We start from the raw sequence: 55,086 nt of genomic DNA, 5'->3' as shown, positions 1-55,086 counted from the left end.
GGCCGGGCTCGTTCCGGCGACCGCGCTGATGTTCGACGTGTTCATGCCGGGGGCGGGGATTCGGTTCCTCGCCATCGCCCGCACCTTCGCCCGCTATGGCGAGCGTGTGGTCACGCACGACGCCACCTTGGGCCTGCTCGCCGCCTTGCGCGCGCGCCTCTTTCGCGGCTTTGCCCGCCCCGACCTTGCGCGGGCCCTCGCCTCGCGCCCTGCCCGCCTGCTGTTCCGGCTCACCGCCGATGTCGATGCGCTGGACACGGTCTATCTCCGTCTCCTGGTGCCGGCGGGGGCGGCTGTGGCGACCGCGCTCGGCCTCGGGGTCGGCCTCGCCTTCCTCTCGCCCGCCCTCGGCTTGGCCGCCGCGGGCTTGCTGCTCGTCTCGGGCCTTGGCCTGCCGCTGTGGCTGGCGCGCGCGGCCGAACGCGAGGCCCGCCGCCGCGCTGCCGCGCTCGAGGCCTTGCGCGTGCGCGTCGCCGAACTCACGGCAGGTCAGGTCGCCTTCGCCATGGCGGGGCGGCTGGCGGCGCAGGTGGACGCCGCGCATGCGGCGGAGGCTCGGCTCACCGCCTCCGACATCGCGCTGAACCGGCTGGAGACGCTCGCCGCGGCGGGGTTCGGCGCGGCAGCCGCGGTGCTGCTCGCCGCAGCCGCCTGGGCTGCCGCCCAGCTCGCCGCAGCGGGAGACATCTCCGCCCCGCAGGCTGCGTTGATCCTGCTGCTCGCTCTCGCCGCGCTCGAGCCCTTCGCCGCGCTCCGACGCGGCGCGGTGGAGTTCGGTCGCAGCGCGCGCGCTGCCGCCCGGCTTTCACCTGCCCTTGACCCGCCACCGCTGCCCGCGCGCCCGGCCCCGCCGCCCGGCCTAGCGCTGCGCATTGCGGGCCTCCGCTACACCCCGCCCGGCGCCGATGCCCCCCTGTTCGACGAGCTCGATCTCGCGATCGCCGACGGCGAGCACGTCGCGCTGATCGGCCCGTCGGGGGCGGGCAAATCCACACTCTTCGCGCTCATCCTCGGGGAGCGCGTTCCCGATGCGGGCACGATCGCCGCGCTGCCGACGGCCGTGCTCGGCCAGCGCGTTGAACTCTTTCGCGACACCATCCGCGGCAACCTCACGCTCGGGCGGGCGGACGTCGACGACGCGGCGCTGTGGCAGGCGCTGGCCGCAGCCGGGCTCGAGGACGTCGTGCGCGCCCTGCCCGGCGGCCTCGATGCCTCGCTCGGCGAAGGCGGCGAGGGCCTGTCCGAGGGCCAGAAGCGCCGCCTCGCCCTCGCTCGGCTGCTCGTGCGCGCGAGCCCGCTCTGGCTGCTCGATGAACCGACGGAAGCCTTGGATGCAGAGACTGCAACCCTCGTCCTGCGGCAGATCAAAACACTCGGGCAAGACCGCACTATCTTCGCAAATGCGCATCTAAGGCGGGAGGCGGAGCTGGCCGATCGGCTGATCCGCCTCGAGGCCGGGCGGATCGTCGCCGATGTGCGGCGAGGCCAACGGGGCTTCGCCGAAATGCTGGCGACGCTGCGCCCTGGCTGAGCCGGATCGCGCCGCACGCCGCTATCCCGCGACGCGCGAACTTCGCTTCGGGGGAGCCGGTTTCGCCGGTTGCTGGCATGGAGCTCGACGTCGTTTCGCTGTCGCGCCTGCAGTTCGCGCTGACCGCGATGTATCACTTCCTCTTTGTCCCGCTCACCCTGGGCCTCTCCATCATCCTCGCGATCATGGAGACGGTCTACGTGATGACGGACCGCCCCATCTGGAAGGAGATGACGAAGTTCTGGGGCACGCTGTTCGGCATCAACTTCGTGCTCGGCGTGGCGACGGGCATCACGATGGAGTTCCAGTTCGGCATGAACTGGAGCTACTACAGCCATTACGTGGGCGATATCTTCGGCGCCCCGCTTGCCATCGAAGGGCTGATGGCCTTCTTCCTCGAGGCCACCTTCGTCGGCCTGTTCTTCTTCGGCTGGGACCGCATGTCGAAGGTCGGCCACCTGATGACGACCTACGCGGTGGCACTCGGCTCCAATCTCTCCGCACTGTGGATCCTGATCGCCAACGGTTGGATGAACAACCCGGTGGGCGCGGTCTTCAACCCGGTGACGATGCGGATGGAGATCGAGTCCTTCTTCGAGGTGCTGTTCAACCCGGTGGCGCAAGCGAAATTCGTGCACACCGCCTCGGCCGGGTACGTGACGGCGGCGGTGTTCGTGCTTGGTGTCTCCGCCTGGTATCTGCTGCAGGGCCGGCACATCGCGCTCGCCAAGCGTTCGATGGCGGTGGCCGCCTCGTTCGGGCTCCTCTCCTCGCTCTCCGTCGTCGTGCTGGGCGACGAGAGCGGCTACCTCGCCAACGAGAACCAGAAGATGAAGCTCGCCGCGATCGAGGGCATGTGGGAGACCGAGCCGGCGCCGGCGGCGTTCACGGTGGTCGGCATCCCGGATACGGAGGCGCGCGAGACGCACTACGCGATCAAGATCCCCGCCGTGCTCGGGCTGATCGCGACCCGCTCGCTGAACACCGAGATCCCAGGGATCGTCGACCTCGTGCAGTCGGGTGAGCAGCACATCCGGCAAGGCATCGTCGCCTACGACGCGCTGCAGCAGATCCGCGCCGCGCGGGGCCTGGAAAACGTTCCGCAAGCGGTGCGCGACGCGTTCGAGGAGAACGGGCGCTGGCTCGGCTATGCCTTCCTGCTCAAGCGCTACGTCGACGACCCGCGCCAGGCGACGGCCGAGCACATCCAGCGCGCGGCCTGGGATCTCGTGCCACCCGTGGGCTGGCTGTTCTGGATGTTTCGCGTGATGGTGGGGTTGGGCTTCTACTTCATCCTGCTGTTCGCCGTCTTCTTCTGGCTCTCCACGCGGCATCGGCTCGACCGCCATCGCTGGCTGCTCTGGGCCGCGGTATGGTCGATCCCGCTGCCCTGGATCGCCGCCGAGGCCGGTTGGTTCGTCGCCGAGGTCGGTCGCCAGCCCTGGATCATCGAGGGCGTGCTGCCGACGGCGGTCGCCGTCTCCACCCTCGGCATCTGGGAGGTGGCGCTCACCCTCGCCGGCTTCGTCCTCTTCTACACCGTGCTGGCGGTGATCGAGGTCAGGCTGATGGTGCGCGCCATTCGCAAGGGTCCGCCCGCCTCGGCCGACGTGGTCGGCCCCGCCCCCATCCCATCCGCCGCGCCCGCGGGCCTGCGCGGCGCGGTCGCAGCGGAGTGACGTGCCATGACGCTCTACACGCTGATCGACTACGAGACCCTGCGCCTCATCTGGTGGGTGCTGCTCGGCGTGCTGCTGATCGGTTTCGCCGCGACGGACGGGTTCGACATGGGGGTGGGCATGCTGCTGCCCTTCGTCGGCCGGACGGACGTCGAGCGACGGGTCGCGATCAACACTGTGGGCCCGGTGTGGGAAGGCAACCAGGTGTGGTTCATCCTCGGCGGGGGCGCGATCTTCGCCGCGTGGCCGCCGCTCTACGCCGTGTCCTTCTCGGGCTTCTACCTCGCGATGTTCGTCGTGCTGGCAGCACTCATCCTGCGCCCGGTCGCGTTCAAGTACCGCAGCAAGCGTGACGAGCCGGCCTGGCGCGAGCGGTGGGACTGGGCGCTCTTCATCGGCGGCTTCGTCCCGGCGCTGATCTTCGGGGTCGCCGTCGGCAACGTGCTGCAGGGCGTGCCGTTCCGGCTCGATGAGGATCTGCGCTCGTTCTACGAGGGGTCGTTCTTCGGCCTGCTCAACCCGTTCGCGCTGATGTGCGGGCTCCTCTCCGTCGCCATGCTCGCCATGCACGGCGGTGCTTGGCTCGCTCTGAAGGCGGACGGCGTGGTGGCGGAGCGCGGGCGTCGCATTGGCGGCCAGGCCGCCCTCGTCACCTTCGTGCTCTACGCCCTGGGCGGTGTGCTGCTGTGGGCCTTCGTCGAGGGCTACCGCATCGTCTCAGAGGTGGTGACGGACGGCCCCTCCAATCCGCTGCTGAAGGAGGTCGAGGTCGTCGCGGGGGCTTGGTTCGACAACTACGCCGCCCGGCCCTGGCTCCTGGTGGCGCCCGCCACTGGGCTGATCGGCGCCCTGCTCGCCTGGGCCACGCTGCGGCTCCGGCTCGAGGGCCTGCCGATCATCGTCTCGGGGCTCTCCATCTTCGGCGTCATCTCGAGCGTGGGCATCGCGATGTTCCCCTTCATCCTGCCCTCCTCGATCGACCCGCGCTCGAGCCTCACGGTGTGGGACAGCTCGTCCTCGCACCAGACGCTGTTCATCATGCTGGTGGTGACGGTGATCTTCCTCCCCATTGTGCTCGCCTACACCGCCTGGGTGTACCGCGTGCTGTGGGGCAAGGTGACGGAAGCCGAGGTTCGCCGCGAGGCGGGCCACTACTACTGAGCGGAGGGGGAGAACGACCGATGTGGTACTTCGCCTGGATCCTCGGCATGCCGCTGGCGGCGGCCTTCGCCGTGCTGAACGCGATGTGGTTCGAGATGATGGAGGATGATCGCGCGCGGGAGGCGGCCACACGGCGCTGACCGCGCGGGGAGGTGCGCCTGCCCCGACGCCTGCGTGATCGCGAGGCCGCCGATTCCCTCAGGTCGGCGGCCTTTCGCTGTCGCCGCTGCGCAGGGCGCCCCGACGCTTGCTCACACGATCACGCTTGGGGAGGCCGGGGTGGTGGAGCCAAGGGGAGTCGAACCCCTGACCTCGTGAATGCCATTCACGCGCTCTCCCAACTGAGCTATGGCCCCAGCCGGCAGGACGGGCTTCTTACCCATGGCAGCCGCCGCTCGCAAGGCCCGGCTTGCGGGGCCTGCCGCGCGCCACGATCATCCCGCCCGCATCAGGGAGGGACGTGCTTCGATGAGCGAGATCCTCTGGCGGCCGAGCCCCGAACGGGTCGCTGCGGCCAATCTCACCGCCTTTCGCGCCTGGCTGCGCACCGTGCGCGGCCTCGATGTGCCGGACACCCCCTCGCTGTGGCGCTGGTCGATCGACGACATGGCAGGGTTCTGGACCGCGCTGTGGGACTTCGCCGGGCTGATCGGCGACAAGGGCGAGCGCGCGCTCGAAAACCCGACCGCAATGCCGGGGGCGCGCTTCTTCCCCGACTCGCGCCTCTGCTACGCCGAGACCATCCTGCGACATGCCGGCGCCCGCGAGGCGATCGTCTTCACCGGCGAGGACGGTCGGCGCATCGCCTGGTCGCGCGACGATCTGCGGGTCGAGACGGCGGGCTTCGCCGCCGGGCTGCGCGGCTTGGGCCTCGCCGTCGGCGATCGCGTGGCGGGGATCCTGCCCAACATCCCGCACGGGGTCGCCGCCTTCCTCGGCACCAACGCCGCCGGCGGCACCTGGTCCTCCTGCAGCCCGGATTTCGGCCCGGCCGGCGTGCTCGACCGTTTCGGCCAGATCGAGCCCGTGGTGCTCGTCGCCGCCGACGGCTACCATTACGGCGGCAAGACGTTTCGGCTGGCCGCCAAGCTGCGCGAGATCCTCGTTTCCCTTCCCACCGTCCGCCGCGTCGTCATCGTTCCCTTCATCGGCGATGAAGAGGCGCTCGCGCTGCCGAACGCCGTGGCGTGGGACGACTTCGTCGACCGCGCCGCGCCCTTGGCGTTCACCCGCCTGCCGGGGAGCCATCCGCTCTACATCCTCTACTCCTCGGGCACGACCGGAAAGCCGAAGTGCATCGTGCACGGCGCGGTGGGTGTGCTGCTCAAGCACGCCTGCGAGCACCTGCTGCACGGCGACCTCAAGCCGGACGATCGCCTGTTCTACTTCACCACGCTCGGGTGGATGATGTGGAACTGGCAGGTCTCGGGGCTGATGGCGGGCGCGACCTTGCTCCAGTTCGACGGCAATCCGTTCCACCCTTCGCCAGCCGCGCTGTTCGACCTCGCGGAAGCCGAGCGGATGACGATGTTCGGCACCTCGGCGAAATACATCGACTCGCTGGCCAAGGCGGGGCTGGAGCCGCGGGCGACGCACGACCTCTCGGCGCTGCACACCATGTTCTCCACGGGAAGCCCGCTCGCCCCCGAATCGTTCGACTACGTCTATCGCGCGATCAAGTCCGACCTCGCGCTGTTCTCCATCTCGGGGGGGACGGACATCGTGGGGTGCTTCGCGCTGGGTGATCCGACGGGCCCGGTGCGGCGGGGCGAGCTTTCCACGCGCGCGCTTGGTTGCGCGGTCGAGGTGTTCGACGAAGCCGGGAAGCCGGTGCGCGGGCGGAAGGGAGAGCTCGTGTGTACCAAGCCCTTCCCCTCGATGCCGGTGATGTTCTGGAACGACCCCGACGGTGCCCGCTACCGTGCGGCGTATTTCGAGCGTTTCCCGGGCGTGTGGCACCACGGGGATTGGTGCGAGCTCGTCGAGCACGAGGATGGCACGGTGGGCCTGATCATCACCGGCCGATCGGACGCCGTGCTCAACCCCGGGGGCGTGCGCATCGGCACGGCGGAGATCTATCGCCAGGTCGAGCGTCTGCCGGAGATCCTGGAGGCCTTGGTGATCGGCCAGGACTGGGACAACGACGTCCGCGTGGTGCTGTTCGTGCGCCTGAAGGAAGGCCTCACGCTCGACGAGGCGTTGCGCGAGCGCATCCGTCGCGTCATCCGCGAGAATGCCTCGCCGCGGCACGTGCCGGCGAAGATCGTTCAGGTGGCGGACATTCCGCGCACGCGGTCGGGCAAGATCACCGAGCTTGCGGTGCGCGACGTGGTGCATGGGCGCCCGGTGAAGAACGTTGAGGCCTTGGCGAATCCGGAGGCGTTGGAGCTGTTCCGGAACATTCCGGATCTCGCCACGTAACGCCGCGACCATCGGGAGCGGCGTGCTCCGCAGGGGGGGAGCGGGGGGACCCGCGGGTCCCCCCGTGGGAGTTTTACGCTCTTCTCCGGGGGGACACGCGTGTCCCCCCGGACCCCCCTGCCTAGCTCGATTCCCGCTCGTAACGGGCGCGCGTTGCCGCGTCCGGCGGGTAAAGCCCCGGCAAGGCCTCGCCGCGCTCCACCTCGCGCATGATCCAGGCCTCGAGCCTCTCCTGCGCCTCGGCCTCGCGCGCGACCTCCGCCACCAGCGCGCTGGGGATCACTACCGCGCCGTCGTCGTCCGCCACCACCACGTCGCCCGGGAACACCGCCACCCCGCCGCAGCCGATGGGCTCCTCCCAGCCGACGAAGGTGAGGGCGGCGACGGAGGGCGGGGCGGCCTCGGCTGCACACCACACCGGCAACCCCGTCGCCCGCACGCCGGCCGCGTCGCGCACGGCCCCTTCGGTGACCAGAGCCGCCACACCGCGTTTGGCCATGCGCGCACAGAGGATGTCGCCGAAAATGCCGGCCTCCCTGATTCCTTCCGTACCCGCAACGGCGATCACGCCCTCCGGCATCGCCTCGATCGCCGCCCGCGTCGACCGCGGCGACGACCAGGATTCCGGCGTGGCCAGGTCCTCGCGCGCAGGGATGAAGCGCAGTGTGAAGGCGGGACCGACCACGCGCCCCTGCCGCGGCCCAAGCGGCCGGGGGCCGCGCATCCAGGTTTTCCGCAAGCCCTTCTTCAGAAGCACCGTGGTCAGCGTCGCCGTGGTGACGGCGGCGAGCGTGGCGCGAAGTTCGGCGGTCAACGTCATTCGTTCGCACTCACTTGAACAGCACGCGCGGCAGCCAGGTGGCGAGGCTCGGGAATTCCCACAGCAGCACCAGCGCCAGGATCTGCAGCCCGACGAAGGGGAGCGCGCCGCGATAGATCGCCCCCGTCGTCACCTCCCGCGGCGCCACCCCGCGCAAATAGAACAGCGCGAAGCCGAAGGGCGGTGTGAGGAAGGATGTCTGCAGGTTCACCCCGATCATCACCCCGAGCCAGAGCGGGTCGACGTCCAGCATGAGCAGGGCGGGCGCGGTGAGCGGGACGACGATGAAGATGATCTCGAAGGTGTCGAGGAAGAAGCCCAAGACGAACATCGTCGACATCGCGGCGAGGATGGCGGCGAAACGCCCGCCGGGCAGGGCGTGCAGCGTCTCCTCGATCAGGAGTTCCCCACCCAGCGTGCGGAAGACGAGCGAGAACAGCGAGGCGCCGAACAGGATGACGAAGACCATGCTCGTGGTCTTCAGCGTGCTCTCCGCCGCCTCCATCAGCCGCCCGAAAGTGAGTTCGCCGCGGGCGGCGGCGAGCAGCACCGCCCCCATCGCACCCACGGAGGCGCTCTCCGTCGGGGTCGCGATGCCGCCGAGGATGGAGCCGAGCACGGCGAGGATGAGGACGAGCGGGGGGATGAGGGAGGAGAGGATGCGCCCCCACAGCCCCGCGCGCTCGGCCTCGGTCATCCGCAGCGCGGGCGCGGCGGTCGGCCGCACATTCGCCACCGCCACGATCCAGAGGATGTAGAGGCCGACGAGCATGAGCCCGGGGATCAGCGCGCCCGCGAACAGGTCGGAGACCGAAACGGGATCGGGCGCGAAATTGCCCTTGCGCATCTGCGCCTCCGCGTTCGCCCCCTGCAGGAAGTCGGCGACGAAGATGAGGATGGTCGAAGGCGGAATGATCTGGCCGAGCGTGCCGGCGGCACAGATGGTGCCCGAGGCGAGGCGCGGGTCATAGCCGGCCCGCAGCATCGCGGGCAGGCTGATCAGCCCCATCGTCACCACCGTCGCCCCCACCACCCCGGTCGAGGCGGCGAGCAGCCCGCCGACGACGACCACCGCGACCGCGAGCCCCCCGCGCAACGGCCCGAAGCACTGGCCCATGGTGGTGAGGAGCGCGACGGCGATGTTGGTGCGCTCCAGGATCGTTCCCATCAGGATGAAGAGCGGCACCGCCACCAGCACCTCGGACTGCATGATGCCGAAGTAGCGGGGTGCGAGGGTGGCGAAGAAACTCGGGTTGAAGGCGCCAACCAGCCAACCGACCCCGGCGAAGATGACGGAGGTGCCGCCCAGCGTGAAGGCGACCGGATAGCCCGCCATCAGCGTGCCGATGGAGACGACGAACAACAGGACGGCGAGGATCTCGCCGAGAACGACCGGATCCATCGCTCAGGCGTGCCCCGCGCCCTTGAGGTGGGGCGCGAACTCGGGCCGCCCGGCGAGCAGCAGCGCCGCCTTCGCCGCCTGGGCGAGGCCCTGCAGGGCAAGCCCCAGGCAGAAGCCGAGCACGCAGCTCTTCAGCAGGTAAAGCGCAGGCAACCCGCCCACGTTCTGACTCCCCTCGCCGAACAGCCAGGAGAGGCGCACCGCCGGCCAAGCCCAGTCCGCGATCACCGCCAGCATCGGCAGCAGGAAGACGAACGTCCCGATGATCTCCACCCACGCCTTGCGCCGCGCCGAGGCCGGCCGGTAGACCACGTCGACCCGCACATGCGCGTCGGCCTTCAGTGCGAAGGCCGCGCCCAGCGTGAAGCCGGCGGCGTTCAGCCAGACGTAGAGGTCCTGCATCCACACGTAGGCGACGCCGAAGCCGTAGCGCAGCACGACGTTGGCGAAGCAGACCGCGGCCGCGACCAGGAGCGCGACGGCGAGCAGACGCCCGACGAGCGAACTCAACCCGTCGATCGCCCGGATGAAGAGGATCAAGAGCGGCATCGGTGTCGCGGACGTGTTCTCCCCCGTCGCGACCTCGCACGGGCCCTGACGGTGGCGCGGACCCTAGGGGCGGGGGCTCGCGATGGCAACCTCGGGCGGTTGCGGCGCGCCGGCGGCCGTGGCAGGCGGAGGATGCGATGCGACGCCGCGCCCTTCTCGCCGCCGCGCTCTTCCTTGCGCTCGTTCCCGACCGGGGGCGGGCGGCGCCCTTCCTCGGCGACCTGCGCGCCGGCCGGGCGGCGCTTCTGATGCGCCACGCGCTCGCTCCTGGTACCGGCGATCCGCCCGGCTTCCGGCTCGATGACTGCGCCACCCAGCGCAACCTGTCGGAGCGCGGCCGGGCGCAGGCACGCGCCTGGGGCGAAGCGCTGCGGACCATGGGGCTCGAGCGCGCCACCGTGCTCTCCTCCGCCTGGTGCCGCTGCCGCGAGACGGCCGAACTGCTCGGCCTCGGCCCGGTCGCGCACCACCCCGCCCTCGACAGTTTCTTCGCCGACCGCGCGCGCGAGGCCGAGCGCACCGCGGCGCTGCGGTCCTTGCTGCGCGACTGGCGCGGGGGCGCGCTCGTCCTCGTCACCCACCAGGTCAACATCACCGCCCTCACCCGCCTCGTTCCGGCGCAAGGGGGGGCGGTCGTCGTCCGCACCGGAGAGCGTGCGGGCGAAGTCGTCGCTACCATCGACCCTCCCCCCGTCTGAACCGGAGACCCGATGGACCTCACGCGCGCGCTCCAGGCGCTCTTGCTTGGCGTGGTCGAGGGGGCGACGGAGTTCATTCCCGTCTCCTCGACGGGGCACCTGATCCTGCTCGTCGATCTGCTCGGCTTCGCGGGCCCGCCGGGGCGGAGCTTCGAGATCGTGATCCAGATGGGGGCGATCCTCGCCGTGATCGCGATCTACCTGCGCAAGCTCCTGGGGCTCGCGGTCGGGCTGTTCACCGATCGGGCGGCGCAGGCCTATGTGCGCAACCTCATCCTAGCCTTCTTGCCCGCCATGGTGCTGGGGGCGACGCTTTACGGGCCGATCACGCGCCTGCTGTTCGACCCCTGGGTCGTTTCGGTGGCGCTGATCCTGGGCGGGGTCGCGATCATCCTGATCGAGCGCTACCGGGGGGAGGCATCCGTGCTGCGGGTGGAGGCGATCCCCCCCCGCACGGCCTTCGCCATCGGCCTCTTCCAGGCGCTGGCCATGATCCCGGGCACCTCGCGGTCGGGGGCGACCATCATCGGCGCCCTCCTGCTCGGCGTGGCGCGGCCGGCGGCGGCGGAATTCTCCTTCGTGCTCGCCATCCCGACCATGACGGCGGCGACGGTGTTCGCCCTGTACAAGGAATGGTCGGCGCTGGATTGGCAGGGCGGGGGGCTGATCGCGATCGGCTTCGTCTCCGCCTTCGTCGTCGCGCTCGGGGTGGTGAAGGCCGTGCTGGCGGTGATCGGGCGGATCGGCTTCGCGCCCTTCGGCTGGTATCGGATCGCGGTGGGGGCGGTGATGCTGGCGGTGCTGGCATCGCGCTGAGGGGGCCTCAGGCGGCGGAGAGGGCGCGGCGGGCGGCGGCGAGGTCGGGCCAGCCCGGGTCCGTCCCGTCCAGGCCGAAGGCGGCGAGCAGGGCGGCGAGCCGCGCGGGCGGGGCGGCGGCGTCGACGAGCGCGCGCAGGGCCCACAGCCCCGCCCCGCGGGCTGCCGCCCGCTCCGCGATCGCCTCCAGGGGTTCCTCGGCCGGCAGGCCGGCGGCACGGCGGGCGAGGCAGGCGAGGCGGGCGATCTCTTCCGAGTAGAGCGCAACGCCGGTGGCGGCGGAAAGCCGCGCGGCCTCGGCGAGCAGGGCCAGCGCCGCATGGGGGCGGCCCTCGGCGAGGCGGGCCTCGGCGGCCAAGGCGAGGCCGTAGGGCACGAGCTGCTGCGCGCCCGTGGCCCGGTAGGCGCCGATCGCCTCCTCGATGGCGTGGGCTCGTTCGGCCGGCGAGGCGGGCCGGGCGGCGGCGGCAATCACCCCGCACCAGGCCGTCCAGTACGGGAAGCCGTGCCGGGCGGCGAGGCGCAGAACCTCCTCCGCCCGCGCCGCCGCACCGGCCGCGTCGCGCGCGATCAGCCGGCGCAGCGAGTCGACCGCCAGCACATGGGCGAGCGTGTGGGGGTGGGCGAGCCGCCGCGCCTGCGCCTCCGCCTCGATCGCACTCTCCTCCGCGGCGGCGAAGCGGCCGGCGATCATCCTCCCCCAGCCGAGATGGGCACGCACCACGGCAGCCGGGTCGGAGCCGTAGACGAAGCGATGGCGCTCGTGGCGGGCCGCGTCGTAGCGGGCGAGCACAGCCCCGTACTCGGCTTCGGCCTGGGCATGGTTGCCGCGGAGCAGGTTGGCGAGGCCGAGCAGGCGATGCACCTGCAGGAGCCGATCCTCGTCGCGCGCGATCGCCCGCATCCGCTCGCCGAGCGCGAGCGCACGGGGGATGTCGCCCTTCACCATGGCATAGGTGTCGAGGCCCCACAGCGCGGAGAACATCGCCTCGCTCTCGTGCTCGCCGAGCGCCTCCAGGATCGACACCGCTTCCGCGTAGGCGGCCTCGAGGTCGTCCGCCGCGTTGCCCTTCACCGCCAGCACCTGGGCGCCGATGCGGATCAGGAGGTCGGCGCGGCGGCGGAAGCGTTCCCCGCCGGGAAGGCGGCGGAGCAGCGTTTCGGCGTGGCGAAACAGGCGGAGCGCGTCGGCATGCGCCGAGGCCTGGGCGGCGCGCTCGCCGGCCTTCGTCCACCAGGCGATCGCCTCGTCGGTCTCGCCCGCCGCCTCCAGGTGCTGGGCGGGCAGTTCCGGCCGCTCAGCGACGAGGGGGCCGAACTCGGCGAGCAGGATGCCGGCGATGCGCGCATGCACGGTGCGCCGCCGTGCGCGCAGCATGGAGGCGTAAGCGGCATCCCGCACCAGGGCGTGGCGGAAGGCGAAGCCCTCGCCTCCTGCCTCGTGCACCAGCCCCGCCGCCATGAGTTGCCCCACCGCGGCCGCCACCGCGCCCGGCTCCACCTCCAGCACGCGGGCGAGGAGGGGGAGGTCGAATTCGCGCCCGATCACCGCCGCCACTTGCGCCACCGGGCGCGCCTCGCCGAGCGCGTCGAGACGGGCGAGCAGGGAGTCGTTCAGCGACGAGGCGCGCGAGAGGATCTCTGCCGCACGCCCTCCGGCCTGCGCCTCGCGCGCGAGCTGCACCAGCTCTTCGGCGAACAGCGGGTTGCCCTCGGCCCGTTCCGCGATGAGCGCGCGCGCCGCAGGGTCGAGGACCCCCTCCGGATCGAGGGCGGCGATCAGCCCCGCCATCGCCGGCCCGGAGAGGGGGGCGAGCCGGATCGCGCCGTCGGTCCCGATCGCCGGCGGCGGTGCGAACCCCTCCTCCCGCGCGGAGAGGGCGAGCAGCACGGGAAGCCCGCGCAACCCCTCGGCGAAAGTCGAGAGCACGGCGCGGGAAGCATCGTCGGCCCAGTGCGCGTCCTCGACGACGAGGGCGACGGGGCGGCCCTGCGCGGCGGCGCGAACCAGGGCGCGCAGCGCGCCGGCGAGGCGACGCAACCGTTCGGCGGCGCCGATCGGCTCGGCGTCCGCTCCCGTTCGCCCCGCAGTGAGGAGATGCCCCAGGAGCCGAAGCCCCTCGCCCTCCTCCCGCCCGCCGGCGGCCATCGCTTCGAGGTGCGATGCGTCGTGCGGGCCGATGAGCGAGCGGGCGAGATCGCGCACCGGCAACAACGGGCTTGCCGCGCTCTCCGGCTGGCAGAAGGCGACGTTCCACAGCCCCCCCATCGCCACCACCGTGCGCCTCAAATGGCCGAGCAGGGCGGACTTGCCGATGCCCGCCTCGCCGATCAGCGCGATCGCCCCTCCGCGCCCCGCGCAGGCCTCGCGCCAGGCGCGATCGAGGCGGGCCTGCTCCTCTTCCCGCCCGTACAGGCGATCGGTGCGCAGGGGCCGCGTCCGCCCCACCCCGGCGACGGGTCCGAGCACGCGGAAGAGGGGAATCCGGCGGCCGAGGGCCGGGTTTTCCGTCTCGCCTGCCGGTTCGAAGGCGAAGCGCGCGCCGGCGAGCGCGCGCACCGCCTCGGTGGTGACGATGCTGTCCGGTTCGGCCGCCTTCTGCAGGTGAGCGGCGAGATTGGGCGCATCGCCGACGATGTCCGCCTCGCCGCGCGGGTCGGCCACGCCGAGCCGACCGACGACGACGATGCCGGTGTCGAGCCCGATGCGCACCGAAACCCGGTGCCCGCCCGCGAGCCCGGCGGCGTTGACCGCCTCCATCGCCTCGAGCACCGCGAGGCAGCCCGAGAGCGCCCGCGCCGCGTCGTCCTCGCGGGCGCGCGGAAAGCCCCAGTAGGCGAGGATGCCGTCGCCCAGCATGCGCGCGATGTAGCCGCCATGCGCCTCGATCGCCGCCCCGGCCGCGCGGCGGTAGGCGACGATGAGCTCGCTCATCTCCTCCGCGCCCAGAAGCGCGGTCAGCCGCGAGGAGCCGACCATGTCGATGAAGGCGACCGTGACTTGGCGCCGCTCGGCCTCGTCCTGCGGCAACCACGCGGTGCCGGCGGTCAGAGCGGACGGGGGGCCGGGCGCGGTCATGGCGCCGGTGTGATCCGCGTCACGCGACGGTCGACCTCCCCCTCTGCATGATGATGGATCGACGCGGCCATGCTGCCCGAGGCGGTTTGGTCGGACCAGAGGGAAGAGGGTGGAGAGCAAGCAGGACGTGCTTCGCCTGGCGGCGCGTGCGGGGCGCGACGGCGCACGGCTCGACCCGCACGTGGTGCACGCAGCACTTCGCCGTCGCGGGCGGGGCCGTTTGCGCTGGGTCGCCGAGGTCGCCGACCCCACCCTGTCCGGCAAGCGCATCCCGGCCCTCGGCGCGCGGCCGCGCGGCGCGCGCCTCTCGGCCGAACTCGACCTCGAGGCGGGCGAGGCGGCGCAAGACCTGACGCGCCTTCTTGCGGAGGCGGGTGCCGAGCTGCGCGCGCTGCGCGCCCCCCGGCCGGTGGCGCCGCCGCGCGAAACCACCATCCTGCCGCCGCCCGTCCTGCCGCCCGACGCCTGGTTTCCGGAGACCGTGCCCGGGCTCGATGGGCGGGGCATCGCGCTCGGGGTGGTCGATTTCGGCTTCCGGTTCGACCATGTCGCGTTGCGGCGGGAGGATGGGGGGTCGCGGATCGCGGCGCTGTGGGACCAGAACGCCCGTGGTGTCGGCCCCGAGCCTTATGACTGCGTCGCCGGGCGCCCGTTCAACGCCGATTACGGCGCCGTCTACGACCGAGCCGCGATCGAGACGTGGCTCGCCGGCGCCGTCTCGCCCTACGACCCGCAAGCCGGCTATCACGACCCGAGCGTGCTGCGCGCAGGGCTGCACGGCACGCACGTCGCCGCGCTCGCCGCCGGCTCGCCCTTTCCGGTGGTCGATGCGCTCGGCACACGCCGCCTGTTGTCCGGCGTGGCGCCGGCGGCGGATCTGCACCTCGTCCAGTTGGGTGTGGCTCCGCATGACTGGCTCGAGTCCTCACCGGCCTCGCCGGGTGCGGCCGCCCCGCCGCCGCCGCGCGCGCTCTCCGACAACGAGCGGCTGCGCGACGCCCTCGCTTGGCTCGTCTGCCGTGCGGTGGCGGAGCGGCGGCCGGGGCTGGTGATCAACCTTTCGCTCGCTACCCATGCCGGGGCGCATGACGGCCGCTCCATGGTCGAGGCCGAGATCGACTCGCTGATCGAGACGCTGGACGCGCAGGGCCCAGGCATGCCGATGATTGCGGTCGTGGTCTGCGCCGGCAATGCGGGGGCGACCGACGCCCATGCCGCGATCCCCCTCGCCCCGGGCGGGGAGGACGGGTTCGGCTGGATCATCGCGCGCGACGACGAGACCCTCTCCGAACTCGAACTCTGGCACGACCCGGCGGCGGCGATCGCGCTCACCCTCCACCCGCCGCCGCATCTGGCGGAGGCCGGGTTCGGGCCCTGGGAGGTGGGGCCCGGCGAAGGTGCCGATTGGCTGCGCGCGCCGGACGGTTCCGCCTTCGGCTGGTGGTCGCACACCCGCCACCCCGCGGGCCGTCGCCCGGCCTGCCTCGGCCTCCGCCTCGACCCCGCCCTCGACGACGCCTGGGACGCCGCGCTCCGGCTCGCCGGCACGTGGCGGATCGTGCTCAGCCACCAGGGCGGGCCGCCCGCCACTGTGCACGCCTGGGTCGAGCGCGAGCAGGCGGGCCAGGCGCGGCTCGCCGCGCCACCCGCCGCCCGGCGCGCCGCCTGGGCGCGTTCCACCCTCGGCTCGCTCTGCTGCGGCCGGCACACGATCGTCGTGGGGGCGGCGCGCCGGGCCTCCCTCGGCGGCGGCGGTTTCGCGCCCTGGCCGCACTCCGGCGCCGGGCCGAGGCCATGGGGGAGCGATCCCATCGACTGGGCGGCGTGGCAGGACGCCGACCGGCCCCATCTCTGCGCGGTCGGCGTCCGGGCCGCCGCGGCGGGCGGCCTTGCTCCGAACGACGCGGTGGTGATGGACGGCACGAGCCAGGCCGCGCCGCAGGTGGCGGGGGCGGCGGCACTGATCATGCAGGACGCCGCCGCGCGCGGGCGGCGACTGAGTGCGGCCGAGATCCGCGCCGCGCTGATCGAGGGCGCGCGCGGACGCCCCGTGCGCGACCCCTTCGGCCTCGACCCGGTCCTCGCCGAGCGCGCGGGGGCAGGCGTGCTCGACCCCCTCGCGGCGGTGGCCGCGGCGCGGCGGCTGTGAGCGGCGAGCCACCGCAGCGGGATCCGTCCGCGGGCGGGCGGCCCTGGCTCGCCCGGCCGCTGAAGTTCACCCTCTGCCTCACTGCGCGATGCCCGCTCGACTGCCGCCCCTGCTACGCCGACTGCGCGGAACGGCAGGGCCGCGGCGAGCTCGATGCCGCGACCTGGCTCCGGCTTCTGGACGAGCTCGCGGAGGCGGGCGTGATCAACGTGTTCGTCGAAGGCGGCGAGCCGCTGGCGAGGCCGGATGCCGAGCTGATCCTGGCGCATGCCGCGCGGCGGATGTTCACCGCCTTGCGCACCCATGCCGTGAGCATCGATCGCGCCGCGGCGCGGCGGCTCGCGCGGCTCGGGCTCGGGAGGGCCTATGTCGACCTGTTCGGCCCCGATGCCGCGACCCACGACGCGCTGGCGGGCGTGCCCGGCGCCTTCGACCGCGCGCTTGCCGGCATCGCCGCCCTGCGCGCGGCCCACATCCCGGTCTCCATCCTCACCATCCTCTGCGCGCCGAACGCGCCCGCCCTCGCGCGCATGGGCGACCTCGCGCTGGCCCTGGGCGCTGACGAGCTCGGCGTGCTGCGTCTTTATCCGCTCGGGCGGGCGAAGCGGGAGTGGGCCTCGCTCGCGCTGTCGCTCACCGATCAGCGCGCCGCGCTCGACTCGCTGATCGCCGCCATGCCCGCGGGGCTTCGCCTGATGCACTCCTGGCATCCGAACGACGCCAATTGCTGCTGGCAGAACGCGGCGATCGACCCTGGGGGCCACGCCATCGGCTGCCCCTACCTGCGCGAGTTCGTCGACTACGGCGATCTCGCGCGGGTGACGTGGGAGGAGAGCTGGGCCCATCCCCTGTACGTGCGGTTGCGCGAGGGGAACGTTCCGGTGCACTGTGCGGACTGTGCAGCAAGGGAGCTCACCGCCGGCGGGTGTCGGGCGACGGCGTTCGCGTTCCATCGCCGCTGGGACGCGCCCGACCCGTACTGCGAAGTGATGAACCAGGGGGTGGATCTCCGTGTCCTGCCCGGTTGACCTCGCGCCCGGGGATCGCCTCGCCCTCGCGCCGGGCGTGGTGCTGCGGGCGGTGCCGGAGTGGGGCGTGGCCTACGCCTACACCCCCGCCCGCCCCGCCTTCCTCGAACTGAACGCCACGTCCTGGGCCATCCTCGCGCTCTGCGACGGCGCGCCGCTCGCCGCGATCGAGGAGGGGTTCGCCGAGCTCGTGCGCGGGCTCGCCGGGGCGAACCGGGCGCGCGACGTGCTCGCCCGCGGGCTCGCCGATCTCCTCGCGCACGGCATCGTGCACCGCATCGACGACGACGGAGGACCCACACCGTGACCGATCTCTCCCGCCAGCGCCTCTACCTCAGGGCCTGGCTGGCTGCCGAAGGCCGGCTTCCTGATCCCTCCGTCGCGCCCGTCCGCCTTTCGGTGCGCACGGCGGGCTCGATCCCGCCGAAGGCCGACATGGCGCGGGCGGGCTACCTCGTCGTCGTTTGGACCTGGCGCGCGCGGGGGGAGGTGACGAGGGCCGACATCGAGGCCTGGGAGGAGGCGCACATCGCGGCGATCCGCGACGATGGAGCGAACCCCGAGGTGCCGATGACGGACGAGGCGGGCAACCCGATCGCCTCCGCCGAAGGCGGCGCGGTGCCGGCGCGGCGCAAGGTGAACTACCACGGCACGGTGCTCGCCCGCACTTCCGTCTTCGCTCCACCCGGCCGCACGCTGCAGTCGCTCTGGGGGGCCTGGGGCGAGGGGCGCCGTCGGCTCGAGCGCATCCTCACCGTCAAGCCCGAGTTCCTCACGGACGACTGGGAACGGGCGGTCGCCGCCACCATCCACGCCATGCGGCTGATGATGGAGGGCGAGCCGCAGGTGACCATCATCGACCCGTCCCTGCCGCTGTGAGGCGAGGGCGTTCAACTGCAGCGGCAGAATGATACGAAAAAAGAACGAAACGTCATCAAAAAGGTGTTGACTCTCTCCCTGCGCCCTCAGCGCGATCGCATGCGCTGCCGGGTTCCCGGGGGGGAGGAGGAGGCCGGCAGACCGAAGGGAAGGGGAGACCCATGCGACGATCATTGCGCTCGGCCGCGCTGGTCGCGGCCATGCTTCTCGCCGGCGGGACGGCGACGGCGAGCCCCATCCTAGGCTACCGGGCGGTGCCGGTGGAGACGCTGCCCGCGACCGCACCCGGGGTCGATCCGCCGTTTCTCATCCTCTCCGCCGCCTTCAACAGCCGCGGCGATATCCTGCTCAACCGCTACATCCCGGCGACCGACGACCAGCGCTTCGACCTCTACCGCCTCGATCGGGCAACCCGCACGACGAGCTTCGTCGGCAGCCTCACGGCGACGAACCTGCCGGCGGGGCGTGAGATCTACGTCGAGCGGGCGGTGATCAACAATCAGGGCGTGGTCGCCGGCGTCGACCAGATCGGCGGCCAAGCGGTGTTCTTCACCCCCTCGGCACCGGACTCGACCACCGGCACCGTCGAGTTCCGCAACCTGCCCACGCGAACGGCGGCGCGGTTCGACGAGGCGGTGGCCAACCTGACCATGGCGGGGCTCGACGATCAAGGCAGGGCGGTGCTGACGGTGACCGGCGCGTCCGGCCGCACCGAGGTGCTGAGCCCGATCTGGGAGGGTGCGGAGTTCCTCGGCGGATGGTTCGTCGCCGATGCGGCAGGGAGTTTCGAGGCCGGCGGGATCAGGGAGAGCACGCTCGCCCCTCGGCGCTTCGACCTCCTGGTCAACCGGAGCGACGGCGACCCCGTCGTCAGCCGCGGCGATCTGACCGAGGAGGCGCTGCCCGGGCTCGGCGGCCGCGCCGTCGGGTTCAACGACCAGGGCCTCGTCGTCTACGAGGGAATGGGCGGGGGCGCCTTGTTCGACCCGGCGGGGGTGAACACCTTCGCCGACCTCCGCCCGCTGCTCATAGGCCCCCCTGTTGCCGGCATCTCGCCGCTCGGCATCAACAACGAGGCCGAGATCCTCGCCGCGATCACCTATCTCGACCGCACGGAGCTCGGCGTGCTGATGCCCATCTTCGCTGGCGGGGGTGGCGGTGGCCCTCCCGGTGGCGGTGGTGGCAGCCCTCCCGGTGGCGGTGGCATGCCGCCGATCGGCGGTGTCGGCGGCGGAATCGGCACCATCGACGAGCCCCTCCTGCCCGTGGTTCCGCAGCCCGAACCGGGCTTGCCGATCGGGTGGGTGTGGGACCTCGAGCCCGACATCTGGCTCATTCCGGCGCCCGTCACAGTCCCCGGCGATCGCCCGCCCGGCTGGGCCTTCGACCCCGAGGTCGCCATCGCCTACGACTACGCGATCGACGGCGAGGCCGCCTTCGGCTGGGTGATGGTGCCCGGAAGCCTCGCCGACCTCGCGCTCGCGGATGGAAAGTTCACGCTCGCCTTCAGCTTCGACGGGCGGGAGTTCCTGGAAGAGCTGGTCGCGGGCATGCCGTACGACTTCCCCTTCGATGCCGAGCGGAACCTCTGGGTGCGTTCGTTCCGCATCGGGGGCATCGATCCCGAGGCGGGTGTGGATCCGCGTGATCCTCTGGCCTTCGTCACCGTGGTCTCGTTCCTCGACACCACGGGCGAGCAGGCGGGCTTCCGCTTCGTCATGGAGCCCGTGGTGGCGCACCTCCCCGCGCCTGGTGCCGAGCCGGTGCCGGAGCCCGGCACCCTGGCCCTCATCGCCGTCGGCCTTCTCGCCCTCGTCGCGGCACGGGGAAGGCCTGCGACAACAGCATAGCTACCCAAACCCTAGCGCAAGGCTTCGGCCGGGAGGAACCACCTCCCGGCCGATGTCGTTTCTGCGGTTTGCCTTGGCCTCGGGATACGATTTCAATCGAGATAAGTCTATCTAAAGTCCTTCTGCATGGTCTGGAAAGTCTCTACAAGTCCGCCACAATCCTGCCACATCCGACAACCATGACGCGAAACTCGAAATCCGGCCGACTTGAGGTCTCGTTTCGAGCTTTTCAGGCCTCGGTCGAGCGGCTACGGCAGGGCCATGAGCAGGGTCCTGCGCAGTGCCGCTGTGGCCGTCATGTTCGTCTCGGTCGGATTTGCCGCGGCGGCGAACACGATCGGCGAACGCAACGAACGCAGCGCGCGCGGCGAACTCGCCGCCCGCTGTCTCGACGCGGCGCGCATGGCGGAGGCGGTCTACGGCCTGCCCGAGGGGCTCCTGGTGGCCGTCGCCATCGTCGAGAGCGCGCTTCACCCTTATGCGCTGGGCACGGAGCGCGCGTCGCGGTTTCCGGGCGATGCGGGCGAAGCACAGCGTGAGGCGGAGACGCTGGCGCGGGGTGCGCGCAGCCTCTCGGCCGGGTGCTTCCAGGTGAACCTGAAGGCGCACGGGCGCGAGGCGCGGGCGTGGGTGTTCGACGCCCATGCCTCCGCCCTGTTCGCCGCCGCCCTGCTCGCCGATGCCCGTCGCCGCGCCGGCTCCTTCGCCGCCGCCCTCGCCCTCTACAACGGTGCCGCACCCGGCTCGGCCACCGGCCTCGCCTATGCCTGCCGGGTGCGCGCCGCGTTGGCCGAAGTGGCGCCCGCGTCCCTCTCCGCCCTGCCGCTTCGCTGCGCCCCGGGCCCGATGCGCGTGGTGACGGCGAAGGCCCGCACGCTGCTCGAGATCGCCGGCTGGAGCCGGACCGACCTGGCCGAGGCCCCAGCGCGCTGAGCGGAGGGGCTATTCGGCCGCCTGCGGCACGGCGGGCTCCGCCGTGGTGTCGGCCTTTCGGGCCGCCTCGGCGGCGCGGATCGCCGCCGCTCGCGCCTCCACGAGCTCGACGATGTGGTCGATCATCCGCTCGGTGTCGACCGTGTGGTCGGTCTTGCCGGCGAGATAAATCATGTGCCGGCCGGCCCCGCCCCCCGTCAGGCCGATGTCGGTGAGCAAAGCCTCGCCCGGCCCGTTCACCACGCAGCCGATGATGGAGAGGGTGATCGGCACCTCGATGTGCTCGAGCCGCTTCTCCAGCGCCTCCACGGTGCGGATGACATCGAAGCCCTGACGGGCGCAGGAGGGGCAGGAGACGATCTTCACTCCGCGATGGCGCAAATGGAGCGCCTTCAGGATCTCCCAGCCGACGCGCACCTCCTCCTCCGGCTCGTCGGACAGCGAGACCCGGATCGTGTCGCCGATGCCGGCCCAGAGCAGCGAGCCCAAGCCGATCGCGCTCTTCACCGTGCCGGTGCGCCGCCCGCCGGCTTCGGTGATGCCGATGTGCAGGGGGTGGTCGCAGGCCTCGGCGAGCTGCTGATAGGCGGCCACCGCGAGGAAGACGTCGGAGGCTTTCACCGAGATCTTGAACTCGTGGAAGTCGAGCTCCTGCAGATGGGCAGCGTGCCAGAGCGCGCTCTCCACCATCGCCTCCGGGCAGGGCTCGCCGTACTTCTCGAGCAGGTGCTTCTCGAGCGAGCCGGCGTTGACGCCGATGCGGATCGAACAGCCGTGGTCGCGCGCCGCCTGCACAACCTCGCGGATGCGCTCCTTGGAGCCGATGTTGCCCGGGTTGATGCGCAGGCAGGCCGCCCCGGCCTCGGCGGCCTCGATGGCGCGGCGGTAGTGGAAGTGGATGTCGGCGACGATCGGCACCCCGACCTCGGGCACGATCTTCGCCAGTGCGGCCGCGCTCTCCTCGTCGGGGACGGAAACGCGGACGATGTCGGCGCCGGCGATCTCGCAGCGTCGGATCTGCGCGATGGTCGCCGCCACATCCGTGGTCGGCGTGTTGGTCATGGTCTGCACGCTGATCGGCGCATCACCGCCCACGGCGACCTTGCCGACCCTGATCTGACGGCTCTTGCGGCGGTGGATCTGTTGGTAGGGGCGGTAGGCCATGGCGTGCTCCTCGGCGCGCCCTCCACTATGGCGACGCGCCCGCCCCTCCGCCAGTCGTGCGAGCGCCCTTCCCGCCGGCTGGGTTCAGCGCGGCAGCGCGGCCACCGCCTGGCGCAAGGCCTCGGGCTCGAGCGGTAGATCCCGCCGCACCACGCCGTTGCCGCCCAGGGCGGGGAGGGGGTCGCCGCCGACCAGGATCTCGAGCCCGCCGGCGTTGCCGGTGGTCAGCAGGAGACCCGGGCGGTCGGGGGCACGGTAGGTCTCGCCGGGACGAAGCACGCGGTTGAACAGCACGGTGCCGGAGCCGCGCTCGCGCACCTGCACCCAGGTGTCGGCGCGGGCGCGCAATAGCACCTTGCCGGCCTCCACGCCATTCGCGCCGTAGGTGGCGGGCGGGTCGGCGGCCGGCGGATCGGCCGGTGGGACGGCGACCGGGGCGGCGTTGGCGGCGGAAGGATCCGGCCGGCGCGCCGGCAGCGCGGTCACCGCCGGTCCCGTCGGCCAAGGGCCTTCCGCCGGCAGCAGCACGGGGGGCGGGGTGAGAGAAGGGGTCTGCGCAGCGACCGTCGCGGGGGCGGCGGGCGCCGGTGCGGCGGGGGGTGGCGCTGGTGGCAGGGGCGGCGGAGCGCTCTCCACCCGCACGCTGCGTTCGGGTGCGGGAGGGATGACCCCTGCCAGTTTCTGACCGGGCTCCGCGAGCCAGTACCAACCGGCATAGAGCCCCGCGGCGAGAACAAGACCGACGAGAACGAGCGCCCCGGCGGGCACGCCGCGCTCCGGCACCGGCGCGGGGAAGGTGAGATCGGGCTTGCGCGCCTGGCCCATGCCGGTCTCGGAGCGGAAGCGGCGCGCGATCTCGTCCTGATCCAGGCCCAGCGCGGCGGCGTAGGAGCGGACGTAGCCCAACGTATACGCCGGCGCTGGCAGGCGTTCGGTGTGCCCGGACTCGATCGCCTCGAGATACTCCTTGCGGATGCGCAACGCCGCCGCCACGTCGGCGATGGAAAGACCGTGGCGCAGCCGCGTGGCACGTAGGAGCCCGCCGGAGGAGCTCGCCATGCCCGGCGTGCGCGCCGCGTCCTCGGCCGCGAGTATCGTCTGCCCGCTCTGATGCACCCGCTCGACCCTCGGTGCGTTCCGTCGGTAGTGGCGGCAGCACCCGCCACGCGCGGCTTCTAGCGCGCCTTCCTTGCCCGGTGCCAGAGGCAAGAGCGAGGAATGCTGCCCTGCATGCAAATGGGGAGCGGGCTCAGTCGATGACGATGCCACGATCGCGCGCATAGGCCGCGATGTCGGCGCGCAGGCTCGCCCCGCCGCGGGCGGAGCGCCTGAGCCCTGCCAGCACCTCGCGGAAGGCGCCGAGGTCGAGGCTGCGCACCATCGCCTTCACCGCCGGCACGGCGGCGGCGGAGACGGAGACCGTGCGGATGCCGACCCCGAACACGGCCAGCGCCTCGAGCGGTCGGCCGGCCGCCTCGCCGCAGAGGCTCAGCGGTACCCCGGCCGCATCGGCCGCGCGCGCGACCTCCTCCAGCAGATCGAGGACGGGTGCCGAGAGGAAGTCATAGCGCGCGCCCACCCGGCGATTGCCGCGGTCGGCGGCGAACAGGAACTGCGTGAGGTCGTTCGAGCCGATGGAGAGGAAATCGACCTCCTCGAGCAGGGCAGGGAGCTGCCAGGCCAGCGCCGGCACCTCCAGCATCGCCCCGGCCAACACCCGGGTCGGAGGGGCGCCACGTGCCGCGGCCGCCTTCTCCTCGGCCGCCAGCAACTCGCGGGCGGCACGGAACTCCTCGACCGTGGTGATCATCGGAAACAGCACGGCGAGCGTCCGCCCGGCGGCCGCAGCCAGCAGGGCACGGAGCTGGCGGCGCAGGAGCGCGGGGCGATCGAGCCCGATCCGGATCGACCGCCAGCCGAGGGCGGGGTTCTCCTCCTCATCGTGGCCGAAACCGGGCATCAGCTTGTCGCCGCCGAGATCGAGCGTGCGGAACAACACCGGCCGCTCGCCCGCCGCCGCCAGCACCTCGCGATAGATCGCCTCCTCGGTCGGGAGATCGGGCAGGCCGCCGCGGGCGAGCCATTCGATCTCGGAGCGGAAGAGGCCGATGCCGTCCGCCCCGGAGGCGTCGAGATCGGCAAGATCGGCAAGCAAGCCCACGTTCAGCATCACGGAGAGGCGAACGCCGTCACGCGTGACGGGCGGCAGCGCGCGCAGCCCCGCCATCTCCGCCACCCGAGCGGCGCGCGCCGCGCACGCGGCATGGAAGGCGGAGACGAGTTCGGCGTCGGGGCGGAGCACCAAGCGGCCGCGATCGGCATCGACGAAGGCCGCTTCGCCGGGCTGCGCCGCCTCCCACACGCCGCGGCAGCCGGCAAGCAGTGGGATCCCCAAGGCGCGCGCGATGATGGTGGCGTGCGCGGTGGGCGAGGCCTCCTCGATCACCAGCCCCGCCACGCCGTGCCGACGGTAGTCGAGCAGCTCGGCGGGGCCGATGCGGCGGGCGATCAGCACGAAGCCCGGCGGCGGGGCGGGTCGGTCGGTGGGGCCCGCCAAGGCGTCGAGGAGGCGACCCACGAGATCCTCGATGTCGGCGACCCGCTCGCGCAGGAGCGGGTCGGCGAGGCCGCGGAAGCGCGCGCGCAGCTCGGCCAGCACGCGCTCCACCGCGGCTTCCGCGGTGAGCCCGCCCGCGATCGCCTCCTCGATGCGCGCGACCCAGCCGGTGTCGGCGGCGATCATGCGGTAGGCGTCCAGCACGGCGGCCGGCTCGTCCGCCGAAGGAAAGCCGGGGGCGGCGATCAGCGCATCGAGTTCCGACCGCATCGCCGCCACCGCCGCGGCAAGACGCGTTCGCTCCGCCACCGGATCGTCGGCCAGGACGGGAGCGGCGTGGGTCGCACGCCCGTGCCGATGCACGGGCCCGAGCGCGAGGCCCGGCGTCAGCCCCACCCCCTCGTAATGGCGGGAGAGGGTGGCGGCAAGGCTGCGTCCCACCTCCTCGTCGGCCCGCCGGGCGCCGTGCAGCACCTCGGCGAGCAGCATCGCCACCGTCTCCACCGCCTCCACCTCGTCGTCGCCGTAGCGGCGGGGCAGTCGGTTCTGCACCGCAATGACGCCGAGCACCTCGGTGCCGCGCAGGATCGGCACCGCGAGCATGGAGGCGAAGCGTTCCTCGCCTGTCTCGGGACGGTAGGCGAAGGCCGGATGGAGCTGCGCATCGGGGAGGTTGAGGATGCGGGCTTCGGCGGCCGCGGTGCCGACGATGCCCTCGCCGAAGCGAAGCCGCGTGCGGCCCACCGCCTCCGCCCGCAGGCCTTCGGTGGCGGCGAGTTCCAGAATCTCGCCCGGCCGCGCGACGTAGATTGACGCGACCTCGGCGACGAGTTCGCCGGCGACGAGGCGCACCACGCCGGCGAGACGGGCGGCGAGCGCGGTATCCGCGCTCATCAGCGCGCGCAGACGCGCGAGCATCGAGCGGGAGAGGGGGGGTGCCTCCCGCCCGCTCACCTCGGTCTCCCTCCTAGTCCGCCGCCGCCGCCACCGCAGCGGTCTCGCGTCGCATGAGGGCGGCGATCGCCTGCTCGACGAGTTCGGCGATGATCTCGGCGGTCGGCTGTTCGCGCGTGACCAGGCCCACACTCTGCCCCGCCATGACCGAGCCCGTCTCGACGTCGCCCTCGATCACGGCGCGCCTGAGCGCCCCGGCCCAGAAGTGCTCGATCGCGAGCTGGGCTTCGTCCTTGGAGAGTTCGCCGGCGCGGAAGCGGCGGATCACCTCCGCCTGGTGCTCGAGGAAGCGGCGCGTGCCCTCGTTGGCGAGAGCCCGCACGGGGATGACGGGAAAGGCCGGGTCGAGCTGGACGGAGGGCACGGCGTCGCGGGCGGCCGCACGGATGAAGGCCTCCTTGAAGCGCGGATGGGCGATCGATTCGGTGGCGCAGACGAACCGGGTGCCGAGCTGCGCCCCGGCGGCACCCATCTCGAGGTAGGACAGGATCGCCTCGCCGCGGCCGAGCCCCCCCGCGACGAAGACGGGGACTTCGCGCAGATGCGGCAGGATTTCCTGCGCAAGCACGGTGAGGCTGACGGGCCCGATGTGTCCGCCCGCCTCCGAGCCCTCGATGACGAGCGCGTCCGCCCCGGAGCGGACCAGCTTGCGCGCGAGCGCGAGTGCGGGGGCGAAGCAGATCACCCTGGCACCGGCGTCCTTGATGCGGCGGATGGCGCCCGTGGGCGGAATGCCGCCCGCGAGCACGATGTGGCCCACACGGTGGCCGAGGCAGACGTCGATCAGCGCCTCGAGCTCGGGGTGCATGGTGATCAGGTTGACGCCGAACGGCTTCGTCGTGCGTTCCTTCGTCGCCGCGATCTCGGCATCGAGCAGGGCGGGCGACATCGAACCGCAGGCGATGACGCCGAAGCCGCCCGCATTGGAGATGGCGGAGACGAGGTTGCGCTCGCTCACCCAGCTCATCGCGCCGCCGAGAATGGCGTAGCGGCAGCCGAGGAACTCGGTGCCGCGGCGCCAGAGTTCGGCGAGGTGGGCTTCGGCCTCTTCCCGCGTCATCACGGCGCCCGATCCAGCCCGTAGGCCGAGTGCAGCGCGCGTACGGCGAGCTCCGTCGCCTCCTCGCGGATCAGCACGCTGATCTTGATCTCCGAGGTGGAGATGACCTCGATGTTGATGCCCCGTTCCGCCAGCGTCTTGAACATCGTGTTGGCCACCCCGGCATGGCTGCGCATGCCGATGCCGACGACCGAGACCTTGGCCACGCCCGGATCGACCACCAGGTCCTCGAAGCCGATGCGCTCGCGGTTCGAATCGAGCACCGCCCGCGCACGGGCGAGATCGGCCCGCCCCACGGTGAAGGTGAGATCGGTCAGCCCGTCGGCGGAGACGTTCTGCACGATCATGTCGACGTTGATGTTGGCCGCTGCCAGCGGCCCGAACACGGAGGCCGCGATGCCGGGCCGGTCGGGCACGCGGCGCAGCGTGAGTTTCGCCTCGTCGCGCGAGTAGGCGACCCCGCTCACCAGTTCCTTTTCCACGATCTCGTCCTCATCGACCACGAGGGTTCCGGGCACGTCCTCGAACGAGGATAGCACTTGGACGCGCACCCTCCGCTTCATCGCGAGCTCGACCGAGCGCGTCTGCAACACCTTGGCGCCGACGGAGGCGAGCTCCAGCATCTCCTCGTAGGAGATGCGCTCGAGCTTGCGCGCGCGGGGCACGATGCGCGGGTCGGTGGTGTAGACCCCGTCGACATCGGTGAAGATGTCGCAGCGATCGGCCTCGAGGGCGGCGGCGAGAGCGACCGCCGAGAGGTCCGAGCCGCCGCGCCCGAGCGTGGTGATCCTCTGGTCGGGGCCGATTCCCTGGAAGCCCGCCACCACCGGTACCTGGCCGAGTTTCATGCGCCGGCGCAACTCGCCCGCCTCGATCGCCTCGATCCGCGCCTTGCCGTGCGCGTCGTCGGTGCGGATCGGGATCTGCCAGCCCTGCCAGGAGCGCGCATCCACCCCTTCCGCCTGCAGGGCGATGGCGGTGAGACCCGTCGTCACCTGCTCGCCGGTCGCGACCACGGTGTCGTATTCGCGCGCATCGTGCAGCGGCGAGAGCTCCTGGCACCACTTGACCAGCTGGTTCGTCACCCCGGCCATGGCGGAGACGACGACCGCCACCTCGTGCCCGGCCAGCACCTCGCGCTTGACGCGCCGGGCGACGGCGCGGATGCGGTCGAGATCGGCGACGGAGGTGCCGCCGAATTTCATCACGAGGCGGGCCATGGATGCTGGCGTCCGGCGGGGCTTGGTTGCGCGGGGCGTGAGCGGCGACACATAACGGTTGGGGTTCTGGTCGGCAACCGGGGGTGGCGGCATGGCGGGCACGGTTCTGGCATCCGAAACAGCGAAGTTCGCCGCCCTTGCCGACCGGTGGTGGGACCCCGAGGGGCCGATGAAACCCTTGCACCGGATGAACCCGCTGCGCGTGGCCTGGATCCTCGCCCGGCTGCGCAAGGCGGGCTTCGCGATCGAGGGTCTTCCGTTGCTGGATGTCGGCTGCGGCGCCGGCATCGCGGCCGAGGCCTTCGCGCGGGCGGGGGCGCGGGTGAGCGCGATCGACGCCGCGGCCGAGACGATCGCCGCCGCCCGTCTGCACGCCGAGCGGGCGGGGCTCGCGATCGACTACCGGGTCGGCGCGCCGGAGGATCTGGTGGCGGAGGGGATGATGTTCGATGCGATCACCGCGCTCGAGGTGGTGGAGCACGTGGCGGACCGGTCGGCCTTCCTCGGCGCGCTCGCCGCACTCTGCCGGCCGGGGGGCATGCTGTTCCTCTCCACCCTCAATCGCACGGCGAAATCTTTCCTGTTCGCCAAGGTGGGCGCGGAGTATCTTCTCAGGCTGCTGCCCGTGGGCACGCATGACTGGCGCGCCTTCGTCCGTCCCGAGGAGCTGGCGCGGGATCTGCGCGCGGCCGGGTTCGCGGTGGTCGACTCAGCCGGTATGGCGATGGATCCCCTGTCGGGGAGGTGGCGGGAGACGCCGGATCTCTCGGTGAACTACCTGGTTGCGGCGCGGCGCGTCTGACGCCGGCCGGCGAGCGAGGGAGGCCCGAGCAGCCGCGCTCGGCAGGGCGGTGATGCGGTTTTCTCTCGACCGCGCGGGGGAAAGGCTGTAGGAATAGGTTCCGAAGCCGGGCGGAGCTCTGCCCGCCCTGCCCCCCTCCCGTTTCCTTCCCGATCCGCTCCAGGAGCCGTCATGGCCGCACTGCCGCGTCGCCTCGATGCGGCCTCGCCCGAGGCCGCGCTCGCCGACATGTCGCTTTCCGCCCAGAGGCTGAACCGCTGGATTGCCCTGTTGCTCGGCGGGCTGATGCTGGCGCCGCTGATCGCGATCCTGGTCGGGGCGGCCTGGCTGAAGGCGATCGCGATGAGCGAGGGGCGAGCCCGGCTCGCCGAGGTGCTCGATCTCGCCGCCTACCACACGCGCACCGTACTGTCGGTCAGCGTCGATGTCGGACGCCGGGTGAACGAGATCGCATCTCTTCGCCCGGCCGCCGAGGTGCGCAGCGACGAGGGGCTGCGGCGGCTTCTCGCAACCATCGCCGATCGCCACGCCCACATCGCCGCGATCGCCATCGTCGATGCGGAGGGGCGGGTCCTCGTCCACTCGCTGCCGCAGGCCTGGGGCGAGGACATGCGCCTGCCGCTGCCCGGGCCCGACGAGATCGGCACGCTGGAGGGCGAACCGGTCGCGGTCGTGCCGCCGCGGCCGCTGCCCGGTGGCGGGGAGTTCGCCTTCGGCGTCGTTGTGCCCTGCGAGACGCCGGGGGCGGTCGACGCCACCGTGGTGCTGATCCCGACCGGCTACCTGCAGCGCGCCTTCGCCGGCATCTCGCCCTTCGTCGATTTCACCGTGGCCTGGATCAGCCGCGACGGTTGGGTGCTGGCCAGCCGTCCGCCGGAGGTGGCCCCCGCGCGCCTCGACACGCGATTGGCCCGTCTGCTGCGCGCCTGGCAGGGCGGGGCCGAGAACGGCGAGATCGAAGAGATGACGGTGGAGGAGGGCCGGCGCCTGATCGCGTGGCGGGCGATCGGCCCGAAACTGGTGGCGGTCTCGGTCACCGGCTCCCGGTCGGGCCTCTCCCGCGCGCACGACAAGGTGGCGATCGGCTTCGGCCTCGTGCTGCTGCTCGCTTCGGTCGCCATCGGCGCGCTCGCCTACGCGCTCTGGCGCGCCGCGCATGCGCATGCCGATCTCGTCGAGTGCGTGATCGATGCCGACGAAGCGAGGCGCAAGGCGGAGGACCAGCTCCATCAGGCGCAGAAGCTCGAGGCGGTGGGGCTGCTCACCGGCGGGGTGGCGCACGACTTCAACAACCTGCTCGCCGTGCTGATGGGCTCTGCGGAGAGCCTGCAGAACCGCTTCCCCGAGGATCAGACGGTGCGGGAGACGACCGACCTGATGATGGCGACGATCGAGCGCGGCGCCCGGCTGACCGCCGATCTCCTCTCCTTCGCGCGCAAGCAGATGCTGTTTCCGGTCGCCTGCGACGTCTCGGCGCAGATCCGCAAGAGCCGCACCCTGCTCGCCAAGGCGGCGGGCGAGCAGAATCAGCTCGTGTTCGATCTCGCACCGCGGCCGCTCCCCGTGCGCGTCGACCCGGCGCATCTCGATGCCTGCCTGATCAACCTGATCTCGAACGCGCACGACGTGATCGAACGCGACGGGCGGATCGTCGTGCGCACGCGCATGCGGCTCATTCGCGCCTCGGAGCGCGACGCGACGGGGCTGGAGCCCGGGCGCTACGCCGTGATCGACGTCGAGGACAACGGGCGTGGCATGCCGCCGGAGGTGGCGGCGCGGGCCTTCGAGCCCTTCTTCACCACGAAGGCGCTCGGCCGCGGCACCGGGCTCGGCCTTGCCATGGTGTACGGCTTCGCCCAGCAATCCGGCGGCACGGCGATCATCGAGAGCAAGCCGGGCCGCGGCACGCGCGTCTCGGTGTTCCTGCCCCTGACCGCGGAGGCGATCCCGCCCGAGCCGCCGCGGCCCGCCACCGTGCCGACGCGGATCGAGGCGCACGTGCTGCTGGTCGATGACGATCCGACCGTGCGCCACGTCATGGCGGAGACTCTGAAGGCCCTCGGCGCGCGGGTGACGGAGGCGCACGATGCGGCCTCCGCCCGCGCGCGGCTCAGCGAGGCCAACCCCGACGTGCTGGTGACCGACGTGATCATGCCGGGCGACATGAACGGCTACGAGCTCGCGCTGTGGGCGCGGCGCGGCGGCAAGGTCCTGCCCACCCTGCTGATCAGTGGCTTCGCCGGCAGCCAGCTGCCCGAGGATCTCGCGCGCCAGGAGGCGATCGCCTTCCTTGCCAAGCCGATCGCGCGGGCCGATCTGGCGGCGGCGATCGCCGCCCTGCTGCAGGCAGGCGCGGCCAAGGGCGCGGGAGCAGGGACCGGACAGGGCACCTGAGGCGGCGGGTCGGGCGGGCGTATCGCTCCAGGTCCTGGGGTGAAAGGGCCAAAGCGCAAACGGCGTAAGGCCCCCACTGAGGCAACGGAGCGGTCAGCCGTCGGTCCGTGGCACCCAGGGAATGGACTGCACCTCGATCCCTTCCTCACGCAGGGCTTCGGCCTCCTCCGGGGTCGCTTCCCCGTAGATGCCGCGCCGTTCCGCCTCGCCTTCGTGGATGCGGCGCGCCTCCTCGGCGAAGGCGGAGCCGACGTACTCGCAGGTGCGCTCGATTTCGGCGCGCAGCCGAGCGAGGGCGGCGTAGAGGGCGGGCGGGATCGGGCCGGCGACGGCCTTCTCCGGCGCCGCGGGCGGTGGCGCGGCGGGCGGTTGAGGGCTCGGCTCGTCGCGGCGGCCGCCGGCGATGGCCGGCGTCATCAGGGCGCGCGTCACCCTGGTCGAGGCGCAGAAGGGGCACTCGAGCAAGCCCTTGGCGGCCGTCTTCTCGAAGGTCGCGCTGTCCTTGAACCACCCGTCGAATTCGTGACCCGCCTCGCAGCGGAGCGCATAGTGGATCATTGCCGTTCGCCCCGGTCCGTTGCCCTTAGTGTCGGGTCGATTGGCAGCCGCGGCAAGAGAGTGCCAGCGGCGGGCCGAGGTCAGGCGGCGGCAGGACCGAGCCCGAGCAGCCGATCCAACTCACCGGCGCGGTCGAGCGCAGACAGGTCGTCGTAACCGCCCAAGGGGCGGCCGTCGATGAAGACCTGCGGCACGGTGGTGCGCCCGCCCGAGCGCCGGATCGCCTCCTCGCGGGCGGGACTTCCCGAAGGCGCGTCGATCTCGCGGAAATCAACTCCCTTCGCGCGCAGCAGTCGCTTGGCGGCCACGCAGTAGGGGCACCAGGCAGTGGTGTAGATCTCGACCTCGGGCATCCCTTCCCTGTCGCGCCGCACCCGCGGGCGGTCAAGCGGCGTCGGCGCTTGGCGGTGGGGTGCGGGCGGCGGCCAGCACGTCGACTGCGGCGGCACCGGCGGCGAGCAGGGCCTCGGCGCAGGCTTCGGCGGTGGCGCCGGAGGTCAGCACGTCGTCGATCAGCACGATGCGCCGGCCGGAGATGCGGCCGCGCCAGCGTGGGCGGACGGCGAAGGCACCGATCAGGCTCGCCTCGCGCTCCTCGCGGCTGAGTTCGGCGAGCGCGGGGGTGGCGCGCGTGCGGCGCAGCGCGTCGACGGCGACGGGGATCCGGGAAACGCGGCTGATGGCGCGGGCGAGCAGCGCTGCTTGGTTGTAGCGTCGCGCGACCAGCCGCCGCAGATGCAGCGGCACCGGCACCAGCAGATCGGCCTCGCGCAGGAGATCGGCGCCTGCCCGGGCCATCAGCCACCCGAGCGGCACCGCCAAGTCCTCTCGGTCGGCGTATTTCAGCCGCAGGATCACGTCCTTCGCCGCTCCGCCATAGAGCCAAACCGCGCGGGCGCGGCCGAACAGCGGGCGTCGGGATGCACAGGCGGGACAGATCGGGGGGGGTGTATCCTCCCCCCTGACGGGCAGGCCGCAAGCGTCGCAGACCGGCGGGGCGATCGGGCGGAAACGCGGAAAGCAGGCATAACAGATCAGGCCAGCCGCCTCGACCGGCGTGTCGCAGACCGGGCAGGTCGGGGGAACCAGGGCATCGAGCGCGAGGCGGGCGAGCCGGACGCCGCGTTGCGCCAGCGCGTGCGCCGGTCGGAGGAGGTCGTCGGCCCTCATGGATGTCTCAGCCGGCTTCGGCACGCGCCGCTGGCCATGCCTGCTCGACCGGCGCCGCGTACTCCTGCCGCGGGGCGCGGTGCGGCGCCAGCCCATGGAGCTGCAGGAGGCGAGCCGGGCCCGGCCCCGGAACGCGGACGGCGTGGATGTCGTCCGGCATCAGCACAACGCCCGCACCCGGCCGCAGGACCACCTCATCGATCACCTCCAGCCCACGTGGACTTTGCCGGTACAGCCGGTGCACCTCCACACCCTCGACGGCGGCGATCGCCGCCCAGGTGCCGTGCGCGTGCGGCTCGGCCGTGAAGCCGGGCGGATGCACGACGAGGGACAGCGCCAGGCCGCCGTCGGCGTCCTCGGCGAGCACGAACCGCGCCGGTCGGTCGCCGCCGGCGAACTCGCCGGTGCCGAACAGCGCGCGCCGGGCGGCCAGCGCCGCTAGCCGCGCGAGCACGGCCTCGAGCGTGTCGCGGTCCACCCGCCCGGACCCCACCATCGCTCGCATGTCCGCGCGGGCGGCACCGACGGCCGCAATCCGTTCGACGAGCCGGAGGGGATCGATCACGCCGCCGTCCCACAAGGCCCTCAATCCTCCTGCACTCTGCGCCCCGTTGGCGTCGCGGCGCAACCGGCCCACATCCAGGGCGTGACAGTCGGACCCGAGCCCGTCTTCGACCGCCGCTCTGTGCGCCTGCACCGCGATCGCGCCGCCGCGCGCATCGACGAGGCGGCGCCGCTCCTGTCCGCCATCGCCGACCGCCTGCTCGATCGCCTGGACGACACCACGCGGCGCTTCAGCCGCGCGCTCGACCTCGGCGGGCGGCATGGCCTGGTGGCCGAGGCCCTGCGGGCGCGGGGCATCCCGTTCGTCGTCTCCGCCGACCTTTCGCCCCGCTTGGCGACGCGCGCTGCCCGCTCGGGACCTGCCATCGCCGCCGACGAGGAGTGGCTGCCCTTCGCCCCGGCCTCGTTCGACCTCATCGTCTCCTGCCTGTCGCTGCACTGGGTGAACGACCTGCCCGGGGCGCTGATCCAGATCCGCCGCGCCCTCGTCCCCGACGGTCTCTTCCTCGCCGTCATGCCCGGCCTCGGCACCCTCGCGCCCTTGCGCGCCGCCCTGCTCGGGGCCGAGGCCGAGACCACCGGCGGGGCAAGCCCGCGCGTCTCGCCCTTCGCCGACCTCGCCGATGCCGCGGCGCTGCTGCAGCGGGCGGGCTTCGCGCTCCCCGTCGCCGACGGCGACACCCTCACCGTCACCTACGACGACCCGGTCGCGCTGATCCGCGATCTCCGCGCCCTCGGCGAAACGAATGCGGTGGCGCAGCGTTCGCGCCGCATCCCGCCGCGCGCGCTCTTCGCTTCCGCCCTCGCCCGCCTGCCGCGCGACGGCGAGGGGAGGATCGCGCTGCCGCTCGTGCTGCTCACCCTCACCGGCTGGGCGCCGGCGGAGAGCCAGCCGAAGCCGCTCCGCCCCGGCAGCGCCGCAGCACGGCTCGCCGATGCGCTCGGCGCGGTGGAACACGCGGCCGGCGAGACACCCCCGCTTGCGCCGTCCGGGGGCGCGCGCTAGGGCCCGCGGAATGGACCGAGACGGCATGACGCAACTCGAGCGAAGCGAGGGCGTGCGCGGGGCGGAGGCGCGCAAGATCACCCTCTACCGCCCGGAGGATTTCGAGGGCATGCGCCGGGCGGGGCGGCTTGCCGCCGAAACCCTCGACATGATCACCGAACACGTGCGCCCGGGCGTGACGACGGAGGAGCTCGACCGGCTCTGCCACGACTTCATCGTCGCGCACGGCGCTGTCCCCGCCCCCCTCGGCTACCGCGGCTTCCCGAAGTCGATCTGCACCTCGGTCAACCACGTCGTCTGCCACGGCATTCCTTCGTCGCGCCGGCTCGAGGAGGGCGACATCCTCAACATCGACGTCACCGTCGTGCTCGATGGCTGGCACGGCGACTCCTCGCGCATGTACGTCGCCGGCAAACCGTCGGTGAAGGCGCAGCGGCTGATGGACGTCACCTACGAGGCGATGATGCGCGGCATCGCCGTCATCCGCCCCGGCGCGACGCTCGGCGATCTCGGCTTCGCCATCCAGTCCTATGTGGAGCGCCAGCGCTTCTCGGTGGTGCGCGAGTTCTGCGGTCACGGCCTCGGGCGGGCCTTCCACGAGCCGCCGAACGTGCTGCATTTCGGCCGCCCCGGCGAAGGCGTGGTGCTGCGGCCGGGGATGTTCTTCACCGTCGAGCCGATGGTGAACGCCGGCCGGCCCGAGGTGAAAATTCTCGACGATGGCTGGACGGCGGTGACGCGCGACCGCTCGCTTTCCGCCCAGTTCGAACACACGGTGGGCGTGACGGAAACGGGGGTGGAGATCTTCACCCTCTCGCCGCGCGGCCTGCACAAGCCGCCCTACGCGCTCTGAGGCGACAGCGCGGACGGCGCGCCAAGCGTCAAGAGGAGGGAGGGGGCAGGCGGCGCAGGGCGTCGAGCGCGCCCTGCAGCATCCACGCCGCCGCCGCCGCGTCCACCACCTGCGCCCGACGTCGGCGCGAGAGGTCCGCCTCGCCGACCAGCATCCGGCTCACCGCCGCGGTGGAGAGGCGCTCGTCCCACAGCGCCGTCGGCAGGCCGGTCGCCTCGGCGAGCGCAGCCGCCCAGTCGCGCGCTGCCTGCGCGGCGGGACCGACGGAGCCGTCGAGCGAGAGCGGCAGGCCGACGACGATGCCCCCCACACCGTGCTGGCGCGCGATGGCGGCGATCTCGGCCGCGTTGGCGGCGAGCTTGCGGCGGGGGATCGCGCCGAACGGTGAGGCGATGCTGCGCCCGACGTCGGACAACGCGAGCCCGATGGTCTTCGCTCCGAGATCGATGCCGAGCAGGCGCGCGCTGGGCCCGAGAACGGCGGCGAGGGCGCGAAGGTCGGAAAGCGGCATGGGGTGAGGATAGCCGAAGGCAGCGTTTCCGCCCGGCCCTTCGCCTTCACCCCCCGGCTTTGCTCAGGACGTCACTTCCGTCCTTTGCACGATCGGGATCGCGCCGGTCGGCAAGTAGGGCAAAAGAAAGCGGAACTCGCCGGTCGCGATGACCCGCACGCGGCGCAGCGCGGTCGGGTCGATCGCCGCACCGCACGCGATTCGCGTCGGTATCTCTGCCCCGTTTGCCGTGGTGAGCAGTTCGCACTCGATCGTCAGGTCCAGTCCATTGGCCACGAACGGTGTGCGGCCGATGGCGATCGCCGCTGCCTCCGCTTCCGTGCGTCCGACCGCCGCGGCGCGTACCGCGATCGCCGCCGCTTCGCGCACCGACACCACGGTGAACGCATACCGCGCCAAGTCGATGATGCCGAACACCAGCGTCAGCAGGACGGGTGCGACGATGGCGAAGCTCACCGCCGCGGTGCCGCTCTCCGCGCCGCGCTGCGCTCCGGTCAGGCCGCGCTGCCGTCGCCGCTCAGCGCACACGCGCGATCGCCTCCCCGCGCAGCGTCTCCGGCAGGACATACCGGCCGAAGCCGATCAGCGGTTGGTAGGGAGCCGCCACGATGACCCGAACGAACACCCGCGACGGCGTCGGCGGCGTGCCGGGGCAGGCAAGCCCGTCGCAGGAGGCTGGCGAGCCGTCGCCGCAGACGCAGTTCGGCCCCTGCACCGTCACCGTCGCCTCGACGCCGCCCAGGGCGGCGCGCACGGCGGCCGCGATCGACGCCGTCTCCTGCGGGAAGCTCATCGCGAAATGCGCCCCCGCCCGTGCCGCGTTCTCGAGCACGATGGTGCGCTGCAGCGCGTGGCCGAGATCGACCAGCCCGCTCAGCACCAACACGAGGAACGGGGCGACGAGGCCGAACTCCAGCGCCGAGAGGCCGCGCCGGCACCGTCGCAGCGAGGTGAGCGCGCGCATCGGTCACTCCACCAGCCGAACGATGCGGATCTGCGGCAACTCGACCGCCGGGTCGACCCCGAGCTCGCCGCAGCCGTCGACGCGGATGGTCTGCGTCGAGGTACCGGTCAGCGTGATCGATTCCGCGATGAACGCCTTGCAGGCGGAGGTCTCGCCGCCGAAGTTGCCGTTGATGGTGAGATCGGAGCGCGGGAAGTAGAACAGGCCGCGCGTGGTGATGTTGGCCCCGCCGTTGAGGTGGAACTGGTAGCCCGGCGCGGCGCGCGGGTCCTGGTACATCAGGATTCCCGGATATTGCGGCGTGCCGCCGATCAGGTCGATGCGCGCCTGGGCGTTGATGTTCTCGGGCCCGCAGATCTGGTTCGGTTCTCCGGTGAAGACGAAGGTGACGCCGTTGCCGGGCGTGCAGGTGGAGCAGGTGAGGTTGGCCGAGCCCTGCACGGTGAGGCCGCCGTTCTGGAAATAGTACACGCCCGGAGCGAAATCATGCGTGCCGCGCAACGTCATCCCGCCGCAATAGACGCCGGGCGTGATGGCGGCGGTGGAGGATTTCGCAGTCGAGAAGTTCGTTCGCGTGCAGGTCTGGTTGTTCGGCGGCAACGGAATGCCCGTCCCCGGCACCTCGGGCGCGAAGGGGTCGCGCAACGGCGGCTGGAAGGCCGCCGCCGGGCGGGAGAGGGTGACGTTGGCCGGGTTGCCGATGCTCACCGTGCCGGCGGCCACCATGGTGTAGGCGGTCACGCGCGAGTTGCCGAACTGGCGGATCGAGGTGTTCGAGGCGAGCGAGCATTGCGGCGCGTTGAGCCGCGTGTTGCCGCCGATCTGCAGGTCGTTCTCCTGCACCACCATGCCCCCGTTCTCGCCGAGGGCGAGCACGCAGGCCCCGCCGCCGCCCGGCAGCGTCATCGCCTGCGCCACCGCCCGGGCGGCGATGCGCACCGTCTCCCCGGTGGTCGCCTGCGCCTGGTTGGCGAAGAGTCTGATCACGCCGCCGAACAGCATCGGCACCTCGCGTTCGACGATCACCTCGACCGCGTCCTCCATCCCGGGGTTCGGGTCGCGGCGGAAGGCGCGTACGCGCACCGTCGTGTCAGGGTTCGCGGGGTCGAAGCCGTTGCGCGCGGCGATGTCGCGCGCCGTGGCGGCAACGTCCTGGCCGCGCAACAGCGCGAGGGTGGCGGCCTGCGCGGCGGCGTCCGCCGCGGTCTGGGCGTTGCGGCGGGCGACGTACCAGGTGCCGCCGTCGGCGACGAGGCCGGCGAAGCCGACGAGCAGGGAGGCCAGCGCGCCGGTCAAGAGGGCGGTGGTGCCGCGCTCGTCGCGGCGAAGGCGTCTTGCTGCCGTGCCGAGTGAGGCGGCGAGGCGCAAGGGTGCCGGGCCGCCACGCGGCGGCTTGCGGCCCGTTCGGTTCGGAGCGGGGGTCTGCGGTCCGTTCGTCATCGCGTCCTTCCACCCTCCCTCTGTCGTGCGGTCCCTCGGCGTAGGCGGCTGGCGCCCGGTGCGAGCGCGCGTCTTGCGGGACCGCATCTCCTCGGTGGAGACGCCTCTTGCTTACCGGTGAAGCGTTAACAGGGCGTTTACTCTTTCTCCGATCAAATCGTTCCGCTCGCTGCTTCGGTGGCTCCGCTCGGATGGCAGGTTCGGGGCGCCGGTGATGAGGGCGGGTGCGGCGCGCAGGAGGCGTGCCGGGGTCGGAACGGGCTCAACGCGGCCCGCTGCTGCGTGGTGGTGTGGCGCGGCCGGAATGGAAGGGAAACGACATGCTCAAGGCCTGGACCTATGTTTCCTCCCGCCTCGCGGCGCTGAAGCGCGACGAGCGGGGTGTGACGGCACTCGAATACGGCGTTATCGCCGGAGTGCTCATCGTTGCCCTCGTCACAGCCTTCAATTTACTCGGTGACAGACTTGTGGGTGTCTTCGAGAGGGTTGGAGGACAGCTCAGCTCGGAGTGAATCACTCGAGATTTGGTAATCGTATCCGGGGTGGGCCATCGGAGGCGGTGGTCCACTCTTGTGCTTCCGCCAGCCTAATCGTTTCCACGAGCACTACTTGGTGCTGTCGTGTATTTCGGTCCTCGCCGTTCTCGCACTGGGCGGGGCGGCGTTATGCGACGTTGCTTTCCGTCGGATCCCTGATGCATTCTGCGCGCTTCTCGCGATCGCGTCCATCGCCGCGCGGCTGACCGAGGGCCTCGCCGCCGCCGCCGCCTCCCTCGCTGCCGCCGCCATCCTGTTCGCCGTCCTGTTCGCCCTCTTCCTGCGCGGCGTGCTCGGCGGCGGCGACGTGAAGCTCGCCACCGCCGCCGCCCTCGGCCTGCCTCCGCTCGCGGTATGGGACTTCGTCGTCGCCACCGCGCTCTCGGGCGGCGCGCTCTCCCTCCTCTACCTCGCCGGGCCCCATCTCCCGCTGCGCAAGCCGCGCCCCGCCGGCCGCGGCAAACCGCTCCTCGCCCGCATCGCCGCCGCCGAAACCTGGCGGCTGAAGCGCCGCGGGCCGCTGCCCTACGGGGTCGCCATCGCCGCCGGGTTTTTGCTTTCGGGAAACCTTCCTGCCGTAGCGTGACGCGCCATGCTGGTGCGCGTCCTCCTCATCGGCGTCCTGGTGCTCGCCTCGGGCGTGCTGGTCGCCATCGGCCTGCAGGCGTTGAGCCCGCCGCGCCCCGCTTCCCCGCCCCCCGCCCCGGTCGCCGCACCGGAACCGCCACGCCCCGTCACCGCCCGCGTCCTCGTCGCCGCACGCCCCCTCCCACCGGGCCTCCTCCTGCGCAACGAGGATCTCGCCGCGCGCGACCTCCCGCTCGAACTCATCCCCGAAGGCGCGGTGCGCGACGCGCCCGAAGCGCGGGCCGAACTCGGCGGTGCGCTGGTGCGCCGCTGGCTCGACCCCGGCGAGGTTCTGACGGGGAATGACGTGCTCCGCCCGCGCGACCGCGGCTTCCTCGCCGCCGTGCTGCAACCCAACCGGCGCGCCATCACCGTCGGCGTCGATGCCGTCACCGGTGCGGCCGGCCTGATCTGGCCCGGCGACCGGGTTGATCTCCTCCTCACCCAGAAGCTTGACGATTCGGTCGCGCAACTTTCCCGCCGTGTCGTCGGCGAAACGGTATTGACGGATGTTCGCGTCATCGCCGTCGACCAGCACCTGACGCAAGGCGCCATGGGCGCCACCCCGTCGCCGGATGGCCGCATCGCCCGCACCGTTACTTTGGAAGTTACGCCGGAGGAGGCGGAGCGGGTGGCGGTGGCGAGCCAGCTCGGCCGCCTCTCCCTCACCATCCGCGCCATGGCCGACGAGGAGCGCGCCAACGGCGAAGCCCGCCGTTCGGTGTTCGGCGGCGACGTCTCGCCCGCACTGGCGCAGACCGACCCGACGGATCGCCCGGTCGGCCAACGCCTGCAGATCATCCGCGGCACCGAGCGGCAGGAGGTGATCTTCCGATGATCCGCCGCCTGGCCCGCGTCCTCGTTCTCCTCTCCGTCCTCGCCTGCACGGCCCTCGCGGCGCCCCCCGCGCATGCGCAGCAGCGCGCCACCCTCACCCTCGAGGTTGGCGGCGGCCAGCTCGTGACCCTGCCGCAGCCGGCAAGCACGGTGTTCGCCGCCGACCCGCGTATCGCGAATGTCCAGGCCGCCTCGCCCACCACCCTGTTCGTTTCCGGCGTCGCCCGCGGCCGGACGGTGGTCGTCGCCGCCGCGGCGGACGGACGGGAGATCGCCACCTACGAGGTGGTTGTTGGCAGCCAGCGCCCTGCTGGTCCCGGTGGTGGTGGGGCGCCCCCCGGAGCGCTGCCGGCCGTCGAGGCGGCGATCCGTGCCGCCGTGCCGGCCATCGCCAATCTCAGCCTGCGTCGCGTGCCGGGCGGCGTCATCGTTGCCGGCGAAGTGCCGACCGCCGCCGACGCCCAGCGTGTGCTGACCATCGTCCGCGCGGGTCTGCCGGAGAACGACCGCGTCATCGACGACTTGAAGACGCGGGGGCCGTTGCAGGTGAACCTCCGCGTCCGCGTCGCCGAAATCAGCCGCGAGGTGACGCGCCAGCTCGGCATCTCGTGGGACGTGGTCGGGCGGCCAGGCGGAAGTTTCACGTTCCGCCTCCTCAACAACACGATCCTCGGCGGCTCGGTCGCTCCCGTCGTTGGCGCGGGCCTTGCCTCGCCATCCTTCGCCGCCGATGCGCTGATCGACGCCCTGGCGCAGGATCGGCTGATCACCATCCTCGCCGAGCCCAACCTCACAGCGCAATCCGGCGAAACCGCCTCCTTCCTCGCCGGTGGCGAATTCCCCGTTCCCGTCGGCGCCTCCTTCGATCGCATCACCATCGAGTTCAAGCAGTTCGGCGTCTCGCTCGCCTTCGTGCCGACGGTGTTGAGCGACGATCGGATCAACCTGCGCGTCCGCCCCGAGGTGAGCGAATTGTCGGAGGAAGGGGCGATCAGCCTGCCGCTCGCCGGCGGTGTCGTGAGTGTGCCGGCGCTGCGCGTCCGCCGCGCCGAAACCACGGTCGAGCTCGGCTCCGGCCAGTCCTTCGCCATCGCCGGTCTGTTCCAAGACGGTGCTCGAATCGCCGCCTCCGGGTTGCCCTTCCTCGGCGAGGTGCCGGTGCTTGGTGCGTTGTTCCGGTCTGACCGTTTTCGGCGCAACGAGAGCGAACTCGTCATCATCGTCACGCCCTACATCGTTCGCCCCGTGTCCGAACCGCGGGCACTCGCGCTGCCGACGGATGGCCTGAGGCCAGCGAACGACATCGAACGCCTCTTGCTGCTACGCCAGGTCTCGCGCGACGGTGCCCCGCGCCGCGTGCCGGGCCGTGCCGGCTTCATCCTGGACTGATCGCCATGCCGCCCGCCGCCGCCATCCTGCTCCTCCTCGCTCTCGCGGGCTGTACCGCCGCGATCGATCCGTTTCAGCGGGAAGGAACCTGGCGCGCACGCCACGTCAACGACGCCAATCTGCGCGCCATGATCGCCAATCCTGCTCATCTCGACCGCGGGGTGGGGGATGATCGCGGGAGGTCGCGTCAGGCGGCGGATGCCATCCAGCGTCTGGAGGATGACGCGCTGAAACCGCTACCGGAGGTTCGCACTTCACCGGTCGGTGCCTCTGCCGGAGGGCGCAGTGGACGGTAACGCTCTGCTCGATGAGACGACCGAGGCGGCAGAGGGCCCGGGCTTCGCCCTCTCCCGTCCGCTTCTCGTCGCCTATGTCGCGGACGCCGACTCGGAAGGCACTCTGCGTGCGGCTTTGTCGGATCTCGGCGAAGGGCTCGCCATCCTGCGTGGCGGCATCGCCTACGCGATCCGCGATCTCGCGCGCAAACCGACCCCCCAAGTGCTGATCGTCGACGTCAGTGGTGTCGACAATCCCATCGAGGCGCTCGATGAGCTCGCCAATGTCTGCGAGCCGGACGTGAAGGTTCTGGTCATCGGCGAGCAGACCGATTTGGACTTTTACCGCGAGATCACCCGCGGCCTTGGCGTGGTGGAGTATCTCGAAAAGCCTCTCACACGCGACGCAGTCGTTCGCCTCTTCCTGCCTGTCGTGCAGGGCCGTGCAGCGTTCCCGCACGAGATCATCGGCGGCCGCGTCGTGGGGGTGGTCGGCGCGCATGGCGGTGTGGGCACCACGACGGTTGCCGCCAATCTCGCCGTCCTGCTGGCGGAGCACACCCGGGGCTACGTCGCGCTCGTCGACCTCAACCTGCAGACTGGCGCAGCCGCCATGCTGTTGGGCGTCAAACCGTCGGCAGGGCTGCGTGTCGCCCTCGAGCAGCCCGACCGTGTCGATGCGCTCTTCCTCGACCGCTCCGCGGTGGCGGTGTCCGATCGGCTTCGCCTGATCGCCGCCGAGGAACCGTTCGAGGAAGCCCCGCGCCCGACGGCGACCGGCGTGGCGCGGCTGATGAGCCTGCTGCGCAAGAGGTTCAACTGGATCGTGGTTGACATGCCGACAACGGCTGATCCCGCGCTGCTCGCCGTCTATCCGATGGCGCAGACGCGGCTGCTGGTGCTGACACCCGACATCGTCGCGGTGCGCGACACCGCCCGCCTGCGCGCCATGTTGACCGCTCTTGCCGGCAATGACCGCGCGCTGACGGTGCTCAACCGCTTCGGTATTCGCGGGGGGCTACCCCTCGAGATGGTGGAAAAGGGGCTCGGCGGAAGGATCGACATCCGCCTGCCGGAGACCGACAAGGCCGTCCTCGCCGCCCTCAACTTGGGCGTTCCGGCGTGCGCCCGCAGCAAGCCGTTCCGTCAGGCGATGCTTGCCCTGACCCGTGAGGTTTCGGGCGCGCGCGTCGCGAAGCCGACCAGCCTGTGGCGGAGGCTTCTCGGGCGATGAGCGGGTTCGGACGCCGGCTCGAGCGTCTGGCGGGCGAGCCCGCTCCATCTGCCGCCGCGGTGGTCCCCCCTCCGCGGCTCGCTGCGCCCCCTTCATCCGTCTTCGCCTCCCGCACTGGCGGTGCGAACGCGGGGCCCGCCTCGCCGCGGGAACGCCTGTGGTCGCTGGTCATCGAGCAGGTCGACCCCACCGTCGCCGCGGAGCTTCCCCCGGAGCGCCTGCGGGAGGAGATCGAGCGCCTGATTCACCAGCTCGCCGACAAACACCGCATCGAGCTCTCGGCGCGCGAGCAGTCCGCCCTTGCGCGCGACATCGCGCACGACATGGTCGGCCTTGGGCCGCTCGAGCCGCTGCTTGCGGACGAGCGGATCACCGACATCATGGTGAATGGTCCGAACAACATCTACGTCGAGATCGGCGGCAAGCTGGAGAAGAGCGCGGTACGCTTCCGCGACGACCAGCACGCGATCGCCGTGGCGCAGAAGATCGCCGCGGCGGTCGGTCGCCGGGTCGACGAATCCTCGCCGATGGTCGATGCGCGGCTCGCCGACGGCTCGCGCGTCAACATCGTCCTCCCCCCGCTCGCCCTCGACGGCGCCTGCATCTCCATCCGCAAGTTCGCCCGCAAGCGCATCGACTTCGCCCGCATGGTGGAGCTCGGGTCGCTGACGGAGAACGTCGCCAAACTGCTGGAGATTGCCGCCCGCTGCCGCCTGAACGTCCTCATTTCGGGCGGCACCGGGTCGGGCAAGACCACGCTCCTCAACGCGATGAGCCGGATGATCGATCACGGGGAGCGGATCGTCACCATCGAGGATGCGGCGGAACTCCAGCTGCAGCAGCCGCACGTGGTTCGGCTCGAGACGCGGCCTGCCAATCTGGAAGGCAAGGGTGAGATCACCCAACGCGACCTCGTGCGCAACGCGCTGCGGATGCGCCCCGATCGCATCATCCTCGGCGAGGTGCGCGGTCCCGAAGCGTTCGATCTCCTGCAGGCGATGAACACGGGCCACGACGGCTCGCTCGGCACCCTGCACGCCAACAGCGCCCGCGACGCCCTCATCCGGCTCGAGAACATGGTGCAGATGGGCAATTTCGGGCTGCCGGTGAAGGCGATCCGCACCCAGGTCGCCTCCGCCGTCGACCTGATCGTGCAGATCGAACGGATGCGCGACGGCACGCGGCGCGTGATCCAGATCGCCGAAGTGCGCGGCCTGGAAGGCGACGTCGTGACGATGAATGATCTGGTGACCTTCCAATACGAAGGCGAGGATGGGCGGGGCAAGATCCGCGGCCGCTATCGTGCCACCCCGATCCGCCCCGGTTTCATCGCGCGGCTCGAATATTTCGGGCTCGATCGTGCCTGGATGGCGGCGATCGAGGCGATCTGAGGCGTCGCTGTGCTCTCCTTTTCGCCTGCGACACTCGCTGCCGTTGCCGCCATCACGATGATCGTCGCGGCCGCTCTGTTGCTGTGGGAGCACAACCGCCGACGGCGGATGGAAGCGCGTCTCGGCACGGCCCGGCGGCAGCCGTCGCACCCGGCGGTCGAGCCGAGACAGCAGAGCCTTGTCCTGGTCGGTCGCGACCGGACGTCGACCTTGCAGAAGCTGACGGCACTCATCGCGCTCGATCCCGCGCGGCCGGAGCAGCACCCGGCGCCCTGGCCGGTGGTCCTCGGCCTCGCCGCAGTGGTCGGCCTTGGCGCGGCGCTGCTCGCCGCCGCGATGATGGGAACGGCGCTTACTGTGCCGGCGGGCGTCGCGGCGACGATGCTCGTCGCCCGCCTTGCCTTCACCTTCGGGCGGACCAGCTACCGCGAGAAGCTGCTGACCCAGCTGCCGGACGCGATGAGCATGATCGTGCGCTCGCTGAAGGCCGGCATTCCGGTGAACGAGGCGATCCGCGCCATCGCCCGCGAAAGCCCGGAGCCCACCCGACGCGAGTTCGGCCAGGTCGCGGCGGAACAGGCGATCGGTGTCGCACTGGAGACGAGCCTGCTCAACCTGCACAAGCGCACCGGACTGCGCGAGTATGGGTTCTTCGCCGTCACCATCACCCTGCAGCAGCAGACCGGCGGTAGCCTGACGGAGACGCTGGAGAACCTCGCGGATGTCGTGCGCAAGCGCGTGCAGACGGCAGCGCGAGGGCGGGCCCTCGCCGGTCAGGCCCGCGCCTCGGCGATGATTCTCACCGCCATCCCCTTCGTCGCGCTGGCCGCCCTCGCGGTGCTGAACCCCGACTACCTGCGTTTCTATGTCGAGAACGAAAAGGGCCCCACGGTTGCCGCCATCGCCTTCACCCTGCTCGGCCTCGGTATCCTGACGATGCGGATGATGATCCGCCGGAGCCTTGCGGTGACATGACGGCGGAGGTTGACGTGAGCGATCCGGCGCAAGTGGCGCGTCTCGCGGCACTGGCCCTCGCCGTCGTTATCTTGGTTGTGCTGGCGGCCTGGCTCGCCGAGCGGGCGGAGACGGAGCGCAGGCTCGCCGGGCGGATCGCGTCGCTCGGCCGGGCTGGACCTGCGGTCGCGGCCCGTCGCAAGCCCGCACTCACGGCGAGCGGCGTTCTGCGGGCGATCGGGGAGGCCATTTCGGGCACCGCGCTCATTTCGGAAAAGGACCGGCGTGATCTCGAGCGCGCCGTGGCCGCGGCCGGTTACAGGCCGCAGACCGTCGTTCCCGTCGTGCTCGGGCTGAAAGTCGTGCTCCTGCTGGCTTTGCCCGCTGCCGCCTACGCCGTCACGGTGTGGCGCGGAACCGACGGCATGCACCAGATCCTGTTGCTCAGCCTCGCCATCGCGGCCGCCATCCTCGGTCCCAACATGGTGCTGAGCCATTTGCACCGGCGCTACGTCAAGCAGCTCCAGACCGGCCTCGCCGACACGCTCGATCTGATGGTGATCTGCTCCGAGGCCGGGCTCGGGCTCGAGAGCATGGTCGACCGCGTGGCGGTCGAAATGGCGCCGTCCAATGGCGCGATCGCTGCCGAATTCTCGACGCTTGCGAGCGAGCTTCGCCTTCTGTCCGATCGTCGCCAGGCGCTGCTCAATCTCGGCGAACGCACTGGTGTCGATGGACTGAGACGACTCGGCACCACGCTGGCGCAGACGCTGCAATACGGCACGCCGCTCGGGCAGGCGCTGCGTACGCTCGCCGCGGAGATGCGGCACGAACGGCTCACTGCGTTCGAGGAGCGGGCGGCACGGCTGCCTGCGCTCCTGGTGCTGCCGCTGACGATGTTCATCCTGCCGTGCCTGATCGTGCTGCTCGCGGGGCCATCCTTCGTCCAGCTGATCGGCACGCTCGGCCGAATGGGGTCATGACGATGTCCGGAACTCCGCTCTCTCGCCTCTGCATCCTCTGGATCGTCGCGCCGATCGTTCTTGCCGCATGCGCGCGAACCGACCGGCCGGATCCGCGCGCCCTCTCGGTGGCAGAGCGCCTGCGTCTTGCTGCGATCGCCGAGTCGCACGGCAACCACGACGTCGCACTGTCGATCTACCGCAACGCCGCTGCGGCGGCGCCGGACCATGTCGAGACCCAACTCCGCTTCGCCCAGGCGCTGGCCGAGCGCGGCGCAACCGGCGAGGCCATCGGTGTGTTGCAGGGCGTGCTGGCACGCCGCCCCGGTGATCGCGCCGTGCTGAAGGCGCTCGGGCGCCTGCACCTGCGCGAGGGGGCCGTGGCCGAGGCCGAGGCCGCATTTCGGCGTGCGGCGGAGGCCGATCCGCAGGATGCCGAGGCGCTGAACGGGCTCGGTGTCGCCGCCGACCTCGGGGGCAACCACGCGCGGGCACAGGGTTTTTACCGGCGCGCGCTTCAGGTCGCACCATCTCAGGTTGCGGCGCGGAACAATCTTGCCCTCTCCCTCGCGCTGGCCGGCAACGCCGCCGAGGCGGAGCGCCTGTTCGAGGAGCTCGGCACCGCCGCCCGCACGGACGTTCGCGTAAGGCACACGCAAGGCCTGATCGCGGCCATGCAGGGACGGATGGCCGAGGCGCGGCGTCTCGTCGCGCCCGAACTCGATGGCGAGGCCTTCACCGAGTTCGCCTCCGCTGCGAGCATGCTCGCCGCCGCCGCCTCGCCGTGATGGTCATTGGCCCAACGTATGGCCAACGCCCGTCAGAGGAACATGCGGTCGACGTCGGTCGAGGAGCGCACGCCGAGATCGTCGAAATGGGCGGCGAGGAAAGCGTTCGCCTTGGTGCGGCCGAGCTCGAACAGCCAAGCGAGGAAGCGCGGTGTGGCGTTCAGTTTCGAGCGCGCATCGATCCGCGCCAGCTCCTCCTCCGCCCCGATGGCATGGATGTAGAGCCGCAGGAAGCGATCGCGCGAAAGCTCGCCGCGGTCGAGCAGGTCGGTGACGAAACGGATCATTCGCATCTCCCGCGTCGGCGAAGTGTTGAAGGAGAGCGTGTTGACGCGGTCGATGATGTCGGCGATGGCGCGCGGCACTTCGGGAATGTTGATCGCGTTGAGCTGGACGATCAGGATGCAGGGCCGTCGCCCATGGAGATGAGGGGGAAGATCGGTGGGTTGCCGGAATAGCCGCCGTCCCAGACATACTCCCCACCGACCTCCACCGCCTGGAACAGCATCGGCAGGCAGGCCGAGGCCATCACGCAGTCCGCCGTCATCTCGTGCTTCTCGAACACGCGCAGGCGCCCCGTGAGCGCGTTGGTGGCGCAGACGAAAAGCGGCGGCCCGCCGCCCGCGCAGCCGGGCGAAGTCCACCATCGAATCGATCAGATCACGCAACGGATTGAGGTTGCGCGGGTTCAGGTCGTAGGGCGAGACCTGGCGCGTCATCAGATCGGCGAGCTTCCAGGCCCGGGAATGGGCAGGTTGCCCGGGCTCAGCATGAGATCGAGCGGCGCGGGCTGCAGCGGCAGGAGGGAGGCGAGCCGGCCGATCTCCAGCCGGAAGCGGCGCAGGGCAGCGCGCGCCGCCGCGTTGCCGCCGAGTGCCGGGCCGTGCGCGACGAGTGCCGCGTTCACCGCGCCGGCCGAGGTGCCGCAGAGCGCCTCGACCTCGATCCCCGCCGCCTCGAGCAGGCGATCCGGCACGCCCCAAGTGAAAGCGCCGTGTGCCCCACCACCCTGCAGGGCAAGCTTCACCCTCTTCCGGACGGGCGGCTCTGCTTCCGCCATGCCTCCTTCACTTGGCATCGAAGCGGACCACGGGCGACCGGCCGGGGGGTGGTGCGCGATCGGCGAGAACGGCAAGGCGGTGGCGATAGGTGCGGACGAGCGGATCCTCGTCAGGGGGACCCGCGAGGCGTCGCGGGCGGCGAGGGCAGCGAGGCAGGCCCGGTTCGCATGCAGGGCATCAGGCCGCGGCGCGTTCCAGTACGCCATGACGGAATCGCCGATGAACGTGTCGATCGTGCCCCCCGTGACGCTGCAGGGCATCCGAGAGGTCAGCGAGGTAGAGCGAAGCAAGCCGCATCAGCGTTTCCGGCACGAGATGTTCCGCCTGACGCGTGAACCCCTCGATGTCGGTGAACAGCACGGTGATCGGCCGCCGTTCCGCCGCGAGCCGGCCATCGGGCCCGGCTTCGATCAGGCGCCGCACGACATCCTTCGGCACCTAGGAACCGAAGAGGCGGGTCGCGTCCTTCATCCGGTCCATGGCGATGGCAAGGCGTTCGATCTCGACCACGCGCGACTGCACGACGACGGGTCCGGCGAGATCGAGGGCGCGGATGCGGTCGGCCTCGCGTGCGAGCGCGCGTAGCGGCCGGGCGATGCGCGACGCGACGAACGCGATGCCGGCAAGCCCGAGGGCGAGGGCGGCGACACTCGGCGTGGTACCGGAACGGATCGCCCCCAGCACGGCGGCGGTGAAATCCCCGGCCGGCGCGACGAGGGCGATGAGGAGCGGGGGCTCGGTCTCGGCGGCGACGCCCTCGATCACGCCGAGCCCGCTCGTCTGGGCGGGTGCCGAGCCGGATCACGCGCCCGTGGTGTCGCAGCCCGCGACCCGCTCGCGGGCCAGCGCGCGCGACAGGGTAAGGCCCAGGTGCGGCAGGGTGCTGCCAAAGCGGTCCGCCTCGCGGGCCAGGTGGTGCAGGAGCGGCAGGTCGGGCGCGGCGGCCGGTGCGGGGTCGGCGGTGGCGCGGATCAGGTCCGCGAGTGCCGCGCACCAGGCGGGCGGCGGCCCCGCCTCGCCGGCGATGGCGACCGCCTGCTGGGCCGATTCCGCCTCCAGAGCGCCGGGGGGTCGCCACCGTCGCCGGGGTGGACGAGATCGTGCGCCAGCATGCCGGCGACACCGATCAGGACATTCTCGGCGTCCAGCATCGCGTGGCTGCGGGCGAGGCCGCACAGCCGGCCCATGGCCGAGGTCGCCTCGGCCTGGTGGTGGCGATCGTGGTAGGCGGGCTCGGCTCCCGGCGCGTAGGCTTGGCCGTGCCGGTCGACGGTGCGGGCGAGGGCACGGGCGGCGGCCACATCGGGCGAGGCGGCCGGCGGCGCACCGAGTGCCGCCACCAGCGCCGTCTCGAGCGCTCCCGCCACGTCGGCCGCGCGCTCGCGTCGGGCGAGCAGGATCCGCTCGCAGGGGGCAAGCGCCTCGGCGACCGACCCGTCGGGGATCGCCGAGGCCGGCGCCCAGCGCAGCATCGTTAGTCGGGGGCCGCCTCCGCCGGCTCGGCCAGCGCGCCGTTGGGGACGGGCGCGCTCGGCGACGCCGCTGCCTCCGTCCCGGCGGGGCGAAGCACGGCGCGCAGCCGGTTCAGCATGGCGAGAGCCTTTTCACCCAGTTCGGCATCCGGCCCCGCCACCTACTCCACCTTGGCCAGCGCCCGCTCGCGATCCTCCACCGTCGGCAGCAGGCGCGGCAGGGCAGCGATCGCCGCCTCGCGATAGAGTCGGCGATCCAGCGCAGAGCCTGGCCCGGGGGCGTGACGTTGTCGCCGGCCGAGGCGAAGACGATGATCGGCGCCTTGACGTTGCGGATGTTGAAGGTGTGGCCGCGACCGGCGGCGAGCTAGCCGGCCGAGAAGCGGTTGCCGATGAACAGTTTGCCGACGATCCAGCGGATCTCCTCCCGGTTCCTCAGGAAGAAGCCGCCCGACCAGCGTTCGAATTCGAGGAAGCGTTCCGCCTCCGTATCGGCCTCGAGATAGACGTCGGCGTATTTGCGGAACCAGGTGTTGCCCGGCGAGAGGCTCTCGGAGTTCATCACCAGGTTCGCGCCGTCGAACTTGCCGTTGCCGAGATCGGCGAGGAGAAGGGCGGGCCAGGAGCCGCCCGCCAGCCCGCCCAGGTAGCGCATCGGGTTCTTGCCGCGCTCGCCGGCCCAGTAGGAGAGGGGGGCGCCATTGAGGACAAGGGCCCCCACGCGGTCAGGCGCGGCGGAGGCGAGCATCATCGTCGCCCACCCACCTTGGCAGTTGCCGATCACCACCGGCTTCGGCGCCCGCGGGTGCCGCTCCAGCACCGTCTGCAGGAACACGGCTTCGGCGGCGGTGACGTCGAGGATGGTCTGCCCCGCGACGGGATCGCGCGAGAAGACGACGAAATAGACCGGGTGGCCGCGCCGCAGCGCCACGCCGACCTGGCTGTCGGACTTGAAGCCGCCGATGCCGGCACCGTGCCCGGCGCAGGCGTCGATGATGACGAAGGGGGAAGCGCGGGATCGGTGGGTGGCATTCCCTCTCCCGGCACGATGCGCACCAGCGCGTAGTTGACGGGGCGCGGCAGGGAGCGGCCGTCGAGCACGGTCTCGTACTCGAACACGAGAACCGGCGGGCAGCCGGCCCGCTCATGCACGACAAAGGTGTTGCCGGCGCGGCGGGCGGCTGCAGGCGGGCCAGCGTGTCCGGGATCACGCGAGCGGGATGGCGCTGCGCCACCTCGCCCAGCACCCGGCCCTGTTCGAGGGCGCGTGCGAACGCGTCGTTGCCGCGTTCGAGCAGTTCCTGCGCCGGGGTCATCCGGCTTTCGGGCGCTGCGGTGGGCGACGGGGGGGAAACGACGGTCATGGCGCGCGCTCCTCGGCCAACCGGCACGCAGCTCGGCTGCGATCGCCAACGATCGCAGCCTGCCAAGGCCGACCCCGCTGACCTAGGCGAGGGCGGCGACGGCAGCGCGACGATCGCATGAAGACTGGATGACGCGAGGCAGTCGTCGGCGTCAGGTGACGACGGCGACGGCGAGCAGGGCGAGGGTGATCAGCCGAAAGCGCCGCGCCCGCGCCGGATCGGTCACTTCCCGCCCGACGCTGCGCCAGATGCCGACCCCGATCAGCAGGTTGTAGGCGTTGGAGAGGCCGTAGCCGATGATGTAGGCGGGCACGACCCGGTCCTCGGTGAGCAGCAGCCAGAAGGCGAAGCTGGTCGACATGTTGACCAGGAGCCCGCCGAGGATGCCCCAGTCCCAGAAGGCGCGGGCGAGCGGTTCCTCACCCCGCCAGAGGCGAAGCACGGCCCACCCGCCGCGACGCGGCGCGGGCTTCGCACCGGTCGCGGGGGCGGCCGGTGCGTCGGCGGGAGGGGGCGTCTCTGCCATGCCCGGCACTTTCGGCATCCCGCCTCGTCGTGCAAAGGGGGCCCGTGCAGGAGGAGGACGCAGATGGCCGTGCAGGGCGTGATCGTTCCGGTGACCCCGTTCGCGCAGAACTGCACGCTGTTGTGGGAGGAGCGTGAACGGCGTGCCACCGTGATCGATCCCGGCGGGGACATCCCCGCGATCCGGGCCGCGCTGGACGAGGCCGGGGTTTCGGCCGAGCGGATCCTGCTCACCCACGGCCACATCGATCACGCGGGCGGGGCGGCGGAGCTCGCCGCGGCGTTGGGGGTGGAAGTGTGGGGGCCGGATGCGCGCGATGCCTTCCTGCTCGCCGGGCTCGAACAGCAGGGGCGACAGTTCGGCATCGCCGGCGCGCGGGCGGTGACGCCCGATCGTTGGCTTGCCGAGGGCGATGCGGTGTCGATCGCCGGCGAGCGTTTCACCGTCCTGCACTGCCCCGGCCACACGCCGGGACACATCGTGTTCGTCTCCACCGAGGCGCGGCTCGCGGTGGTCGGCGACGTGCTGTTCCGCGGCTCGATCGGGCGGACGGATTTCCCCTACGGCGACGCCGACGCCCTGGTGCGGTCGATCCGCGACAAGCTGTTCCCGCTCGGCGACGACATCCGCTTCCTGTGCGGGCACGGACCGGGCGGGACGTTCGGTGAGGAGAGGCTGACCAATCCCTTCGTCGGTGAGCGGGGGTGAGGGGCGGGCTTGCGCGGCGTTCGGCGGGTTGCCCGACGGGACGATGACGCCCTGTTCGCCCGCCACCTCGCCGTGCTATGCGCGGTGCGGGTCCCCGTAGCTCAGCAGGATAGAGCACAGGATTCCTAATCCTGGGGCCGTGGGTTCGAATCCCGCCGGGGACACCAGCCCCTCGCTTCACGACAACCGGCCCCGCGGCCCGTGGGAGACGGCCTGGCCCCCCCGGTGCCATGGACGGTTCGGGCTCGTGGGCGACCGTCGGCCCCTGGAGCGGATCGGGGCGAACTCCCAAAACGGGCGACAGGCGGAAACGCAGGACGCCACCGATGCGCTCTACGACCCTCTTCCGGCCTGGTTTCGTTTCCCTCCGCGCCCCGATGGCAGTCCGCTCAGCAGGCGGCTGGCCGCCCGCCGACCCCGCAACCGCCACTCGGTGTTGAGACCGTCTTGCTCGTGTCTTCGGGACGATTCGAGAACGGGCCTCGGGAAGGCCGCACTTGCGCTACTCGTGCTATGTCCGTGCGGTGCTGCGCCCTCGGTTTCGCCTTGTCGCGGGGTCGGGTCTTGCTGCCGGGTCCGCAGCGAGTTCCCTCACCAGCCAGCCGCGGAACCGCAACACCGGTTCCGCGGGGTTTGGGCGGAAGACGAGGGCGTGGTTGACGATGCGGGGATCGTCGGTCCGCCAGCGGAACGGATGGACCAGCCGTCCTTCCGCGAGTTCGCGTTCGGCGAAGCGCGTCGAGTCGAGCGCCACACCCACCCCGTCCACGGCGGCAGCGATGGCGAGGAAGGAACGGTCGAACCGGGGGCCGTCGCGCCCGATCGCGGGATCGAGCCCGTTGCGCGCGAGCCAGTCGCTCCAGCGGATCGTGTTGTAGGAGGAATGAATCAGTACCGCGGATGCGAGGTCGGCCGGGGTGCGCAGCCTCCGGGCGAGTGCGGGGGCGCAGAGGGGCGCGATCCGCTCCTCGCCCAGGGCAACTGCGGCAAGATCCTGCGGCGGCGGGTGGCGCGGCAGATAGACGATGTCGCAGGCGGCCTCGCCGCGCGCGAGGTCGGCAGGCTCGGGCGAGGCGGACAGCACGACGTCGAGATCGGGGTTCGCGGCGATGAACGCCGCCAGCCGTGGCGCAAGCCACGTCGCGGCGAAGGAGGGAGCGGAGTGGATGCGAAGTCGCTTGCGCTCGCGCACGCCGAAGGCGAGGAGGGCCTCGGCGAGCCCGTCGAACGCGCCAGCGGTGGCGCACGCGAGACGTTCGCCCGCTTCAGTCAGCGCCACCCGCCGCGGCCCGCGCACGAACAGTGCGACCCCGATGCGGCGTTCGAGTGCCCTGATCTGGTGACTCACCGCACTGGGCGTCAGCGCGAGCATCTCCGCCGCCGCGCGGAAACTGCCGAGGCGGGCGGCGGCGTCGAAGGCACGGAGCGCGGTCAGCGGCAGATGAGTCGGCACGCCCCTTCTCCGTTGAATTCGATTCAACAGTGCGGCGAGAAATCGTCGTTTGCAAGTTGCCGCTGCCAGTCCTTCGCTGTCGTCAAGGCGAAGGGGAGGAATGACGCATGGGGCTGCTCGCGGGACGGGTCGCCATCATTTCCGGTGCGGCGAGCAAGAGAGGCATCGGACGCGCCACCGCCCGTCTCTTCGCCGAAGAGGGCGCCCAGGTCGCGATCCTCGACCTGCGCGCCGACGAGGCCGAAGCCGCCGCCGTCGATCTTCCGGGGGAAGGTCATCTCGGGCTTGCCTGCGACGTCACCGACAAGGCCGCTTGCGACCGCGCGGTCGCCGCGGTGCTCGACCGCCATGGCCGCGTCGACATCCTGGTCAACAACGCCGGCATCACCCAGCCGCTTCGCATCATGGACATCACGCCCGCCGACTACGACGCGGTGCTCGACGTCAACCTGCGTGGCACGCTCTACCTCAGTCAGGCAGTGATTCCGCACATGCGGCAGAGGCGGCAGGGGGCCATCGCCTGCATGTCCTCGGTCTCCGCCCAACGTGGGGGCGGCATCTTCGGCGGGCCGCACTACTCGGCGGCGAAGGCAGGCGTGCTCGGCCTCGCGAAGGCGATGGCGCGCGAACTCGCCCCCGACGGCATCCGCGTCAACTGCGTCACCCCCGGCCTGATCGCCACCGACATCACCGGCGGCAAGCTCACCGACGAGATGAAGGCGAAGATCCTCGAGGGCATCCCGCTCGGGCGGCTCGGCGAGGCGATCGACGTCGCGCGCTGCTTCCTCTTCCTCTGCTCCGACCTCTCCTCCTACGTCACCGGCGCCGTGATCGACGTCAACGGCGGCATGCTCATTCACGGCTGAAGGGAGACGACGATGCCGGCACGACCGCGCAGGAATGTCGACAACGCGCTGCTCGCCGATAAGGCGAAGATGATCCGTCGCGAGACGGTGAAGCTCACCGACATCTGCGGCTCCGGCCACTATGGCTCGGCCTTCTCGATGGCGGAACTCGTCGCCGCCCTCTACTACGAGTTCCTGCACGTCGACCCGCGCAATCCGGACTGGCCAGATCGCGACCGCTTCACCATGGGCAAGGGGCACGCGGCGATCGGCCACTACCCGGTGCTGGCCGACCTCGGCTTCTTCTCCTGGGACGAGCTCTACACCTACACCCGCCTCGGCTCGCCCTTCGGCGATCACCCGGACATGCGCAAGGTGAAGGGGGCGGATTTCTCCTCCGGCTCGATCGGCCACAACCTCTCCGTCTCGGTCGGCATGGCCTTGGGGCTTCG

General features: G+C 71.7%; 56 protein-coding genes, 2 tRNA genes and 1 pseudogene (2 of these 59 only partly in view). 31 read left to right on the top strand and 28 right to left on the bottom strand.

The window, feature by feature from the left end:
- The 4 genes from DWB05_RS13085 to cydX all read left to right on the top strand — a co-directional run.
- Positions 1-1,531, top strand: partial view of an ATP-binding cassette domain-containing protein gene (locus DWB05_RS13085; protein ID WP_114377610.1) — the 3' portion only. The gene continues 155 nt to the left of window position 1, outside the view; 1,531 of the gene's 1,686 nt are visible here — the last part of the coding sequence; the start codon falls outside the window, past its left edge; it ends in the stop codon at positions 1,529-1,531.
- Between the two features lie 77 nt (positions 1,532-1,608).
- Positions 1,609-3,210, top strand: coding sequence for a cytochrome ubiquinol oxidase subunit I (locus DWB05_RS13080; protein WP_114377609.1), 1,602 nt, complete (start codon positions 1,609-1,611; stop codon positions 3,208-3,210).
- Between the two features lie 6 nt (positions 3,211-3,216).
- A complete protein-coding gene (gene cydB / locus DWB05_RS13075) occupies positions 3,217-4,371 on the top strand; it encodes a cytochrome d ubiquinol oxidase subunit II (RefSeq protein WP_114377608.1) in 1,155 nt (384 codons plus the stop codon).
- Positions 4,372-4,391: 20 nt separating this feature from the next.
- Positions 4,392-4,511, top strand: coding sequence for a cytochrome bd-I oxidase subunit CydX (gene cydX, locus DWB05_RS13070; RefSeq protein WP_114377607.1), 120 nt, complete (start codon positions 4,392-4,394; stop codon positions 4,509-4,511).
- 140 nt (positions 4,512-4,651) lie between these two features.
- Here cydX and DWB05_RS13065 read toward each other — a convergent pair.
- A tRNA-Ala gene (locus tag DWB05_RS13065) sits at positions 4,652-4,727 on the bottom strand.
- Between the two features lie 112 nt (positions 4,728-4,839).
- Between DWB05_RS13065 and DWB05_RS13060 the strand changes: the two genes are divergently transcribed.
- Positions 4,840-6,792, top strand: coding sequence for an acetoacetate--CoA ligase (locus DWB05_RS13060; RefSeq protein ID WP_114377606.1), 1,953 nt, complete (start codon positions 4,840-4,842; stop codon positions 6,790-6,792).
- A 121-nt stretch (positions 6,793-6,913) separates the two neighbouring features.
- Here the strand turns inward: DWB05_RS13060 and DWB05_RS13055 are convergent, their stop codons facing one another.
- The 3 genes from DWB05_RS13055 to DWB05_RS13045 are packed head-to-tail and all read right to left on the bottom strand — an operon-like array spanning position 6,914 to position 9,563.
- Positions 6,914-7,612, bottom strand: a complete 699-nt coding sequence (locus DWB05_RS13055) for a ribonuclease activity regulator RraA (protein ID WP_114377605.1) — start codon at positions 7,610-7,612, stop codon at positions 6,914-6,916.
- 10 nt (positions 7,613-7,622) lie between these two features.
- Complete coding sequence (locus tag DWB05_RS13050) at positions 7,623-9,014, bottom strand: TRAP transporter large permease (RefSeq protein WP_114377604.1); 1,392 nt, start codon at positions 9,012-9,014, stop codon at positions 7,623-7,625.
- A gap of 3 nt (positions 9,015-9,017) precedes the next feature.
- Positions 9,018-9,563, bottom strand: a complete 546-nt coding sequence (locus tag DWB05_RS13045; protein ID WP_114377603.1) for a TRAP transporter small permease subunit — start codon at positions 9,561-9,563, stop codon at positions 9,018-9,020.
- 137 nt (positions 9,564-9,700) lie between these two features.
- On the opposite strand from DWB05_RS13045, the gene DWB05_RS13040 reads away from it, so the two are divergent.
- Both DWB05_RS13040 and DWB05_RS13035 read left to right on the top strand, forming a co-directional pair.
- Positions 9,701-10,261: a histidine phosphatase family protein gene (locus DWB05_RS13040; RefSeq protein ID WP_114377602.1), complete on the top strand. Its 561-nt coding sequence runs from the start codon at positions 9,701-9,703 to the stop codon at positions 10,259-10,261.
- Between the two features lie 12 nt (positions 10,262-10,273).
- Entirely contained in the window at positions 10,274-11,077 is an 804-nt protein-coding gene (locus DWB05_RS13035) for an undecaprenyl-diphosphate phosphatase (RefSeq protein ID WP_114377601.1), read from the top strand.
- Between the two features lie 7 nt (positions 11,078-11,084).
- Here DWB05_RS13035 and DWB05_RS13030 read toward each other — a convergent pair whose 3' ends face one another.
- A complete protein-coding gene (locus tag DWB05_RS13030) occupies positions 11,085-14,156 on the bottom strand; it encodes an ATP-binding protein (RefSeq protein WP_198669167.1) in 3,072 nt (1,023 codons plus the stop codon).
- Positions 14,157-14,265: 109 nt separating this feature from the next.
- Between DWB05_RS13030 and DWB05_RS14730 the strand changes: the two genes are divergently transcribed.
- The 6 genes from DWB05_RS14730 (at position 14,266) to DWB05_RS13000 (ending at position 20,995) form a co-directional block, all read left to right on the top strand.
- Positions 14,266-16,305 carry a S8 family serine peptidase gene (locus DWB05_RS14730; RefSeq protein WP_198669166.1) on the top strand — a complete coding sequence of 680 codons (2,040 nt, stop codon included), beginning with the start codon at positions 14,266-14,268 and terminating at the stop codon, positions 16,303-16,305.
- The gene (locus DWB05_RS13020; protein WP_114377599.1) at positions 16,302-17,333 is read left to right on the top strand and encodes a radical SAM protein; all 1,032 of its coding nucleotides are present in this window, start codon (positions 16,302-16,304) and stop codon (positions 17,331-17,333) included. The genes DWB05_RS14730 and DWB05_RS13020 overlap by 4 nt, the downstream gene beginning before the upstream one ends.
- Positions 17,317-17,640, top strand: coding sequence for a hypothetical protein (locus tag DWB05_RS14725; protein ID WP_157967206.1), 324 nt, complete (start codon positions 17,317-17,319; stop codon positions 17,638-17,640). Before DWB05_RS13020 ends, DWB05_RS14725 begins: the two co-directional genes overlap by 17 nt.
- Positions 17,637-18,212 carry a hypothetical protein gene (locus DWB05_RS13010; RefSeq protein ID WP_114377598.1) on the top strand — a complete coding sequence of 192 codons (576 nt, stop codon included), beginning with the start codon at positions 17,637-17,639 and terminating at the stop codon, positions 18,210-18,212. Before DWB05_RS14725 ends, DWB05_RS13010 begins: the two co-directional genes overlap by 4 nt.
- Positions 18,213-18,373: 161 nt before the next feature.
- Complete coding sequence (locus DWB05_RS13005) at positions 18,374-20,062, top strand: PEP-CTERM sorting domain-containing protein (RefSeq protein WP_157967205.1); 1,689 nt, start codon at positions 18,374-18,376, stop codon at positions 20,060-20,062.
- 261 nt (positions 20,063-20,323) lie between these two features.
- Positions 20,324-20,995, top strand: coding sequence for a transglycosylase SLT domain-containing protein (locus DWB05_RS13000; RefSeq protein ID WP_114377596.1), 672 nt, complete (start codon positions 20,324-20,326; stop codon positions 20,993-20,995).
- Between the two features lie 9 nt (positions 20,996-21,004).
- On the opposite strand, the gene ispG is transcribed toward DWB05_RS13000, so the two are convergent.
- From ispG to DWB05_RS12975, 5 genes are all read right to left on the bottom strand, one after another.
- Entirely contained in the window at positions 21,005-22,159 is a 1,155-nt protein-coding gene (ispG, locus tag DWB05_RS12995; protein WP_114377595.1) for a flavodoxin-dependent (E)-4-hydroxy-3-methylbut-2-enyl-diphosphate synthase, read from the bottom strand.
- A gap of 84 nt (positions 22,160-22,243) precedes the next feature.
- The gene (locus DWB05_RS12990; RefSeq protein ID WP_198669165.1) at positions 22,244-23,218 is read right to left on the bottom strand and encodes a helix-turn-helix domain-containing protein; all 975 of its coding nucleotides are present in this window, start codon (positions 23,216-23,218) and stop codon (positions 22,244-22,246) included.
- 190 nt (positions 23,219-23,408) lie between these two features.
- Positions 23,409-25,670 (bottom strand): putative PEP-binding protein, encoded by a 2,262-nt coding sequence (locus DWB05_RS12985; RefSeq protein ID WP_232818538.1) that lies wholly within the window; start codon positions 25,668-25,670, stop codon positions 23,409-23,411.
- Between the two features lie 13 nt (positions 25,671-25,683).
- Positions 25,684-26,730, bottom strand: coding sequence for an NAD(P)H-dependent flavin oxidoreductase (locus DWB05_RS12980; RefSeq protein WP_114377593.1), 1,047 nt, complete (start codon positions 26,728-26,730; stop codon positions 25,684-25,686).
- Positions 26,730-27,950, bottom strand: coding sequence for an aspartate kinase (locus DWB05_RS12975; protein ID WP_114377592.1), 1,221 nt, complete (start codon positions 27,948-27,950; stop codon positions 26,730-26,732). Before DWB05_RS12975 ends, DWB05_RS12980 begins: the two co-directional genes overlap by 1 nt.
- Before the next feature lie 91 nt (positions 27,951-28,041).
- Between DWB05_RS12975 and ubiG the strand changes: the two genes are divergently transcribed.
- Positions 28,042-28,752, top strand: a complete 711-nt coding sequence (gene ubiG, locus DWB05_RS12970) for a bifunctional 2-polyprenyl-6-hydroxyphenol methylase/3-demethylubiquinol 3-O-methyltransferase UbiG (RefSeq protein WP_114377591.1) — start codon at positions 28,042-28,044, stop codon at positions 28,750-28,752.
- A 171-nt stretch (positions 28,753-28,923) separates the two neighbouring features.
- Positions 28,924-31,146: an ATP-binding protein gene (locus DWB05_RS15260; protein WP_114377590.1), complete on the top strand. Its 2,223-nt coding sequence runs from the start codon at positions 28,924-28,926 to the stop codon at positions 31,144-31,146.
- A gap of 93 nt (positions 31,147-31,239) precedes the next feature.
- Here the strand turns inward: DWB05_RS15260 and DWB05_RS12960 are convergent, their stop codons facing one another.
- From DWB05_RS12960 to DWB05_RS12945, 4 genes are all read right to left on the bottom strand, one after another.
- Positions 31,240-31,704: a DUF1178 family protein gene (locus tag DWB05_RS12960; RefSeq protein ID WP_114377589.1), complete on the bottom strand. Its 465-nt coding sequence runs from the start codon at positions 31,702-31,704 to the stop codon at positions 31,240-31,242.
- Between the two features lie 80 nt (positions 31,705-31,784).
- Positions 31,785-32,057, bottom strand: coding sequence for a glutaredoxin 3 (gene grxC / locus DWB05_RS12955; RefSeq protein ID WP_114377588.1), 273 nt, complete (start codon positions 32,055-32,057; stop codon positions 31,785-31,787).
- A 31-nt stretch (positions 32,058-32,088) separates the two neighbouring features.
- The gene (locus DWB05_RS12950; protein ID WP_114377587.1) at positions 32,089-32,874 is read right to left on the bottom strand and encodes a ComFC family protein; all 786 of its coding nucleotides are present in this window, start codon (positions 32,872-32,874) and stop codon (positions 32,089-32,091) included.
- A gap of 7 nt (positions 32,875-32,881) precedes the next feature.
- Positions 32,882-33,439: a hypothetical protein gene (locus tag DWB05_RS12945; RefSeq protein ID WP_157967204.1), complete on the bottom strand. Its 558-nt coding sequence runs from the start codon at positions 33,437-33,439 to the stop codon at positions 32,882-32,884.
- Between the two features lie 81 nt (positions 33,440-33,520).
- Between DWB05_RS12945 and DWB05_RS12940 the strand changes: the two genes are divergently transcribed.
- Together DWB05_RS12940 and map are read left to right on the top strand one after the other, a co-directional pair.
- Positions 33,521-34,444, top strand: a complete 924-nt coding sequence (locus DWB05_RS12940; protein ID WP_114377585.1) for a methyltransferase domain-containing protein — start codon at positions 33,521-33,523, stop codon at positions 34,442-34,444.
- A 25-nt stretch (positions 34,445-34,469) separates the two neighbouring features.
- Complete coding sequence (gene map / locus DWB05_RS12935; RefSeq protein WP_232818537.1) at positions 34,470-35,297, top strand: type I methionyl aminopeptidase; 828 nt, start codon at positions 34,470-34,472, stop codon at positions 35,295-35,297.
- Positions 35,298-35,325: 28 nt separating this feature from the next.
- On the opposite strand, the gene ruvX is transcribed toward map, so the two are convergent.
- From ruvX to DWB05_RS12915, 4 genes are all read right to left on the bottom strand, one after another.
- The gene (gene ruvX, locus DWB05_RS12930) at positions 35,326-35,808 is read right to left on the bottom strand and encodes a Holliday junction resolvase RuvX (RefSeq protein ID WP_114377583.1); all 483 of its coding nucleotides are present in this window, start codon (positions 35,806-35,808) and stop codon (positions 35,326-35,328) included.
- A 63-nt stretch (positions 35,809-35,871) separates the two neighbouring features.
- Positions 35,872-36,336 (bottom strand): TadE/TadG family type IV pilus assembly protein, encoded by a 465-nt coding sequence (locus tag DWB05_RS12925; protein ID WP_157967203.1) that lies wholly within the window; start codon positions 36,334-36,336, stop codon positions 35,872-35,874.
- Positions 36,326-36,772 carry a TadE/TadG family type IV pilus assembly protein gene (locus DWB05_RS12920; protein WP_114377581.1) on the bottom strand — a complete coding sequence of 149 codons (447 nt, stop codon included), beginning with the start codon at positions 36,770-36,772 and terminating at the stop codon, positions 36,326-36,328. The genes DWB05_RS12925 and DWB05_RS12920 overlap by 11 nt, the downstream gene beginning before the upstream one ends.
- Before the next feature lie 3 nt (positions 36,773-36,775).
- Positions 36,776-38,212, bottom strand: coding sequence for a pilus assembly protein TadG-related protein (locus DWB05_RS12915; protein ID WP_157967202.1), 1,437 nt, complete (start codon positions 38,210-38,212; stop codon positions 36,776-36,778).
- Between the two features lie 320 nt (positions 38,213-38,532).
- On the opposite strand from DWB05_RS12915, the gene DWB05_RS12910 reads away from it, so the two are divergent.
- The 10 genes from DWB05_RS12910 to DWB05_RS12865 all read left to right on the top strand — a co-directional run bounded on the left by DWB05_RS12910 (position 38,533) and on the right by DWB05_RS12865 (position 47,205).
- Positions 38,533-38,724: a Flp family type IVb pilin gene (locus DWB05_RS12910; RefSeq protein WP_114377579.1), complete on the top strand. Its 192-nt coding sequence runs from the start codon at positions 38,533-38,535 to the stop codon at positions 38,722-38,724.
- 100 nt (positions 38,725-38,824) lie between these two features.
- Positions 38,825-39,334, top strand: a complete 510-nt coding sequence (locus DWB05_RS12905; RefSeq protein ID WP_114377687.1) for an A24 family peptidase — start codon at positions 38,825-38,827, stop codon at positions 39,332-39,334.
- A gap of 6 nt (positions 39,335-39,340) precedes the next feature.
- Positions 39,341-40,213, top strand: coding sequence for a Flp pilus assembly protein CpaB (gene cpaB / locus DWB05_RS12900; protein WP_114377578.1), 873 nt, complete (start codon positions 39,341-39,343; stop codon positions 40,211-40,213).
- The gene (locus DWB05_RS12895) at positions 40,210-41,601 is read left to right on the top strand and encodes a type II and III secretion system protein family protein (protein WP_114377577.1); all 1,392 of its coding nucleotides are present in this window, start codon (positions 40,210-40,212) and stop codon (positions 41,599-41,601) included. The genes cpaB and DWB05_RS12895 overlap by 4 nt, the downstream gene beginning before the upstream one ends.
- Before the next feature lie 5 nt (positions 41,602-41,606).
- Positions 41,607-41,897 carry a hypothetical protein gene (locus DWB05_RS12890; RefSeq protein WP_114377576.1) on the top strand — a complete coding sequence of 97 codons (291 nt, stop codon included), beginning with the start codon at positions 41,607-41,609 and terminating at the stop codon, positions 41,895-41,897.
- The gene (locus DWB05_RS12885) at positions 41,887-43,110 is read left to right on the top strand and encodes a CpaE/TadZ family protein (protein WP_157967201.1); all 1,224 of its coding nucleotides are present in this window, start codon (positions 41,887-41,889) and stop codon (positions 43,108-43,110) included. The genes DWB05_RS12890 and DWB05_RS12885 overlap by 11 nt, the downstream gene beginning before the upstream one ends.
- The gene (locus tag DWB05_RS12880) at positions 43,107-44,501 is read left to right on the top strand and encodes a TadA family conjugal transfer-associated ATPase (protein WP_114377574.1); all 1,395 of its coding nucleotides are present in this window, start codon (positions 43,107-43,109) and stop codon (positions 44,499-44,501) included. Before DWB05_RS12885 ends, DWB05_RS12880 begins: the two co-directional genes overlap by 4 nt.
- Before the next feature lie 9 nt (positions 44,502-44,510).
- Positions 44,511-45,476 (top strand): type II secretion system F family protein, encoded by a 966-nt coding sequence (locus DWB05_RS12875; protein WP_114377573.1) that lies wholly within the window; start codon positions 44,511-44,513, stop codon positions 45,474-45,476.
- Positions 45,477-45,490: 14 nt separating this feature from the next.
- A complete protein-coding gene (locus DWB05_RS12870; protein WP_157967200.1) occupies positions 45,491-46,438 on the top strand; it encodes a type II secretion system F family protein in 948 nt (315 codons plus the stop codon).
- Positions 46,435-47,205: a tetratricopeptide repeat protein gene (locus DWB05_RS12865; RefSeq protein ID WP_114377571.1), complete on the top strand. Its 771-nt coding sequence runs from the start codon at positions 46,435-46,437 to the stop codon at positions 47,203-47,205. The genes DWB05_RS12870 and DWB05_RS12865 overlap by 4 nt, the downstream gene beginning before the upstream one ends.
- A gap of 32 nt (positions 47,206-47,237) precedes the next feature.
- Here DWB05_RS12865 and DWB05_RS12860 read toward each other — a convergent pair whose 3' ends face one another.
- From DWB05_RS12860 to DWB05_RS12825, 9 genes and pseudogenes are all read right to left on the bottom strand, one after another.
- Positions 47,238-47,570: a hypothetical protein gene (locus DWB05_RS12860; RefSeq protein WP_114377570.1), complete on the bottom strand. Its 333-nt coding sequence runs from the start codon at positions 47,568-47,570 to the stop codon at positions 47,238-47,240.
- Between the two features lie 32 nt (positions 47,571-47,602).
- Complete coding sequence (locus DWB05_RS12855) at positions 47,603-47,770, bottom strand: patatin-like phospholipase family protein (protein ID WP_114377569.1); 168 nt, start codon at positions 47,768-47,770, stop codon at positions 47,603-47,605.
- A gap of 153 nt (positions 47,771-47,923) precedes the next feature.
- Entirely contained in the window at positions 47,924-48,265 is a 342-nt protein-coding gene (locus DWB05_RS14720) for a patatin-like phospholipase family protein (RefSeq protein ID WP_157967199.1), read from the bottom strand.
- Between the two features lie 178 nt (positions 48,266-48,443).
- Complete coding sequence (locus DWB05_RS12845) at positions 48,444-48,689, bottom strand: hypothetical protein (RefSeq protein ID WP_157967198.1); 246 nt, start codon at positions 48,687-48,689, stop codon at positions 48,444-48,446.
- 15 nt (positions 48,690-48,704) lie between these two features.
- The gene (locus DWB05_RS12840; RefSeq protein ID WP_114377566.1) at positions 48,705-49,031 is read right to left on the bottom strand and encodes a HAMP domain-containing protein; all 327 of its coding nucleotides are present in this window, start codon (positions 49,029-49,031) and stop codon (positions 48,705-48,707) included.
- A gap of 206 nt (positions 49,032-49,237) precedes the next feature.
- On the bottom strand, positions 49,238-49,738 hold the full coding sequence (locus tag DWB05_RS12835; protein ID WP_114377565.1) for a hypothetical protein: 501 nt from the start codon (positions 49,736-49,738) through the stop codon (positions 49,238-49,240).
- 2 nt (positions 49,739-49,740) lie between these two features.
- Positions 49,741-49,899, bottom strand: a complete 159-nt coding sequence (locus DWB05_RS14920; protein WP_198669164.1) for a hypothetical protein — start codon at positions 49,897-49,899, stop codon at positions 49,741-49,743.
- Positions 49,851-50,857, bottom strand: a pseudogene (locus DWB05_RS15145) (alpha/beta fold hydrolase). The gene DWB05_RS14920 and the pseudogene DWB05_RS15145 overlap by 49 nt, the downstream one beginning before the upstream one ends.
- A gap of 396 nt (positions 50,858-51,253) precedes the next feature.
- Positions 51,254-51,628: a hypothetical protein gene (locus DWB05_RS12825; protein ID WP_157967197.1), complete on the bottom strand. Its 375-nt coding sequence runs from the start codon at positions 51,626-51,628 to the stop codon at positions 51,254-51,256.
- A gap of 63 nt (positions 51,629-51,691) precedes the next feature.
- Here DWB05_RS12825 and DWB05_RS12820 point away from each other — a divergent pair, with 63 nt between their 5' ends.
- Together DWB05_RS12820 and DWB05_RS12815 are read left to right on the top strand one after the other, a co-directional pair.
- The gene (locus tag DWB05_RS12820) at positions 51,692-52,336 is read left to right on the top strand and encodes an MBL fold metallo-hydrolase (RefSeq protein ID WP_114377563.1); all 645 of its coding nucleotides are present in this window, start codon (positions 51,692-51,694) and stop codon (positions 52,334-52,336) included.
- Between the two features lie 90 nt (positions 52,337-52,426).
- Positions 52,427-52,503, top strand: a tRNA-Arg gene (locus DWB05_RS12815).
- Between the two features lie 344 nt (positions 52,504-52,847).
- Here DWB05_RS12815 and DWB05_RS12810 read toward each other — a convergent pair.
- Positions 52,848-53,789 carry a LysR substrate-binding domain-containing protein gene (locus DWB05_RS12810; RefSeq protein WP_114377562.1) on the bottom strand — a complete coding sequence of 314 codons (942 nt, stop codon included), beginning with the start codon at positions 53,787-53,789 and terminating at the stop codon, positions 52,848-52,850.
- 107 nt (positions 53,790-53,896) lie between these two features.
- Here DWB05_RS12810 and DWB05_RS12805 point away from each other — a divergent pair, with 107 nt between their 5' ends.
- Positions 53,897-54,655 carry an SDR family NAD(P)-dependent oxidoreductase gene (locus DWB05_RS12805; RefSeq protein ID WP_114377561.1) on the top strand — a complete coding sequence of 253 codons (759 nt, stop codon included), beginning with the start codon at positions 53,897-53,899 and terminating at the stop codon, positions 54,653-54,655.
- A gap of 12 nt (positions 54,656-54,667) precedes the next feature.
- A protein-coding gene (locus tag DWB05_RS12800; protein WP_114377560.1) for a transketolase crosses the window boundary here: on the top strand, positions 54,668-55,086 show its 5' end (the start). 430 nt of this gene lie beyond the right edge of the window; only the first 419 of its 849 coding nucleotides appear in the window; its start codon is at positions 54,668-54,670; its stop codon lies beyond the right edge, outside the window.

Origin of the sequence: Elioraea thermophila (ex Habib et al. 2022) (assembly GCF_003336755.1) — a bacterium.
Classification (GTDB): Bacteria; Pseudomonadota; Alphaproteobacteria; order Acetobacterales; family Acetobacteraceae; genus Elioraea; species Elioraea thermophila.
This window is presented reverse-complemented; position numbering and strand designations above follow the sequence as displayed.

Bases quoted from the DNA above. Each gene is read 5' to 3' on its own strand.
- ruvX (WP_114377583.1), bottom strand. From the start codon at position 35,808: ATGCCGCTTTCCGACCTTCGCGCCCTCGCCGCCGTTCTCGGGCCCAGC.
- DWB05_RS13060 (WP_114377606.1), top strand. From the start codon at position 4,840: ATGAGCGAGATCCTCTGGCGGCCGAGCCCCGAACGGGTCGCTGCGGCC.
- ispG (WP_114377595.1), bottom strand. From the start codon at position 22,159: ATGGCCTACCGCCCCTACCAACAGATCCACCGCCGCAAGAGCCGTCAG.
- DWB05_RS12920 (WP_114377581.1), bottom strand. From the start codon at position 36,772: ATGCGCGCGCTCACCTCGCTGCGACGGTGCCGGCGCGGCCTCTCGGCG.
- DWB05_RS13055 (WP_114377605.1), bottom strand. From the start codon at position 7,612: ATGACGTTGACCGCCGAACTTCGCGCCACGCTCGCCGCCGTCACCACG.
- DWB05_RS14720 (WP_157967199.1), bottom strand. From the start codon at position 48,265: ATGGCGGAAGCAGAGCCGCCCGTCCGGAAGAGGGTGAAGCTTGCCCTG.
- DWB05_RS13080 (WP_114377609.1), top strand. From the start codon at position 1,609: ATGGAGCTCGACGTCGTTTCGCTGTCGCGCCTGCAGTTCGCGCTGACC.
- DWB05_RS12950 (WP_114377587.1), bottom strand. From the start codon at position 32,874: ATGAGGGCCGACGACCTCCTCCGACCGGCGCACGCGCTGGCGCAACGC.
- DWB05_RS12975 (WP_114377592.1), bottom strand. From the start codon at position 27,950: ATGGCCCGCCTCGTGATGAAATTCGGCGGCACCTCCGTCGCCGATCTC.
- cpaB (WP_114377578.1), top strand. From the start codon at position 39,341: ATGCTGGTGCGCGTCCTCCTCATCGGCGTCCTGGTGCTCGCCTCGGGC.
- cydX (WP_114377607.1), top strand. From the start codon at position 4,392: ATGTGGTACTTCGCCTGGATCCTCGGCATGCCGCTGGCGGCGGCCTTC.
- DWB05_RS15260 (WP_114377590.1), top strand. From the start codon at position 28,924: ATGGCCGCACTGCCGCGTCGCCTCGATGCGGCCTCGCCCGAGGCCGCG.
- ubiG (WP_114377591.1), top strand. From the start codon at position 28,042: ATGGCGGGCACGGTTCTGGCATCCGAAACAGCGAAGTTCGCCGCCCTT.
- DWB05_RS12960 (WP_114377589.1), bottom strand. From the start codon at position 31,704: ATGATCCACTATGCGCTCCGCTGCGAGGCGGGTCACGAATTCGACGGG.
- DWB05_RS12820 (WP_114377563.1), top strand. From the start codon at position 51,692: ATGGCCGTGCAGGGCGTGATCGTTCCGGTGACCCCGTTCGCGCAGAAC.
- DWB05_RS13035 (WP_114377601.1), top strand. From the start codon at position 10,274: ATGGACCTCACGCGCGCGCTCCAGGCGCTCTTGCTTGGCGTGGTCGAG.
- DWB05_RS13045 (WP_114377603.1), bottom strand. From the start codon at position 9,563: ATGCCGCTCTTGATCCTCTTCATCCGGGCGATCGACGGGTTGAGTTCG.
- DWB05_RS13040 (WP_114377602.1), top strand. From the start codon at position 9,701: ATGCGACGCCGCGCCCTTCTCGCCGCCGCGCTCTTCCTTGCGCTCGTT.
- DWB05_RS12895 (WP_114377577.1), top strand. From the start codon at position 40,210: ATGATCCGCCGCCTGGCCCGCGTCCTCGTTCTCCTCTCCGTCCTCGCC.
- DWB05_RS13000 (WP_114377596.1), top strand. From the start codon at position 20,324: ATGAGCAGGGTCCTGCGCAGTGCCGCTGTGGCCGTCATGTTCGTCTCG.
- DWB05_RS12910 (WP_114377579.1), top strand. From the start codon at position 38,533: ATGCTCAAGGCCTGGACCTATGTTTCCTCCCGCCTCGCGGCGCTGAAG.
- DWB05_RS13005 (WP_157967205.1), top strand. From the start codon at position 18,374: ATGCGACGATCATTGCGCTCGGCCGCGCTGGTCGCGGCCATGCTTCTC.
- DWB05_RS12915 (WP_157967202.1), bottom strand. From the start codon at position 38,212: ATGACGAACGGACCGCAGACCCCCGCTCCGAACCGAACGGGCCGCAAG.
- DWB05_RS12890 (WP_114377576.1), top strand. From the start codon at position 41,607: ATGCCGCCCGCCGCCGCCATCCTGCTCCTCCTCGCTCTCGCGGGCTGT.
- DWB05_RS12865 (WP_114377571.1), top strand. From the start codon at position 46,435: ATGACGATGTCCGGAACTCCGCTCTCTCGCCTCTGCATCCTCTGGATC.
- map (WP_232818537.1), top strand. From the start codon at position 34,470: ATGACGCAACTCGAGCGAAGCGAGGGCGTGCGCGGGGCGGAGGCGCGC.
- DWB05_RS12825 (WP_157967197.1), bottom strand. From the start codon at position 51,628: ATGGCAGAGACGCCCCCTCCCGCCGACGCACCGGCCGCCCCCGCGACC.
- cydB (WP_114377608.1), top strand. From the start codon at position 3,217: ATGACGCTCTACACGCTGATCGACTACGAGACCCTGCGCCTCATCTGG.
- DWB05_RS12990 (WP_198669165.1), bottom strand. From the start codon at position 23,218: ATGGCGAGCTCCTCCGGCGGGCTCCTACGTGCCACGCGGCTGCGCCAC.
- DWB05_RS13030 (WP_198669167.1), bottom strand. From the start codon at position 14,156: ATGACCGCGCCCGGCCCCCCGTCCGCTCTGACCGCCGGCACCGCGTGG.
- DWB05_RS12880 (WP_114377574.1), top strand. From the start codon at position 43,107: ATGAGCGGGTTCGGACGCCGGCTCGAGCGTCTGGCGGGCGAGCCCGCT.
- DWB05_RS12980 (WP_114377593.1), bottom strand. From the start codon at position 26,730: ATGACGCGGGAAGAGGCCGAAGCCCACCTCGCCGAACTCTGGCGCCGC.
- DWB05_RS12805 (WP_114377561.1), top strand. From the start codon at position 53,897: ATGGGGCTGCTCGCGGGACGGGTCGCCATCATTTCCGGTGCGGCGAGC.
- DWB05_RS13050 (WP_114377604.1), bottom strand. From the start codon at position 9,014: ATGGATCCGGTCGTTCTCGGCGAGATCCTCGCCGTCCTGTTGTTCGTC.
- grxC (WP_114377588.1), bottom strand. From the start codon at position 32,057: ATGCCCGAGGTCGAGATCTACACCACTGCCTGGTGCCCCTACTGCGTG.
- DWB05_RS12835 (WP_114377565.1), bottom strand. From the start codon at position 49,738: ATGCTGCGCTGGGCGCCGGCCTCGGCGATCCCCGACGGGTCGGTCGCC.